Origin of the sequence: Pseudomonas sp. MEJ108 (assembly GCF_030208985.1) — a bacterium.
Taxonomy (GTDB): domain Bacteria; phylum Pseudomonadota; class Gammaproteobacteria; order Pseudomonadales; family Pseudomonadaceae; genus Aquipseudomonas; species Aquipseudomonas fragariae.
In genome coordinates this window covers 1-45,347 of sequence record NZ_JARVSW010000055.1, presented here as the reverse complement: position 1 = coordinate 45,347, position 45,347 = coordinate 1, and the positions used below count along the sequence as shown (strand labels likewise).

The window sequence follows — 45,347 nt, the reverse complement described above, 5'->3', positions numbered from 1 at the left end:
GCGCCAGGACTCAGCCGTCACTTACGTCGCACTCTGCGTCGTCTGTGCCATCGCGACAAAAAAGCGCTTTTATGCACGATAGTGTTCTTCTGGACATTTATCGCGCCTCACACTCCGCAGCGCTCACGCAAACTCCCCGAACTTCCAGATCCTTCCCGGCTCATAGCTAACAAGCCCATCCATACGGTTGCCCCATGGATCTTGTCGTTGCGCGCCCCGAAGGTTTGTACTGCCCACCCGGTGATTTCTATATCGATCCATGGCGTCCTGTCGAACGCGCCGTCATCACCCATGCGCATGGCGATCATGCCCGCACGGGCAACGAGCATTACCTGTCAGCCGCCAGTGGCGAGGGTATTCTGCGTTCGCGCCTTGGGCAGGACATTAATCTGCAGACTCTGGAGTACGGCGAAACCATCACCCATCACGGGGTGAAACTGAGCCTGCATCCGGCCGGGCATGTATTGGGGTCGGCGCAAGTGCGACTGGAGTACCAAGGCGAGGTCTGGGTTGCTTCCGGCGATTACAAAGTCGAGCCGGACGGCACCTGTGCGGCCTTCGAACCGGTGCGCTGCCATACCTTTATCACCGAATCGACCTTCGGCCTGCCGATCTATCGCTGGGCGCCGCAGGCGCAGATCTTCGAAGGCATCAACCAGTGGTGGCGTGCCAATGCAGCCCAGGGCAAGGCCAGTGTGTTGTTCGCTTACTCGTTCGGCAAGGCCCAGCGCATTCTGCACGGCATCGACGCGCAGATCGGACCGATTCTGGTCCACGGTGCCGTCGAGCCGCTGAACCGCGTGTATCGCGAGGGCGGCATCTACATCCCGGAAACCCAATACGCCGGCGATTTCAAAAAGACCGATCCCGCGCTGCGCCAGGCGTTGATCCTCGCCCCGCCTTCAGCGGGCGGCAGCAGCTGGATGAAGCGCTTTGGCGAATACAGCGATGCGTTTGCCAGCGGCTGGATGATGCTGCGCGGCACACGACGCCGGCGCGGTGTGGACCGCGGTTTTGTGCTGTCCGATCACGCCGACTGGCCGGGCCTGCTGTGGGCTGTGGAACAGACCGGCGCCGAACGCGTCATGGTGACCCACGGCTCGGTCGGCATACTGGTGCGTTACCTGCGTGAACTGGGTCTCGACGCACAGGGCTTCAGCACCGAATACGGCGATGAAGAAGACAGCAACCCGGCAGCCGGCGAACCCGAGGCGGCAGGCACGGGTGAGGCTCAGTCATGAAAGCCTTTGCTGAACTCTACGCACAGCTGGACGCGACCACTTCAAGCAACGCCAAACTCGCCGCAATGCGCGACTACTTCGAAAAGGCGGCAGCAGAGGACGCCGCTTGGGCGGTGTACTTTCTGTCAGGCGGCCGCCCACGGCAACTGGTGCCGACCCGGGTGCTGCGCGAACAGGCCATGACCCTGGCAAGTCTGCCGGAATGGCTGTTCGAAGAGAGCTATCAGGCGGTCGGCGACCTGGCGGAAACCCTGTCGCTGTTACTGCCCCAGGCCGACCACAGTAATGACGAAGGTCTGGCCACGTGGATGGAAGACAAGCTGTTGCCGTTGCGCGGCCTACCGCCTGAAGAACTCGCCGAGCGGCTGCCGATGTTCTGGTCGCAGTTGGACCGCAGCAGCCTGATGGTCTGCATCAAGCTGATCACCGGCAGCTTCCGCGTCGGCGTATCCAAGCTGCTGGTCACCCGTGCGCTGGCGGCGCTGGCAGACATCGACAGCAAACGCGTCGCACAACGGCTGGTGGGCTACACCGATCTATCGCACCGGCCCAGCGCCGAACGCTATTTGAAGCTGATCGCGCCGGAATCCGAAGATGAGCACGCCCAACGCGGTGGTCAGCCCTACCCGTTTTTTCTCGCCCACTCCCTGCAACAGCCCGCCGATCAGTTCGAGGCGTTGCTCGGTCCGGCACAGAACTGGCAGGTGGAATGGAAGTGGGACGGCATTCGCGCGCAACTGGTCAAACGCGACGGGCGCTTGTGGATCTGGTCACGCGGCGAAGAACTGGTGACCGACCGTTTTCCGGAGCTGCACAGCCTGGTGCAGTGCCTGCCGGACGGTACGGTGATCGACGGCGAAATCGTGGTCTGGAAAGCTCCCGATGCGAACCCCGATGCCGATGCGGATGCGGAGTTTGCCTTGAACAACGATGCTCCTGCGGCTGCGCCTTCGGTCCAACCGTTCGCCCTGCTGCAACAGCGCATAGGCCGAAAGACGCTGGGGAAAAAGATTCTTGCCGACGTTCCGGTCGTGGTGCTCGCCTATGACCTGCTGGAGTGGCAAGGCGATGACTGGCGCAGCCGCCCGCAACATGAACGCCGCTCGCAACTGGAAGCCTTGATCGAAACCTGCCAGAGCGAGGTGCTGATGCCCTCCCCGGTGCTCAGCGGCAAGGATTGGCTCGACCTGGCCACCCAGCGCGAAGCCTCCCGCAGCCTGGGCGTCGAGGGCATGATGCTCAAGGCTCGCGACTCGCTGTATGGCGTCGGTCGCACCAAGGACATGGGAGTGTGGTGGAAATGGAAAATCGACCCGTTCAGTGTCGATGCCGTGCTGATTTACGCGCAACGCGGTCACGGACGACGCGCCAGCCTGTACAGCGACTACACCTTTGCGGTGTGGGATGGCCCGCCCGAAACCAGTGAACGCACGCTGGTGCCGTTCGCCAAGGCCTACTCGGGGCTGACCGATGAAGAAATGCGCAAGGTCGACGCCATCGTTCGCAAGACGACGGTGGAGAAATTCGGGCCGGTCAGCAGCGTAACGCCGACGCTGGTGTTCGAGCTGGGCTTTGAAGGCATCGCCCTGTCGAAGCGCCACAAGAGCGGCATCGCAGTGCGTTTCCCGCGCATGCTGCGCTGGCGCCAGGACAAGCCCGTCGCCGAAGCCGACAGTCTGGCGACGCTGCAGGACCTGCTGAACTAGAGCACCAAAAAGGCGCACGCCAAATAGCGTGCACCTTTTTGAAACATCGAAGAACGAATCATCCCGCCTCCCTGCAGGAAACTTCCTGATTCGTTACCAATCTTCCGCTCTGTATCACCTGACACCGCACCTTGCGTAGGACCGGGCGATGAACACCAACCCTGTAAGCGCGCATGGGCGGCCAACTGCCAGCCGTTTATATGAAATAGCGACAACCCCTTACATTTCAAACGCACGTTCGTTCCTCTGGTTCGGAAATTGCTAACCAATGCCTATCTGGCACTTGCCGGTAGCACGCTTCGCGTATTCCCAACGCCCCATTTAAGGTTTTAAGGACTGAACAATGAAAAAAGCATGGCTGACTCTTTCTGCACTGGCTCTGTGCATCGCCGCCGGTAACACCATGGCCAAGGAATACAAGGAACTGCGCTTCGGCGTCGATCCATCTTATGCACCGTTCGAATCCAAAGCAGCCGACGGCAGCCTGGTCGGCTTCGATATCGATCTGGGCAACGCAATCTGCAAAGAGCTGAAAGTCAAATGCAAATGGGTCGAAAGCGACTTCGACGGCATGATCCCCGGCCTCAAGGCACGCAAATTCGACGGCGTTATCTCCTCGATGACCGTGACCCCTGCTCGCGAAAAAGTCATCGACTTCTCCAACGAGCTGTTCTCCGGCCCGACCTCGCTGGTGTTCAAGAAAGGTGCAGGCTTTACTGCCGACCCGGCCAGCCTGAAAGGCAAGACCGTGGGCTATGAGCAAGGCACCATCCAGGAAGCCTACGCCAAGGCGGTACTGGACAAGGCCGGTATCTCCACCAAGGCCTATGCCAACCAGGATCAGGTTTACTCCGACCTGACCTCGGGCCGTCTCGACGCCTCGATCCAGGACATGCTGCAGGCCGAACTGGGCTTCCTGAAATCGCCAGCCGGTGCTGACTACGAAGTCAGCAAGCCTATCGACAGCGAACTGCTGCCAGCCAAAACCGCTATTGGCATTGCTCAGGGCAACAAGGAACTCAAGGCGTTGCTGGACAAAGGCATCGAGGCGATGCACAAAGACGGCACCTACGCTGAAATCCAGAAAAAACACTTTGGCGACCTGAACCTCTACAGCGGTAAATAACACCCCGACGCCCATCGATTTCGGCGATCATTCGTCGCCCGATCGGTGGGCGTTTTTGTTGGTAACAAGGCCTATCCATGCTCGATGCACTCATGCAAAACCTGGGACTCTCGGCATTCAGCCTGAAGGGCTTTGGCCCGCTGTTGCTGGAAGGCACCTGGATGACCGTCAAACTGGCTGTGCTGTCGCTTGCGCTGAGCATTTTGCTCGGACTGATCGGGGCCAGCGCCAAACTGTCGAGCTCTGCGCTGCTGCGCGTGCCGGCGCAAATTTACACGACACTGATCCGCGGTGTTCCGGACCTGGTGTTGATGCTGCTGATTTTCTACAGCCTGCAAACCTGGCTCACCATGCTGACCGACGCGATGGAATGGGAATACATCGAGATCAACCCGTTCGGCGCAGGCGTCATCACGCTGGGCTTCATCTATGGTGCGTACTTCACCGAGACCTTTCGCGGCGCGATTCTGTCCGTGCCTCGCGGTCAGGTGGAGGCAGCGACCGCCTATGGATTGAAACGCGGCCAGCGCTTTCGTTACGTCGTGTTCCCGCAGATGATGCGTTACGCGCTGCCGGGGATCGGCAACAACTGGCAGGTGCTGCTCAAGGCGACTGCGCTGGTATCGATCATCGGCCTGGCTGACCTGGTCAAGGCGTCACAGGATGCGGGCAAGAGCACCTATCAGCTGTTCTACTTTCTGGTGCTGGCAGCATTGATCTACCTGCTGATCACCAGCGCCTCGAACTTCGCCCTGCGTTGGGCTGAGCGGTATTACGCCGCAGGCAGCCGGGAGGCACAGCGATGATCGAATTGCTGCAGGAATACTGGAAACCCTTCCTTTATACAGATGGCGTCAACGTCACCGGCCTGGCGATGACCATGTGGCTGCTCAGCGCCTCCATCGCTATCGGCTTCTGCGTGTCGATCCCGCTGTCGATTGCGCGGGTGTCGAGAAACCGCTGGGTGCGCTGGCCGGTGCAGTTCTACACCTACCTGTTTCGCGGCACGCCCCTCTATATACAGCTGCTGATCTGCTACACCGGCATTTACAGCCTTGCCGCGGTGCGTGAACAGCCGATGCTCGATGCGTTCTTTCGCGATGCGATGAACTGCACGATCCTGGCCTTCACGCTGAACACCTGCGCCTACACCACGGAGATCTTTGCCGGGGCGATCCGCAGCATGGCCCACGGCGAAGTCGAAGCGGCCAAGGCCTACGGCCTGACCGGCTGGAAGCTTTATGCTTACGTGATCATGCCGTCAGTGCTGCGCCGCTCTCTGCCTTATTACAGCAACGAAGTGATCCTGATGCTGCACTCGACCACCGTGGCCTTTACCGCCACGGTGCCGGACATCCTGAAAGTGGCGCGGGATGCCAACTCCGCCACCTTCATGACCTTCCAGTCCTTCGGTATCGCCGCCGTCATGTACCTGACCGTGACGTTCATTCTGGTCGGGCTGTTCCGCCTTGCCGAACGCCGCTGGCTGGCCTTTCTCGGCCCGGCCCATTAATCAGGACTGAACATGCGCCATCACACCCATGACTTGCTGTCGCCAGTGCCCGGCACTGGCCGGCAAATCCACAGCTTCCATTACGGGCCGCAAAACGGCGCCGGCAAAGTCTATATCCAGGCATCGCTGCATGCCGACGAGCTACCGGGCATGCTGGTGGCCTGGTACCTGAAGCAGCGTCTGGCCGAACTGGAAAACGCCGGTCGTCTGTTGGGCGAAATCGTTGTGGTGCCCGTCGCCAATCCGATCGGTCTGGAACAGGTGCTGATGGACACCCCGCTGGGCCGCTACGAGCTGGAAAGCGGGCAGAACTTCAATCGCGGGTTCAGCGACCTCGGCACTCAGGTCGGTGATGACATCGAAACCCGACTGACTAACGACGCAGAGCACAACCGCGCGCTGGTAAGGGACAGCCTGCTGGCGGCGCTGAATGCCGTACCGGCGACCACACAGCTGCATTCGTTGCGCCTCACCCTGCAGCGCCTGGCCTGCGATGCCGACATGGTGCTGGACCTGCACTGTGATTTCGAGTCGGTCGAGCACCTGTACACCACGCCCGAGGCCTGGCCGAAAGTCGAACCGTTATCACGCTACCTGGGCGCGCAAGCCAGCCTGCTGGCGACCGACTCAGGCGGGCAGTCGTTCGATGAGTGCTTCACCCTGGTCTGGTGGCAATTGCAGCAACGCTTTGGCGAGCGCTTTCCGATTCCCATGGGCAGCTTTTCAGTGACCCTGGAGCTGCGCGGGCAAGGCGATGTCAACCATGCGCTGGCCAGCCGCGACTGTCAGGCGATCATTCATTACCTGATCGATGCCGGCATCATTGACGGCGATCTGCAGCCGCTGCCCGAACTGCTCTACCCCGCTACGCCACTGGCAGCGGTCGAACCGGTGGCTACGCCGGTCGGCGGCCTGCTGGTGTTCTGCGCGATGCCCGGCGAACACGTCGAAGCCGGCCAGCTGATTGCCGAGGTCATCGACCCGATCAGCGACACCGTGACCTGCATCCATGCCCTCAACGCAGGCCTGCTGTATGCGCGTTCCCTGCGCCGCATGGCGACTGCCGGCATGGTCATTGCGCATATCGCCGGTACCCACGCCTATCGCAGCGGCTATCTACTTTCTCCTTGAGGACCTGTCATGTACAAACTGACCATCGATGGCCTGCACAAAAGCTATGGCGACAACCACGTGCTCAAAGGCGTATCGCTCAAGGCCAGCAGCGGTGACGTCATCTGTCTGATCGGCGCCAGTGGCTCCGGCAAGAGTACCTTTTTGCGCTGCATCAATTTTCTCGAACAACCCAGTGACGGGGCGATGAGCCTGGATGGCAAGCAAGTGCGCATGGTCAGCGACAAGGACGGTATGCGCGTTGCCGACCCGGATGAGCTGCAGCGTATCCGCACGCGGCTGGCGATGGTGTTTCAGCACTTCAACCTGTGGGCGCACATGACCGTGCTGGAAAACATCACCATGGCGCCGCGCCGGGTGCTGGGCGTGCCCAAGGCCGAAGCCGAGGCTCGCGCGCGCAAATACCTGGAAAAGGTCGGTCTGCCGGAGCGTGTCGCCGATCAGTACCCCGCGTTTCTCTCCGGCGGTCAACAGCAGCGCGTGGCCATCGCCCGTGCGCTGGCGATGGAGCCGGAAATCATGCTCTTCGACGAGCCTACATCCGCGCTGGACCCGGAGCTGGTCGGTGAAGTGCTGAAGGTCATTCAAGGCCTGGCTGAAGAAGGCCGGACGATGATTCTGGTGACTCACGAAATGGGCTTTGCCCGCAAGGTGGCGAGCCAGGTGGTATTCCTGCACCAGGGCCAGATCGAAGAATCCGGTCATCCGGACGAAGTCCTCAACAACCCGAAAAGCGAGCGTTTGCAGCAGTTCTTGAGCGGCAATCTGAAGTAGCACTGATTGCTGCGTACACACGTCTGGATCCCCCCTCAAATCTCGTTCACACGCTCCCGTGGGAATGCACTTCATGACGTTCCGCGTCATCAAGAGGACGCAAAGCGTCCGGAACGGCATACCGACGCGGAGCATCGGCACGATGGTGTTATCCCCGACGACTATCGTTCCTCACGCTCCAGCGTGGGAACGCACTTCGTGACGCTCCGCGTCATCAAGAGGACGCGGAGCGTCCAGAACGGCATGCCGACGCGGAGCATCGGCACGATAGTCAGTTGGATTCAATCTCGTTCCTCACGCTCCAGCATGGGAATGCATTTCATGACGCTCCGCGTCATCAAGAGGACGCAGAGCGTCCAGAACGGCATGCCAACGCATCGGCACGATGGTGTTATCCCTGACGACTATCGTTCCTCACGCTCCAGCGTGGGAACGCATTTCATGACGCTCTGCGTCATCAAGAGGACGCAGAGCGTCCAGAACGGCATGCCGACGCAGAGCATCGGCACGATGGTGTTATCCCTGACGACTATCGTTCCTCACGCTCCAGCGTGGGAATGCACTTCGTGACGCTCCGCGTCATCAAGAGGACGCGGAGCGTCCGGAACGGCATGCCGACGCGGAGCATCGGCACGATAGTCATGGTGTTACCCCTGACGACTATCGTTCCTCAAGCTCCAGCGTGGGAACGCATTTCATGACGCTCCGCGTCATCAAGAGGACGCAGAGCGTCCGGAACGGCATGCCGACGCGGAGCATCGGCACGATAGTCATGGTGTTACCCCTGACGACTATCGTTCCTCAAGCTCCAGCGTGGGAACGCATTTCATGACGCTCCGCGTCATCAAGAGGACGCAGAGCGTCCGGAACGGCATGCCGCCGCGGAGCATCGGCACGATAGGCAATCCAGGAACGATCAGCCACATAACCATTTAAACTATTACCCTTTCTCTGCTGTCTCTGACTTAACGCCACTCAGAGCACACTCAGACGGATGAGCAGACCCACCGATTTCGCTCGACGATGGTTTCTCGCCCGGGGCTGGAAGCCCTTTGCGTTTCAGAAAGAGGTCTGGGCAGCGGTGAAGAATGGCGAGTCCGGTTTGCTGCATGCCAGCACCGGCTCGGGCAAGACCTACGCCGTGTGGTTCGCCGCGCTCAACCGCTTCGCCAAAGCCAATACGCTCACCGCTGACAACAAACCCCGCAAACGCAAACCGCCTGCTGAACCGCTGAGTGTCCTGTGGATAACGCCCATGCGCGCCCTGGCCGCCGATACCGCCCGGGCCCTTGAGGCGCCACTGGCCGAACTGGATATCCCTTGGTCGGTCGGCTTGCGCACCGGCGATACCAGCGGCAGTGAACGCGCCCGGCAGAGCCGGCGGCTGCCCTCGGCCTTGATCACCACCCCTGAAAGCCTGACGCTGCTGCTGACCCGTGCCGACGCTCAGGTCGCCTTGTCGACGCTGAAGATGGTGGTGGTGGACGAATGGCACGAGCTGATCGGCAACAAGCGCGGCGTGCAGTTGCAACTGGCCCTTGCCCGCCTGAGGCGCTGGAATCCAAAGCTGATCGTGTGGGGCATTTCCGCGACGCTGGGTAATCAGCAACACGCGCAGCAGGTACTGATCGGCGACGGCGGCGTGACCGTGCAAGGCAAGATCGTCAAGGACTTGCAGGTCGATACGCTGTTGCCGTCTTCCATCGAACGCTTCCCGTGGGCCGGGCACATGGGCTTGCGCATGTTGCCGCAGGTCGTCGCCGAGGTGGAAAGCAGCGCGAGCTGTCTGGTGTTCACCAACACCCGGGCGCAGTCGGAAATATGGTATCAGGCGCTACTGGAAGCCCGCCCCGACTGGGCCGGGCTGATTGCCCTGCACCATGGATCGCTGGCCCGAGAGGTCCGCGACTGGGTCGAACGCGCGTTGAAAGAAGGCGCACTCAAGGCCGTGGTATGCACCTCCAGCCTGGACCTGGGCGTGGACTTTCTGCCGGTCGAGCGCGTGTTGCAAATCGGCTCGCCCAAAGGTGTCGCGCGCCTGATGCAGCGCGCCGGTCGTTCGGGCCACGCGCCGGGTCGCCCTTCGCGCGTGACGCTGGTGCCGACCCACAGCCTGGAACTGGTCGAAGCCGCTGCTGCACATGACGCCGTCGAAGCTCGGATGATCGAGCCCCGTGAGTCACCACATCAGCCGCTGGACGTGCTGGTCCAGCACCTGGTCAGCATCGCCCTGGGCGGTGGTTTTCTGCCCGATGAACTGCTGGGCGAAGTACGCAGCGCCTGGGCTTACCGCAACCTCAGCGACGAGCAATGGCAATGGGCGCTGGCGTTTGTCCGCAACGGCGGCCACTCACTGACCGCCTACCCCGATTACCGCCGCGCCGAACCCGACGAGGACGGCGTCTGGCGGGTCCCTGATGCGCGTCTTGCCAGACGCCACCGCATGAGCGTGGGGACCATCGTCAGTGAGGCCACCGTCAACCTGAAATACTGGAAAAAAGGCGGCGGTGGTGGCTCGCTGGGCAGCGTCGAGGAAGGCTTTATCGCCAGACTCAAACCCGGTGACGGCTTTCTGTTCGGCGGACGCTTACTGGAATTGGTTCGAGTAGAAAACATGACGGCCTACGTCAAGCGCGCGACCGGCAAGAAAGCCGCCGTGCCACGCTGGAATGGCGGTCGGATGCCGCTGTCCAGCGAACTGGCAGATGCAGTGGTGGAGAAGTTCGATGCCGCTGCGCGGGGCCAATTCAACAGCCCGGAAATGCGCGCCATCAAACCCCTGCTGGAAGTGCAGCAGCACTGGTCAGGGCTGCCGAGACGCGACACGTTGCTGGCCGAGACACTCAAATCCCGCGAAGGCTGGCATCTATTCCTCTACCCGTTCGCCGGCCGTCATGTGCACCTGGGGCTGGGCAGCCTGCTGGCCTGGCGCCTGAGCCGGCATCGGCCGCTGACTTTTTCCATCGCCGTCAACGACTACGGGCTCGAGCTGCTCAGCGCCAGCGAGATCGACTGGACGCAGACGTTGCAGGCCGAGCTGTTCAGCGAAACGGATCTTTTACCCGATATCATCGCCAGCCTGAACGCTGGCGAGCTGGCCCTGCGGCGCTTTCGGGAAATCGCGCGTATCTCCGGGTTGGTGTTTTCCGGCTACCCTGGCGCGGCCAAGAGCAATCGTCAGCTTCAGGCATCCAGCGGACTGTTTTTCGAGGTGTTCAAGCAATACGACGCTGACAACATGCTGCTGACTCAGGCCGAACAGGAAGTCCTGCGTCAGGAACTGGACCTGCAGCGCCTGGAGCTGACGTTGCGCCAGATCAACAGCCGCACGCTGGACCTGCACGCTATAAAACGCGCGACCCCGCTGGCCTTTCCACTGCTGGTCGAACGCTTTCGCGAAAGCCTCAGTTCGGAGAAACTTGCCGACCGCATCGCGCGCATGGTTCGCGATCTGGAGAAAGCCGCTGGCCCGGAGCCTGAACGATGACGCCGTATCTTGCTGTCACGCTGGCAGGAGAAGAACTGTGGTTGCTGGCCGACAAGGCCATCTACTACCCTGCCGAACGATCCTTGCTGATTGCCGACGCGCACTTTGGCAAGGCGGCCGCCTATCGCAAGCTCGGCCAACCGGTGCCGCACGGCACTACACAGGCGAATCTGCGCCGCCTGGACAGCCTTCTGAATGCCTATCCCTGCGATCATCTGATCTTTCTGGGCGATTTCCTGCACGCGCCGGAGTCTCACGCAGTCGGCACCTTGGCAGCGCTGGAACAATGGCGGGCAGAGCGCTCGACACTGCGCATCACACTCATCCGCGGCAACCACGACAAGCGGGCCGGCGACCCGCCTGCCTACCTGGGCATCGATGTGGTTCCCGAGCCCTTGGCGCTTGGGCCCTTTGCCCTGCAGCACGAGCCCGATGCGCACCCTGACCTGCATGTACTGGCCGGGCATGTTCATCCGGTGTATCGGCTAAACGGTCGCGGTCGGCAAAGCTTGCGGCTGGCGTGCTTCTACCTGGGCCAGCGCGTCAGCCTGCTGCCGGCCTTCGGTGAATTTACCGGCGGTTTTCAGATTCGCCCGGCACCGGACAGCACGATCTATGTGACCGGCGGTGATGCAGTGTGGCGAGTGGCATAGCGGCAACGGTCGCCACATACAAAACTGCCTGCCGCTCGCGAGCGCAGCAGGCAGTTTTGTGATGATCAGGCCACAGGTGCGGGTGGCGGCTCGTCAGGAACAGTAGGACCGCCTGGCTCGGTAGGCTCCGGGAACGGCGTGTCGGGGCCTGGATCACCCGGGATCCCGCCGCCGACCATGTTCAGCTCCGGGCTGAGATCGGAATGAGCCATCAATGACCAGGCGAGTAACCCGATCTCGTTAAGCGGAGATTGAACCTGTTCAGAGATTTTGAAAGTAGTCTTCATAGGGCACTCCAGATCAAAGGCCGTCGCACGTAATGAATTATGCGAAAGCATGTGAGCAGATAGAGTGCGAAATAGAGTATTAATTCAATTCCACTAGTCACCTGGACCGCAAATCAGGTACGCGGCAGGGTGACGCCACGCTGGCCCTGGTACTTGCCACCCCGATCCTTGTAGGAGACTTCACACTCCTCATCGGACTCCAGGAACAGCATCTGCGCCACACCCTCGTTGGCGTAGATCTTGGCCGGCAGTGTCGTGGTGTTGGAAAACTCCAGCGTCACATGGCCTTCCCACTCAGGCTCGAGCGGCGTGACATTGACGATGATGCCGCAGCGCGCGTAGGTGCTCTTGCCCAGGCAGATGGTCAGAACGTTACGCGGAATGCGGAAATATTCGACGGTGCGCGCCAGTGCGAACGAGTTGGGAGGGATGATGCATACGTCGCTCTTGATATCGACGAAGCTTTTTTCATCGAAGTTTTTCGGATCGACCGTGGCCGAATTGATGTTGGTGAACACCTTGAATTCGTCGGCGCAACGCACGTCGTAGCCGTAACTGGACACCCCGAAAGAGATCACCCGATCAGCACCTTCGCCACGTACCTGGCGCTCTACGAAGGGCTCGATCATCCCGTGTTCCTGCGCCATGCGGCGAATCCACTTGTCCGATTTGATGCTCATGGCGGTGTCCTGAATAGCGAGGTGAAAAAGATATCCGGCATCTTACCGGGCTGAGGCCGACGGTTCAAAGGCAACAGATCGCGAGTTTGCGTGACCGGCCGGGCTGTTTCGCCGCGAATGGAAATAATCATCAACAGACCATTGGCACGTTCGGAAAAAAGGGTTAAGGTGGCGTCACTGTGTTGCTTGTGTCACTGAGAATCTCTACACGATGTTGAATTTCGATCCAACCATCTCCATGAATTTTCCAGCTCTTTGCACTCAGTCTCGGCCAGGGCTCTTCCTACGCCGCAGTTAACTTTGTCCAAGGAGATTTACTATGTCCAATCGCCAAACTGGTACCGTTAAGTGGTTCAACGATGAAAAAGGCTTCGGCTTCATCACTCCACAATCCGGTGACGACCTGTTCGTGCACTTCAAAGCTATCCAATCCGACGGCTTCAAAAGCCTGAAAGAAGGCCAACAGGTTTCTTTCATCGCTACCCGCGGTCAGAAAGGCATGCAAGCTGAAGAAGTTCAAGTTATCTAACTTGTACTGATTCGCTTAAAAACCCCGCCCTTAAAAGCGGGGTTTTTTATTGTCCGTCTTTTGACCTCTCGCGGCTTGAGCACCTCCTGCACAGCTGACCGGAACGAGAGAAGCACCTCCCCCGCCCGATCACCGCCATGCAATCAGTCGTCGCTTACCGAAATGGTCGGCATGGCCGGACTTGCAGCTTCCTGCAACACGATCCGTGCACCGACGTGGCGTGCCAGTTCCTGATACACCATCGCAATCTGACTCTCCGGCTCGGCAATCGCCGTAGGCTTGCCGCCATCTGCCTGCTCGCGAATCAGCATCGACAGCGGCAGTGACGCCAGCAGTTCGACATCGTACTGCGTCGCCAGCTTCGCGCCGCCACCCTCACCGAACAGATGCTCGGCATGGCCGCAGTTGGAGCAAATGTGCACCGCCATGTTTTCCACTACGCCCAGCACCGGAATGTTGACCTTGCGGAACATCTCGACACCTTTTTTCGCATCCAGCAAAGCCAGATCCTGTGGTGTGGTGACAATTACGGCACCGGCGACCGGGACTTTCTGCGCGAGCGTCAACTGGATATCACCGGTGCCGGGCGGCATGTCGATGACCAGATAATCCAGATCATTCCAGGCAGTCTGCGTGACCAGTTGCAGCAACGCCCCTGAAACCATCGGCCCGCGCCAGACCATCGGCGTATTGTCGTCGGTCAGAAAAGCCATCGACATCACCTCGATGCCATGCGCCTCGACCGGCACGAACCACTTCTGATCCTTGATCTTCGGTCGCGTACCTTCGGGAATACCGAACATCACCCCTTGGCTCGGTCCGTAGATATCGGCATCGAGGATTCCGACGCGAGCGCCCTCGCGAGACAGCGCCAAGGCCAGATTGGCGGCGGTAGTGGACTTGCCGACACCGCCCTTGCCGGACGCGACGGCGACAATGTTTTTCACATTGGCAAGCCCCGGAATCTGGCTCTGCGCCTTGTGCGCGCTGATCACGCTGCTGATGGCGACCGTGGCCGAACTGACACCGTCCAGATTCTCGATGGCAGTTTTCAACACGTGCGCCCAACCGTTCCTGAACAGGTCGGCGGCATAGCCCAATTCGAGTTGCACGCTGACCTGCGCCCCCTGAATATCGATGGACCGCACGCAACCGGCAGTGACCGGATCCTGATTCAGATAGGGGTCGGTGTACTGGCGAAGAATCGTCTCCACCGCTGCGCGATTGACTGCGCTCATGGGCTTACTCCGTAAAAAGACTGACTGGAACAGCCGACTATCGTACCTGTTCTGCCAGCAGCCCACATGATTTCACTGAACTGCGCCCAACCTTTCAGGAGCATTCCCACAACCGCACGGGTGAAAAAAATCGTTCAGACCTTTATAGTGGCCGGTCTCCGTTTCACTTCAAGTAGCCGAGCCCCATGTCCGAGCCACGCAAGATTCTCGTTACCAGCGCCCTGCCCTATGCCAATGGTTCCATTCACCTTGGCCACATGCTCGAGTACATCCAGACCGACATGTGGGTGCGTTTTCAGAAGCACCGCGGCAATCAATGCATTTATGTCTGCGCGGACGACGCCCATGGCTCGGCAATCATGCTGCGCGCCGAAAAGGAAGGCATTACGCCAGAGCAACTGATCGCCAACGTCAAGGCCGAGCACAGCGCCGACTTTGCCGACTTCCTGGTGGAATTCGATAATTTCCACTCGACGCACTCGGACGAGAACCGCGAGCTGTCGAGCATGATCTACAAGCGTCTGCGCGATGCCGGTCATATCGCGACGCGCTCGGTCACCCAGTACTTCGACCCGGAAAAGAAAATGTTCCTGGCCGACCGTTTCATCAAGGGCACCTGCCCGAAATGCGCGACCGAGGACCAGTACGGCGACAACTGTGAAAAGTGCGGCGCCACCTATGCCCCGACGGACCTCAAAGACCCCAAGTCGGCGATTTCCGGGGCCACGCCGGTGCTCAAGGACTCGAAGCACTTCTTCTTCGACCTTCCTGCATTCGACGCCATGCTCAAGAGCTGGACACGCAGTGGCACCCTGCAGGACGCCGTTGCCAACAAGATCGCCGAATGGCTGGACAGCGGCCTGCAGCAGTGGGACATCTCCCGCGATGCGCCCTATTTCGGCTTTGAAATTCCCGACGAGCCCGGCAAATACTTTTACGTGTGGCTCGATGCGCCGATCGGCTACATGGCCAGCTTCAAGAACCTGTGCGCGCGTCGTCCGGACCTGGACTTCGATGCTTACTGGGGAAAGGGCGCGACCACCGAGCTCTATCACTTCATCGGCAAGGACATCGTCAACTTCCATGCGCTGTTCTGGCCAGCCATGCTGGAAGGTGCTGAGTTGCGCACACCGACCGGCATCAACGTCCACGGCTACCTGACCGTCAATGGTCAGAAGATGTCGAAGTCGCGTGGCACCTTTATCAAGGCGCGCACCTACCTCGACCACCTGCCGCCCGAGTACCTGCGCTATTACTACGCGTCGAAGCTGGGCCGTGGCGTCGACGACCTGGACCTGAACCTCGAAGACTTCGTGCAAAAGGTCAACTCCGACCTGATCGGCAAGGTCGTCAACATCGCCAGCCGTTGCGCCGGGTTCATTCACAAGGGCAACGCCGGTGTGATGGTCGAAGCCAATGCGGCGCCCGAACTGACCGACGCGTTTCTGACGGCTGCACCCAGCATCGCCGACGCCTACGAAGCCCGCGACTTCGCCCGCGCCATGCGCGAGACCATGGCCCTGGCGGACCGTGCCAATGCCTACATCGCGGAGAAAGCGCCATGGGCGCTGGCCAAACAGGAAGGCAAGCAGGATGAGGTCCAGGCCGTATGCGCGCTGGGCATCAACCTGTTCCGCCAGCTGGTGATTTTCCTCAAGCCGGTCCTGCCGAATCTGGCCGCCGATGCAGAAAAATTCCTCAACGTCGAACCACTGACCTGGGAAGACCACAAGACCCTGCTGGCCAATCATCAGCTCAACCCGTTCTCGGCACTGATGACCCGTATTGATCCGGTCAAGGTCGAGGCCATGGCCACTGCCTCCAAGGAAGACCTGACCGCTACCGACTCGTCGGCGGACACCGCGCCTGCCGGTAATGGCGAACTTGCCAAGGACCCGCTGTCGGCGGAAATCGACTTTGACGCCTTTGCCGCCATCGACCTGCGCGTCGCGCTGATTCTCAAGGCCGAACATGTAGAGGGTGCCGACAAACTGCTGCGCCTGACCCTGGACATCGGCGACGAGCAGCGCAATGTCTTTTCCGGCATCAAGAGCGCCTACCCGAACCCGTCCGAACTCGAAGGCCGTCTGACCATGATGATCGCCAACCTCAAGCCGCGAAAAATGCGTTTCGGTATTTCGCAGGGCATGGTGATGGCTGCAGGCCCCGGCGGTGAGGAGATCTATCTGCTCAGCCCGGACAGCGGCGCCAAGCCAGGCCAGCGCATCAAGTAAACGACGCGAGGCCCGGTATCCTGCCATCAGGCGGATACCGGGCCTTTGCGCATTCGCAAGCTCCCTGATCTGTCCGATAATGCTGCTCTCTCGATAGACAGAACACCTGTTGGTCACCTGGCAAGACCATGACTGAATTGATTCGCCTGCTTCCCGACGTGGACCTCATCCGCAGTATCGACGCCCTCCTGCCGCAGACTCAGTGCGGCAAGTGCGGCCATCCCGGCTGCAAGCCTTACGCCGAAGGTATCGCTGGCGGTGAAGCCATCAACAAATGCCCACCGGGCGGCGACGAAACGATAGTCCAGCTGGCCGAACTGCTGTCTGTTCCGGTCCTGACACTGGACCTGCAACGCGGCACTGCACCTGCGCAGGTTGCCTTCATTCGCGAAGCAGAGTGCATCGGTTGTACCAAATGCATTCAGGCCTGCCCCGTGGACGCCATTCTCGGCGCAGCCAGGCTGATGCACACCGTGATTATCGATGAATGCACAGGCTGTGATCTGTGCATTGCTCCATGCCCGGTGGATTGCATTGAAATGCACCCGCTGCCACTGGCAACGGTCACGCCCGTCGTGGGTGGTCTGGCCCCTACTCCCGAGCTGCAGGAGGCGCGGCAGCGCAAGCGTAGCCATGCGCGGATGCGTTTCGAAGCCCGAAATGCACGCTTGCACCGCGAGCAGCAAACGCGGCTGGCAGAGCGCCTTGCGCGGTCGCAGCGCGTTGAATCCGCTCGTGACGTGCTGCCTCGATCCGCCGCCGCCCTCGCCCGGAACGACAAGCCTGCCGGTCCGGATGAAGCAGTGAAAAAAGCCCGGATTGCCCTGGCCATGAGCCGCGCGCAGCTCAACAAGTCACTCAAGGCATTTGGGCACCCTCCCATTGCGGAGCAGGCCGCCAGGCTTGTGGAATTGCAGCGCGAATACGAAGCTGCCGAGCAGGCACTTGCAGCGCTTCTACCGCTCCCCGCACAGGCTCATTCCGAGGAAAAGCTCCGCCCATGAATGCCGCAAAACGCCAGGAAATCTTTCGCAGGCTGCATGAGGACAATCCGGACCCAAAAACCGAATTGGCCTACACCACGCCTTTCGAACTGTTGATAGCCGTCATCCTTTCCGCCCAGGCCACCGACGTAAGCGTCAATAAGGCGACTGCCAGGCTCTACCCGATAGCCAACACCCCACAGGCCATCTATGAACTGGGTGTAGAGGGGCTTTCCGAGTACATCAAGACCATCGGCCTCTACAACAGCAAAGCCAAAAACGTGATCGAAACCTGCCGCATGCTGGTGGAACTGCACAACGGTGAAGTACCGCAAACCCGAGAAGCACTCGAGGCGTTGCCGGGCGTCGGGCGCAAAACCGCTAACGTTGTGCTCAACACCGCTTTCCGCCAGATCGCGATGGCGGTGGACACGCATATCTTCCGCGTCAGCAACCGCACAGGCATCGCGCCAGGGAAAAATGTGGTGGAAGTGGAAAGGCAACTGATGAAATTTGTGCCGAAAAACTACCTGCTCGACGCTCATCACTGGCTGATTCTGCACGGGCGCTACGTTTGCCAGGCCCGTAAACCGCGATGTGGCAGTTGCCGTATAGAAGACCTGTGCGATTACAAGGCAAAAACGTCCGACGATTGAGCCAGACAGCTCATTGCTGTCCTGGCGATTGAAAAAATCTTTTTTACCGACCTGTGGATTGTCGATATAAGAAGCGCCAGAGAGCCCAAGCCCTGGAGTCGACTTCATGAGCAATGACAACGAACAACTGGATGTAGACGACGACCTTGTCTCCATCGACACGGACGACACAGAACCCGCGACTGTCGAGCCAGCGAAGACCAACCTGAGCAAACGACGCACCATCGACAACCTGCTTGAAGAGCGGCGTTTGCAGAAGCAGTTGGCTGATTACGACTTCGATTTCTAGGCAGGCCTGAAATCCCGCATTGACTCCCTGCTCGATCAAGACATTTGAAGCCTCTCGCAGAAGAGGCTTCAATACGTGATCAATACAGGAAATGAATACTGAATGGCTGACCTGCATGGCCAGGCATCAGCCACAACCCTTTTCGACAATCCCTACTCAGACAAGCCCGTTACGCTGGGCGAGCTCGATCAGATCGACCAGCGAATGCGCGTTGAGCTTGAGCAACAAACGCGTTTTATAGGTGCTGACGGTCTTGTTGCTCAGAAACATGCCGTCTGCAATTTCCTTGTTGGTCTTGCCTCGAGCCAACTGCTGCAGAACCATCATCTCCCTGCCGGAAAGTCGGTCGACCATGTCCGACTCACTCGCGTTGCCCATACTGGAGCGAACGGTGTGCAATGCCTGGTTGGGAAAGTAGCTGTACCCTGACAGTACCGCCTTGATGGCACTGAGAAGTTCGGTCAGATCCTGCTGTTTGCAGACATAGCCGGCGGCCCCGGCCTGCATGCAGCGCATGGAGAAATGGCCTGGCGCCTGGGAGGTCAGGATCAGCACCTTGAATGGCAGCGTCATGGCTGACAGACGGGCAATCACCTCCAGCCCGTCGAGCTTGGGGATACCGATATCAAGAATGACGATATCCGGGAGGTGCTCACGCGCCAGTTGCAGCGCATCCACACCGTTGTCAGTCTCCGCGATGACCTCATAGCCATGACGCTCCATCAGCATGCGTACAGCAAGGCGAATGACGGGATGATCATCCACGATCAGCACTTTATTCATGGGCAGTCCATTTTTCGCTATTCGAATTTTCAGAGCCAGCACAATAACTTAGTCGTTTACTGCTTTGCATGGCGCTCACCCTTGTGGACTGACAGCCAAAGACCGTTCCTACAATTACAGCAGAAACTTCCTACAATACTTGGCAGGAACGTACATTTTTTATTAATTCTCACAAAGCCTTCCTTTTGGGAACCTGGTGAATGTGTTGCTGATAGCCGCGGCACAAGCATCGCAACATCAGTAGATAAATGCGTGCAACAGGCGCCCACCGAACGCTTACATTCAAAGGTGACCCTGCCACACCGGTTAAAAGTATTGCCGGAACATTCCTGCATCAGTGTCACAAACCGACCAATACATGGCTTATCGCCAGCAATGTAAAACCAATTCCCTTTAGCTGAATCATTAAGAAAACAGGTCGTTCCCTGTGCCCGATAGAGCACAGCTGCTGTCACAGCCCCTTGTAACCGGTCTGCGGAGTGGAAAGCGACACCTGCACATAACGCCCCTGTAGCAGGGCGACTGAAAAGCTTCTGCATGCGGATGCCCTAGCCTGCAGACATATGATCGAAGACTACTGGATGCATCCCACACGCTAAATACGTAAACAAGGTTTAAAAATTACACATTATTTACAGATTTTCGTACAAATATTTATTTAAGGAAAGACCTCACAGAACAGCAAGAAAAATCCTACAAACAAAACGCACGGCAGCAACGTGCCACACCGCTACGAACCGCTCATTGACATGTCTATGCTCAACAAGCCCACAGTCTCACTGTCGCAAAATCTTACATACACACTAGCATTAGCCTACATCATTCAAGACCATCAGTAGGTCTTTCGACAAGTAGCAAATACCATTTTTCATTTCAAAGCCAGACGCATTCTTTCGAATAGGAAACGGACTACACGATTAGCGGACGCAACATTACAACCCGTAAGACATTATAAAAACCGCCCAATCAATTCTTGTAACCCGCTATTTTTCCCTTGCAAATTTTATTACCAGTCGTTACTTTTTTAACAGCAACTTCATTATTTACTGCCCTTGAACACGCGCAGCTATATGAAACACCGTCGCTGCGCACTGTACTTGTGTACTTCATCAGCGATGCATTTAAGCAGGCTTCATGTAGTGCACGTCCGAATGAGTTCGGGCACTGGGTATATAGCCGATCCGGCATCGCTGCTCTCTGCAAACTCCCGGGGCGCCTGGCAACTTTTTGAATGGCCCCTGTGTATAACCATGTTCAAAAAGGGATGTACCATGAACACTAAATACACTCGTACGCGGTCATCAACGCCCACCGCGTCTGATCTCGCCACCGCAGTAGAAGCCTTTATTGCCAGCGGTGGTGTTGTTGCAGTCATTCCCGAAGGAGAGACCGCTGAATTGGCCGCCCCGTCATCACCTCGTACAAAACCTGCGCAGGAACAGGGGCTTGAACTCGCGGGTAAGGTGCAGCAACTGAGGTACCTGGCGGCCAAGGGCGCCGGTTTTACCGCGCTACAGTATTCACTGCGAATGAGTAAAAGGGATGTGCGCCGGCTGGCCACAGAAAATAGCGTGACCATCAACCTCAGCCAGCCCCTGCTTACCCCACGCAGGAAGGCCCTCGATGACGTTACGGATATCGATGACGTCGTTGCAGGTCATGCCATGCATTACTCGGCATTGGGCTACACCGCGTCCGAGATAGCCCGAATACTCGACCTGAGCCTTCGCCAGGTACTCGGTATTGGCAAGGCGTATCGATTTGAGTTCAGCCAACGACGGGAGAGCGACAAGCTCTGAATAACGACGCAAAAAAAGAAGCAGACTGCGATACGTATCAGGGAGCCGATGGAAAACCCTGTTATTCCCTGCCCTGAACTTCCACAGCTGTTGTAGGAAAAGACTAAAACAAATACGCACTTTTCGACGCTAATCGTAAGAAGGACTTCAAAGATTCAATACTTGATGCGCCTGGCGATCGCTGCACGCTGAGAATGCAGGGTAAAACAGGCATAACCCTACAGGCATAAGGCTACCTTGCATCGCACATATACCCTGCCTATCAACCATTATGACGACACTGACTTAGCGTCTTTTTACATGACGCCCGGAAGGAATAACCCTGTCGATATTATTTGCAGTGCAGCCCTGAACGGGCTGCACTTGTCGAACAACCTGCTGTATCAGAACAGCTTGCGGCCCTTGTTGGCGGCAATCCGCATGCGCAATGCGTTGAGCTTGATGAAGCCCGCTGCATCGGCCTGATCGTAGGCACCTGCGTCGTCTTCGAACGTGGCAATGTTGGCGTCGAACAGCGAATCATCCGACTTGCGACCGGTGACGATCACATTGCCCTTGTACAACTTCAGACGCACAACGCCGTTCACGTGAACCTGGGACGCGTCGATCATCTGCTGCAACATCAGACGCTCAGGGCTCCACCAGTAACCTGTGTAGATCAGGCTGGCATACTTGGCCATGAGTTCGTCCTTGAGGTGGGCGACTTCGCGGTCCAGGGTGATCGACTCGATGGCACGGTGAGCACGCAGCATGATGGTGCCACCAGGCGTCTCGTAGCAGCCACGGGACTTCATGCCCACATAACGGTTTTCAACGATATCCAGACGGCCGATACCGTTTTCGCCACCGATACGGTTCAGGGTCGCCAGCACAGTGGCCGGGGTCATTTCGACGCCATCCAGGGCAACGATGTCGCCATTGCGATAGGTCAGCTCAAGGTAGGTCGCAACGTTTGGCGCGTCCTCAGGGGACTTGGTCCAGCGCCACATGTCTTCTTCGTGCTCGGTCCAGGTGTCTTCCAGCACGCCGCCTTCATAAGAGATGTGCAGCAGGTTGGCATCCATGGAGTACGGAGATTTCTTCTTGCCGTGACGCTCGATGGGAATGTTGTGCTTCTCGGCATAGTCCATCAGCTTCTCACGCGACAGCAGATCCCATTCGCGCCACGGAGCGATGACCTTGACGCCTGGCTTGAGCGCGTAGGCACCCAGCTCGAAACGTACCTGGTCGTTACCCTTGCCGGTTGCGCCGTGGGAAATGGCGTCAGCGCCGGTTTCGTTGGCGATCTCGATCAGACGTTTGGCGATCAACGGACGGGCGATGGAGGTACCCAGCAGGTACTCGCCTTCATAGACGGTGTTGGCACGGAACATCGGGAAGACAAAATCGCGTACGAACTCTTCGCGCAGGTCATCGATGTAGATTTCTTTCACGCCCATGGCCTGAGCCTTGGCGCGTGCCGGCTCGACTTCTTCACCCTGACCCAGGTCAGCGGTAAAGGTCACCACTTCGCAGTTGTACGTATCTTGCAGCCACTTGAGGATTACCGAAGTATCCAGGCCACCGGAATACGCGAGAACTACCTTGTTTACGTCCGCCATGCCATCACTCCACCGGGTTGTACGGAAAACCGCTGATTCTACCGTTCAAACCAGCAAATTTACAGGGGCGCGACAGCTTGTGACGACAAGGCGACGTCTGACAGATGCTTTTTACAGGCTTTAAGAGGTGTGCGCTGCGCTGGCAGACGCAACCGGCACCGGGCGCTCATCGGGCGCAACACGCTCGAGGTGCACATTCACCCGACGGTTGCGCGCACGATTGGCTTCGTTGGTGTTGGGCGCCAATGGGTAACGTTCGCCGTGAAAGCGCAGGGTGATTTGCTGCTCGGGAACGCCCTGAGCCTTGAAATAATCCATGACCGCCAGCGCGCGACGGCGAGACAGGTCACGGTTGGTCAGGCGATTGCCGCTGTTATCCGAATGACCGTCCAGTTCGATACGGTTCACGGTCGGGTCAGCCTTCAAGTAGGCGACCATGTTATCCAGGCGCGCCTTGGCACGGGCATCCAGTTCGATACCGCCGCCAGGGAAACCCACTTCAGCCTGTTTGATCTGATCGAAGTTCATCGGCAGCAGCTTGGCAGTGCATGCCTGGTAATCGCTGAATGCCTTGCTGAACTTGACCGGCAGCAGACGCACCTCCATCTGGCCGCCGTCCCGGGTGTAATGGCGAATCAGCGGACTGCGCCCGTCCATCAGACCACTGATCAGGCGGCCGGCCTGGGCCTGGGAGGTATTGAAGGGAATATCGCCATTGCTGACGCGCACTGATCCCAGGTTGATATCGCCGCGCCCCGGTTGCCACGGTGCCGCAGCGGCCAGCAATGTCGCGGAGCCGTTGCCGAGCATGTTGTATGAAGCCTTGAGGCGAAACGTCGCCTGCTCACCCGCGCGACGCACGAACTCACCGGCCCCGAAGTCGGTGATCGGTTGAGTCAGGCGGCACTCGAACTGATCGCCTTCGACCTTCCACTCAATGCTCTCCAGACGCGTCTGGAAACTGATAGCCATCGCCGGGAGGCTGGCAAACATGCTGAGCAGGGCTAAATATCGCTGGCGCACGGGAGGCTCCACTGGAAATGAACGCGAAACAGAAAATTACCGACTGACAAGGGAGCTATCGGTAACTTCATGCAAAACTTGATAGCGGATGCCTGAGAGAGTCTTTTCCGGTAGCATTCCCAGCGAGTTTGACCCGCCTGGAATCCCCAATGTCTGACCGCCTGACCCTCCTGCGTCCCGACGACTGGCATATTCACCTCCGTGACGGAGCTGTCTTGCCTCATACCGTTGCTGACGTAGCGCGAACTTTTGGCCGCGCAATCATCATGCCCAACCTCGTGCCTCCGGTACGCAACGCGCAGCAAGCCGATGCCTATCGCCAGCGCATTCTGGCGGCACGTCCGGCCACCAGCCGCTTCGAGCCATTGATGGTGCTGTACCTCACCGACCAGACCACGCCCGACGACATCCGCACCGCCAAGGCCAGTGGCTTCGTGTATGCGGCCAAGCTGTATCCGGCCGGCGCGACCACCAACTCCGATTCCGGTGTCACCAGCATCGACAAGATCTTCCCTGCCCTCGAAGCCATGGCCGACGTCGGCATGCTGCTGCTGGTGCACGGGGAAGTAACACGTGGCGAAATCGATGTGTTCGATCGCGAGAAGGTCTTCATCGATGAGCACCTGCGCCGTGTAGTCGAGCGCTTCCCGACCCTGAAAGTGGTGTTCGAACACATCACCACCGGTGAAGCGGTGCAGTTCGTCAATGAAGCTTCAGCCAATGTCGCGGCGACCATCACCGCGCATCATCTGCTGTACAACCGTAACCACATGCTGGTCGGCGGGATTCGTCCGCACTTCTATTGCCTGCCGATCCTCAAGCGCAATACTCATCAGACAGCCCTGCTCGACGCGGCCACCAGCGGCAGCGGCAAGTTCTTCCTGGGCACCGACTCGGCGCCGCATGCCCAGCATGCCAAGGAAAACGCTTGCGGTTGCGCCGGGTGCTACACCGCCTACGCAGCCATCGAACTGTATGCAGAAGCTTTCGAGCAACGTAACGCCCTGGACAAGCTGGAAGGCTTCGCCAGCCTTCACGGTCCGGCGTTCTACGGCTTGCCCGCCAATCAGGACACCATCACGCTGGTGCGTGACGAGTGGACCGCCCCTGCCAGCCTGCCGTTTGGCGAGTTGACCGTTATCCCGCTGCGCGCAGGTGAAACACTGCGCTGGCGTCTGGAGGAACACGCGTGAGTGAAGATCATTTTGACGACGAACACGAAGGCCACGGCGGTGGCGGCGGTTCCCGTCACCCGATGGCGGCGCGCTTTCGCGGCTACCTGCCAGTGGTCGTCGACGTAGAAACCGGCGGCTTCAATTCAGCCACCGATGCCTTGCTGGAAATCGCTGCGGTGACGATCGGCATGGATGAAAAAGGCTTCGTGTTCCCGGAACACACCTATTTCTTCCGCGTAGAACCGTTCGAGGGTGCCAACATCGAAGCGGCGGCGCTGGAGTTCACCGGCATCAAGCTCGATCATCCGCTGCGCATGGCGGTCAGCGAAGAAACCGCGATGAACGACATCTTCCGCGGTGTGCGCAAGGCCCTCAAGGCCAATGGCTGCAAACGCGCGGTGCTGGTCGGCCACAACGCCAGCTTCGACCTCGGCTTCGTCAATGCCGCCGTCGCACGGATGGACATGAAGCGCAATCCGTTTCACCCGTTCTCCAGCTTCGACACCGCCACCCTCGCCGGCCTGGCCTATGGTCAGACCGTGCTGGCAAAGGCCTGTCAGGCGGCAGGCATCGACTTCGACGGACGCGAGGCGCACTCGGCCCGTTACGACACCGAGAAGACCGCCGAGCTGTTCTGCGGCATCGTCAATCGCTGGAAAGAAATGGGCGGTTGGCAAGATTTCGACGACTGAGGTCGCTACGTCTGTGAATGGACCGGCCTTGCGCCGGTTTTTTCATGTCTCCAGCGGGACAATCCAGAGGGCGGACGAATGATGCGATTCTCGCGAAAGCAACCGCTCATCGCTCGACCTGAATACAACCCAAAACAGTTTTGACAAGCATTCTCATTAACATTAAGCTCCTCGGCACCAAGCAATAAACCAGCGACGGTCCATAGCTTATGTATGTTTGCCTCTGCCAAGGTGTCACCGACGGTCAAATCCGGGATGCAATTCTGGAAGGCTGCTGCAGTTATCGTGAAGTCCGTGAAACACTGGGTGTTGCGAGTAAATGTGGAAAATGCGCCTGCCTGGCAAAGGAAGTGGTGCGTGATACGCTGACCGAGCTGCAAACCAGCCATGCCTTGCTGGCCTATCCGGCAAAATTTTCAGCTGCCTGAATCCCCTCTTTTAAAGAACCGGACACCACGTCCGGTTTTTTTATGTCTGTAATTCAAGCGCTTAGCGTCAAGATGCGGAACTCAAACATTCTTATTCCTATTTAATTTCACTTATTATTCAACAACTTAGGTTTGACAGACGTTTAAGCGCAGCTCACACTCGGCACTTATATACACAAGCCACCGGCAGGACCTCGAACATGAAAGGCGACATTACCGTCATCCAGCATCTCAACAAGATCCTCGGGAACGAGCTGGTCGCTATCAATCAGTATTTCCTGCATGCGCGCATGTACGAAGACTGGGGTCTGAAAAAGCTGGGTGGCCACGAATATAAAGAGTCCATCCATGCGATGAAGTACGCTGACAAGCTGATCAAGCGCACCTTGTTTCTGGAAGGGCTGCCAAACCTGCAGGACCTGGGCAAGATCCTCATCGGTGAGCACACCAAGGAAATGCTGGAGTGCGACCTGAAGATCGAGCAAAAAGGTCTGGCCGATCTGAAAGCCGCGATCGCTCACTTCGAGACCGTCGGTGACTTCGGCAGCCGTGAGCTGCTGGAAGACATCCTTGAGCCCAAGGAAGAGCAAATCGACTGGCTGGAGACTCAGTTGGGTCTGATCGTCAAGGTAGGTATCGAGAACTATCTGCAGTCGCAGATGGGTGACTGATTCCCCCATCGCGCTGCAATGAAAAAGCCCGCCTCAATCGAGAGCGGGCTTTTTCTTGTGTGTAAAACCATGCTGGAGCGCAGGGAACGATAATCTCGACTATCGTGCGACGCTCTGCGCAAGGCTTTACTCAGCCTTGGCGGCGGATGCTTCCTTGACCAACGTCTGCAACGAACCGTCATCCATCATCTCGGTGATGATGTCGCTACCACCGACCAGCTCACCGGCAACCCACAGTTGCGGGAAAGTCGGCCAGTTGGCGTACTTTGGCAGGTTGGCGCGGATTTCAGGGTTTTGCAGAATGTCGACGTAGGCAAACTTTTCGCCACACGCCATCAATGCCTGGGAAGCCTTGGCCGAAAAGCCGCATTGCGGAGCGTTCGGAGCGCCTTTCATGTAAAGCAGAATGGTGTTGTTGGCAATCTGCTCTTTAATCGTTTCGATGATATCCATGGAGCACCTCGGCTGAAATATCCGACTCAGTTGTCGGCACGGTGACACATTGTAACGAAATCCCGAGCATGACGCTCTGTCTTGAGGCTTAACACGCCACGACCTGCACCGGTACGCCGTTCAACGCCGCGTTGCCGGACAGCACGTCGAGTTGCCGTTCGTCGGTCAGGTCATTGGCACTGACGCCGGGCAGGCTCTGCGCGATCGCCATTTTTACCCCTGAACGCGAATGCCCCCAACCGTGCGGCAGGCTGACCACCCCGCGCATCATGTCCAGACTGCCCAGCACCTGAACCTCGATCATCCCGACCCGGGAGCTGACCCGGACCTGCTGGCCGTCACTCAGACCACGGCACGCGAGATCGTCAGGATGCATCAACAGTTGATGCCTGGGTTTGCCCTTCACCAGCCGATGGTAGTTGTGCATCCATGAATTGTTACTGCGCACATGCCTGCGGCCAATCAGCAGCAACTCGCTTGCCTGAGGAGAAGGATCGGCTGCAAAGCGCGCCAGGTCGGCCATGATCACCTCAGGCGCGGCCTGAATGCGGCCATTGGCGGTCTTCAGGCGCTGTGCAAGATTGGCCTTCAACGCCCCCAGATCGAGGCCGTGCGGATGACTGTCCAGGGTTTCCAGTGACAGCTTATGGGACGATGCATCGCCATAGAGGCCTGCACGCAGCCCGCGATCGATCATCTGCGCAGGCGGCAACGTGGGTTTCAGCGCTCGCTCGGCCTTGGCAGCAAAGGCGCCGGCCAGCCCGACGAAGATCTCCCAGTCGTGCAGGGCACCTTCGGGCTTGTCGAAAATGGCCCGATTGAAGCGCGTGACGTTGCGTACTGCCAGGGTATTGAAGGTGGTGTCGTAGTGATCATTTTCCAGTGCCGAGGTGGACGGCAGGATCAAGTCGGCGTGGCGAGTGGTCTCGTTGATGTAAAGATCGATGCTGAGCATGAACTCAAGCCCTTCGAGCGCCTGCTCCAGCTGACGGCCGTTGGGCGTCGACAGAACCGGGTTACCCGCAACGGTCACCAACGCGCGAACCTGCCCTTCCCCGTCCACAAGCATTTCCTCGGCGAGCGCCGAAACCGGCAACTCGCCGCCATACTCTGGCAGGCCGGACACCCTGCTTTGCCACCGATTGAAATGACCGCCGGATGTCGAGCTGACGAGGTCGACGGCGGGCTCCGTACAGAGTGCGCCACCCACACGGTCCAGGTTGCCCGTCACCAGATTGATCAGTTGTGCCAGCCAATGACACAGCGTGCCAAAGGTCTGAGTCGACACGCCCATTCGCCCATAACACACCGCCTTGTCAGCGGCCGCGAAATCCCGTGCCAGTTGCCGGATCTGCTCGGCAGCAATACCGCAGCGCGGGCTCATGGCCTCTGCAGTGAAACCGGCAATGGCCTGGCGAACCTGCTCCAGGCCGTCGACAGGCAAATGGCTCTCGCGGGTCAGCCCCTCCTCGAACAGCGTATTGAGCAGCCCGAACAGCAACGCTGCGTCACCGCCCGGACGTACGAACAGATGCTGGTCAGCGATGGCAGCCGTCTCACTGCGGCGCGGGTCGATGACCACCAGTTTGCCGCCGCGCTGCTGGATCGCTTTCAGACGCTTTTCAACATCCGGAACCGTCATGATGCTGCCATTGGACGCCAACGGATTGCCGCCGAGAATCAGCATGAAGTCGGTGTGATCGATATCCGGAATCGGCAACAGCATGCCGTGGCCATACATCAGGAAACTGCTGAGGTGGTGCGGCAACTGATCGACCGACGTCGCCGAAAAACGATTGCGGGTCTTGAGCAGGCCGAGAAAGTAATTGCTGTGGGTCATCAACCCGAAGTTATGCACGCTGGGGTTGCCCTGATAGACCGCTACCGCGTTCTGCCCATGGCGCTGCTGAATGGCGTAAAGCCGCTCCGCCACCAGATCGAACGCCTGCTGCCAGGCAATTGGCTGCCACTGATCACCGCTGCGCAGCATCGGCTGGCGCAAACGATCAGGGTCATTCTGGATGTCCTGCAACGCAATCGCCTTGGGGCAGATATGACCGCGGCTGAACGTGTCCAGCGGGTCGCCCTTGATCGAGGCAATGCGCGGCGCAGAATCCGCCTCCACGACGGTCTCGATCACAAGACCGCAAATGGCCTCGCACAGGTGGCAGGCTCGGTAGTGTTCAGTCCGGGTCATCACAGCCTCAGATCGTGTCATGGCAATCCGGTTGATTGCCGAACACTCACTATGCTGTCTGCTCATGCCCCGCGCCACTGATGTTCGGCCCGTGAATCGAGGGGCATCAGGCGCGCGGATGAGTTGGCCGAATCAACCGCCGATAGGCGTGACGACCTTGCGCTGTTGCTGGATTTCAGCCACGGTTTCGATCTGTTCCTGCGCCAGGTGGACGCCGGTCAGGTCGCCGATCAGGCGCCAGTGCTCGTCGAGGCCGGAGCTGATGGTGGCCATGCGATCGATCATGCGACGCCCCGCGGTACGCGTGACTTCGTCCTCGCTGCGCAGCAACTCGAAAGACATCGAGGTCATCGACGCTGTCAGATGGGTAAGTGTGCGGGCGGTGAGCCCGAGCAACTCCGTTAATTGATGCTCTTTTGAGTCCATTCCCCCACCCCTTGATCAGTAATGTATCGGCAACGATTTATAACTCACGTCCGGGATTAAAGAAACGGTCCTTGTTTCAAGCCCGTGAAGCGCGTCCCATCAGGCAACGCCCGCGCAGACGTGGACTGTTACAGGATTGGTACTAATTGCCAAGCGCTATTTGGGCAGTGTACAAATGCTGCCTTCGGAAAAAGTGCAGATGGCTGTCAACCTTCTCAGCGTAGCCAGTTTTTGCCCCGTCAACACAGAATAACGGCGTCCCCTCTATCCGGGACGCCAGTAGTACCCATGTTTCAGAAAAACGCATGCTATTGGTAAGACGCGACATTTTTTTATACTATCGCGCCTTTCTTATTCGTCGCCCCGTGCGGCTTCCGCCGCAGGTCTGGCCCGTTTTATCGATAAAAACCGGCTTTGATAACCTGCGGTCTGTTGCAGAAAAGGTAGTTAATCATGAACGCCAGGCACTTTCTCTCGATGATGGATTACACCCCGGATGAACTCTTGGGCTTGATCCGTCGTGGCGTAGAGCTTAAAGACCTGCGAAATCGCGGTGTACTTTTTGAACCGCTGAAGAACCGGGTCTTGGGGATGATTTTCGAGAAATCCTCGACACGTACCCGTCTTTCTTTTGAAGCAGGGATGATTCAGCTCGGTGGCCAGGCCATCTTTTTGTCGCATCGGGACACCCAGCTGGGCCGTGGCGAGCCGATTGCCGACAGTGCAAAAGTGATGTCGCGCATGCTGGATGCGGTCATGATCCGTACTTATGCGCACAGCAATCTGACCGAATTCGCCGCCAATTCACGCGTGCCGGTTATCAACGGCCTGTCCGATGACCTGCACCCGTGCCAGTTGCTCGCCGACATGCAGACCTTCCTGGAGCATCGCGGCTCGATCAAGGGCAAGACCGTTGCCTGGGTCGGCGATGGCAATAACATGTGCAACAGCTATATAGAAGCGGCGATTCAATTCGACTTCCAGTTGCGTGTGGCCTGCCCTGCCGGCTACGAGCCAAACGCCGAGTTCCTGGCACTGGCTGGCGAGCGGGTCACCGTGGTCCGCGATCCGAAAGCCGCAGTTGCCGGCGCCCATCTGGTCAGCACCGATGTGTGGACCTCCATGGGTCAGGAAGAGGAAACCGCCCGGCGCAAGAAGTTGTTCGCGCCGTTTCAGGTCACGCGCGCCCTGCTCGACCTGGCCGACAAGGACGTGCTGTTCATGCACTGCCTGCCTGCCCATCGGGGCGAAGAAATCAGTGTCGACCTGCTGGATGATTCGCGCTCGGTCGCCTGGGATCAGGCAGAAAATCGCCTGCACGCGCAGAAAGCACTGCTGGAGTTTCTCGTCGCGCCGTCCTGCAAGCCCGCATGAACCCGTTGCTGCTGAATCTGCGCAACCTCGCTTGCGGCTATCAGAACCAGCGCGTGGTGCAGGATCTGAACCTGCACCTCAACGCGGGCGATATCGGCTGCCTGCTGGGCTCGTCGGGCTGCGGCAAGACCACCACACTGCGCGCCATTGCCGGTTTCGAACCGATCCATGCGGGTGAGATCACCCTGGCGGGCGAAGTGATCTCCCGGCCGGGCTGGACCCTGCCGCCGGAGAAACGCCACATCGGCATGGTGTTTCAGGATTACGCGCTATTTCCGCACCTGAGTGTCGCCGAAAACATCGCATTCGGCATTCGCAACCACCCGCGCCTGGATCAGGTGATCGCCGAGTTGCTTGAACTGGTCAACCTCGGCGCGCTGGGCAAGCGTTATCCTCACGAGCTGTCCGGTGGGCAGCAACAGCGAGTGGCGCTGGCCAGAGCGTTGGCGCCCGAGCCGCAGCTCCTGCTGCTCGATGAGCCCTTCTCCAACCTGGACGGCGAGTTGCGTCGGCGCCTGAGCCATGAGGTGCGCGATATTCTCAAGGCGCGTGGCACCAGCGCGATTCTGGTGACTCATGACCAGGAAGAGGCTTTTGCCGTCAGCGATCACGTCGGTGTATTCAAAGAAGGGCGCCTGGAACAGTGGGACACGCCCTACAATCTTTATCACGAACCCCGTACGCCGTTCGTTGCCAGCTTCATCGGCCAAGGCTATTTCATTCGCGGGCAGATGATGGACCCGCAATCGGTGCATACCGAACTCGGCGTATTGCGCGGCAACCGGGCATACCCGGGCGTCAGTGGCACCGCCGTGGATGTCTTGTTACGTCCTGACGATATCGTCTACGCGCCGCACAGCGACCTGAAAGCAAGGGTCATCGGTCGAACCTTTCAGGGCGCCTCGACCCTGTATCGCCTGCAACTGTCGACCGGCAGTCAACTGGAAGCCATTTTCCCCAGCCACGCCGACCACGGCCAGGGTGAGGAAGTCGGTATTCGTGTGGCAGCTGACCATCTGGTGCTGTTCCCGGCGCCCGGCAGTGTGGCCGTGCAGACGCTCAATAACTGAGGCGCAGGTCATTCCCTGCCGATCGGGGCAAACCTGGCCTGGGTATGTTCAGCCAGCACCGCTGGCGAAAGCTCGACCTCAAGCCCTCTCCTCCCGGCACTGACGTAAATGCTTGCAAAGCGCTGCGCGGTTTCGTCGATAAAGGTGCGCAGACGCTTCTTCTGGCCCAATGGGCTGATGCCACCCAACAGATAACCCGTCGAGCGTTGCGCCGCCGCAGGGTCGGCCATCTCGGTTTTTTTTGCCCCGGCAGCCTGCGCCAGCGCCTTTAGATCAAGTGTTCCGACGACCGGCACGACGGCGACCAGCAACTCGCCTTTTTCGGTACTGGCCAGCAGCGTCTTGAAAACCTGTGCGGACTCCAGACCCAGCTTTTCCGCTGCCTCCAGACCATATGACGGCGCTTTCGGATCATGTTCATAGCTGTGAATGCGGTGTTCGGCACGATTTTTTTTCAGCAAATCCAGTGCGGGTGTCATGCAGCGCTCCAAAAGGTTCCGAATGCCCGTCACTTTAAGCGAAGTAAAGTGAACATGCCTTGATTCACGCCACCTGCGACACTAATGGCCTTTTGATCACAGCCTGAATTACCCGGTATAAAAGGGCCTTGCGGGGTGCTGGCGACTTTCTGACCGTTCGGTTCCGACCTTTGACAGCGGTGTTTCTTGCCTATATTTTTTCGTTTACGAATATTATCGAAAGCGATTTTTCGGTATAACTCGCAACGGCGATCAGAAATGGGGTTTTTTCTGAGACGCACGAATAACGAGCACCCACACCTGTCTCAGGGTGCCGAGACAAAAACAAAAATGAGGTTTCCATGTCCATCGCACTAAAACAACCGACGCTCACCGGGCAATGTGTGGCTGAATTTCTTGGCACCGCCCTGATGATTTTTTTCGGCACAGGATGCGTTGCAGCGCTCAAGGTCGCGGGAGCCACCTTCGGCCTTTGGGAAATCAGCATCATCTGGGGCATTGCCGTCAGCATGGGGATCTACCTCAGCGCCGGCATTTCAGGTGCCCACCTCAACCCGGCCGTCAGCATCGCGCTGAGTCTGTTCGCCGGTTTTGAAAAACGTAAATTGCCCTTCTATATCTCGGCGCAAATCGCAGGCGCGTTCTGCGGAGCGGGTCTGGTGTACCTGCTGTACATCAGCCTTTTTTTCGACTTCGAACATGCTCACCACATCATTCGCGGCAGCGAGCAGAGTCTTGAGCTGGCCTCGGTGTTCTCGACGTATCCGAACCCGGCCATTTCGGTCGGTCAGGCCTTTCTGGTCGAAGTGGTCATCACCACCATTCTGATGGGTGTGATCATGGCCTTGGGCGATGACAGCAATGGTTTGCCGCGCGGCCCGCTGGCACCCTTGCTGATCGGCCTGCTGGTAGCCGTGATCGGCAGCTCGATGGGCCCGCTGACCGGTTTCGCCATGAACCCGGCGCGCGACTTCGGTCCGAAGCTGATGACCTTCTTCGCTGGCTGGGGTGAAATGGCCTTCACCGGTGGTCGCGACATTCCTTATTTCATGGTTCCGATTTTTGCGCCCATTCTGGGTGCCTGCCTTGGTGCTGCCGGCTACCGCGCGCTGATTGCGCGTCATCTGCCAAGCGCCGCTCCTGTTGAAAATGAAAAAGAGGCTCCTGTGGTTCGCGGCAAAGTTCAGGCTTCATCTTGATTTCACTCAATTTGAATCTCACCCAACTGAATCCCACCCAATAATGCAAGGCAATCGACATGACTGACACACAGAACAAGAACTACATCATTGCTCTTGACCAGGGCACCACCAGCTCGCGCGCCATCATCTTCGACCGCGACGCCAACGTGGTGAGCACTGCCCAAAGCGAATTCGTTCAGCATTACCCGCAGGCAGGCTGGGTCGAACACGACCCGATGGAAATCTTCGCCACTCAGACCGCGTGCATGACCAAGGCGCTGGCGCAGGCCGACCTGCATCACAATCAGATTGCCGCGATCGGTATCACCAATCAGCGTGAAACGACCGTCATCTGGGAACGCGACACCGGCCGCCCGATCTACAACGCCATCGTCTGGCAGTGCCGCCGCAGCACCGAGATCTGCCAGCAGCTCAAGCGCGATGGCCTTGAGGAGTACATCAAGGACACCACAGGCCTGGTGATTGACCCGTACTTCTCCGGCTCCAAGGTCAAGTGGATCCTGGACAACGTCGAAGGCAGCCGTGAGCGCGCCCGCAAAGGCGAGCTGATGTTCGGCACCATCGATACCTGGCTGATCTGGAAATTCACCGGCGGCAAGGTTCACGTCACCGACTACACCAATGCCTCGCGGACCATGCTGTTCAACATCCATACGCTGGAATGGGATCAGCGCATGCTCGACGTGCTGGATATTCCGCGCGAGATGCTGCCTGAGGTCAAAGCCTCCTCCGAAGTTTACGGCCACAGCAAGAGCGGCATCCCGATCGCCGGTATCGCAGGCGACCAGCAGGCGGCGTTGTTCGGCCAGATGTGTGTCGAACCCGGGCAGGCCAAGAACACCTATGGCACTGGCTGCTTCCTGTTGATGAACACCGGCAAGAAAGCCGTGAAATCGGCGCACGGCATGCTCACCACCATCGGCTGCGGTCCGCGTGGCGAAGTGGCCTATGCGCTGGAAGGCGCGGTCTTCAACGGTGGCTCGACGGTGCAGTGGCTGCGCGACGAACTCAAGCTCATCAACGACGCGCTGGACACCGAATACTTCGCCGGCAAGGTCAAGGACAGCAACGGCGTGTACCTGGTGCCGGCGTTCACGGGCCTGGGCGCACCTTACTGGGACCCGTACGCACGAGGCGCATTGTTCGGCCTGACCCGTGGCGTGAAAGTCGATCACATCATTCGTGCAGCGCTGGAATCCATCGCCTATCAGACCCGCGACGTACTCGATGCCATGCAACAGGACTCCGGCGAACGCCTCAAGTCGCTGCGTGTGGACGGTGGTGCCGTGGCCAACAACTTCCTGATGCAGTTCCAGGCAGACATCCTCGGCACCCACGTCGAGCGTCCGCAAATGCGTGAGACCACGGCGCTGGGTGCCGCCTTCCTGGCCGGTCTGGCGATCGGTTTCTGGAGCAGCCTGGACGAGTTGCGCAACAAGGCCGTGATCGAGCGTGTGTTCGAGCCGTCCTGTGAAGAAGCGCATCGCGAAAAACTTTACGCAGGCTGGCAGAAAGCAGTCGCGCGTACTCGCGACTGGGAACCGCACGAAAACGAAGAGTGACAGCGCTGTTGTAAGGAGGGAGCAGGATTCCGGCTGACAGGTCACACTTTCCTGCGGCATGATGGGCGCCATTTGTAGAGGGCGCCCAAGGAAAAACAATGAACCTGCCTCCCCGCCAACAACAGATCCTCGAACTGGTCCGTGACCGTGGCTATGTCAGCATCGAGGAGATGGCGACGCTGTTCGTCGTGACCCCACAAACCATTCGCCGTGATATCAATCAATTGGCGGAAATGAACCTGTTGCGCCGCTACCACGGCGGCGCGGCCTATGACTCCAGCATCGAAAATACCGCCTACGCCATGCGTGCGGACCAGATGCGCGACGAAAAACAACGGATCGCCGAGGCCATCGCCGCGCAGATCCCGGACAACGCCTCGTTGTTCATCAATATCGGTACCACCACCGAATCCATCGCACGTGCGTTGCTCAACCACAACAACCTGAAGATCATCACCAATAACCTGCATGTGGCGTCGATCCTCAGCACCAAGGATGATTTCGAGGTGCTGATAGCAGGCGGTAATGTGCGGCGTGACGGCGGCGTTGTGGGCCAGGGCAGCATCGACTTCATCACCCAGTTCAAAGTGGACTTCGCCCTGGTGGGCATCAGTGGCATCGACGAAGACGGCAGCCTGCTGGATTTCGATTACCAGGAAGTGCGGGTGTCCCAGGCGATCATCGCCAACGCTCGCAAAGTGCTGCTGGCGGCTGACTCCAGCAAGTTCGGGCGCAACGCCATGGTCCGCTTGGGGCCGATTACCCTCATCGATTGCCTGGTCACCGACCAGCCACCGGTGCCCGCACTGCAGCAGTTGCTGAATCAGCACAAGATTCGTCTGGAAGTGGTGTGATTGTCAGGCGCGAGCGGTGTTCGCGCGGCGGTCCGCAGTGCTCATGAAGACGGTGCATCGAGCGCCCCATTTTCTGGAGTCTGTACCGGCCTCTTCGCGAGCAAGCTCGCTCCCACAAGACTTGTGTATGTATGGCGCAGCGCGCATCTGTGACGCGGAGCGGCACCCAAGGCATTTCCACGCTGGAGCGTGAGGAACGATAGCCGCCCGTAAGAACACTATCGTGCCCATGCTCCGCGTGGGTATGCCGTTCTGGACGCTCTGCGTCCTCTCCTGCTTCAGCGGTGCAACGCAGACCTGTGAGCCAGAGCAATTCAGTGCAGGCTGTGCACCGATCCTCCCTGTGCTAATTCCCGCCCTACAATGTTCACATTTGTTCTTTTCTTTACTTCATCATCAGTATTTTCAATCGATACGTGCTGGCAACGGTCATTTTATTGAGCTATGATTTTCGGAAATGAACATTAATGTTCAGATTCGCCTTTCGAGCACTGCTCACGAATTGTCCAGGAGGCCACCAATGCCCCACACCAACGTGCCAACCCCGCCCCTCTCAGAGGTTTACGACATTGCCGTTATTGGCGGTGGCATCAACGGTGTCGGCATTGCAGCGGATGCCGCAGGTCGCGGCCTTTCGGTTTTTCTGTGCGAAAAGGACGACCTGGCCAGCCACACGTCCTCGGCCAGCAGCAAGCTGATCCATGGTGGCTTGCGCTATCTGGAGCATTACGAGTTCCGCCTGGTGCGTGAAGCCCTGGCAGAACGCGAAGTGCTGCTTGCCAAAGCGCCGCACATCGTCAAGCCAATGCGTTTTGTGCTGCCTCATCGTCCGCACCTGCGTCCGGCCTGGATGATTCGCGCCGGGATGTTCCTGTACGACAACCTCGGCAAGCGCGAAAAGCTGCCGGCATCGCGAACCATTCATTTCGGTGCGGACAGCCCGCTCAACCCGAGCATCACCCGCGGTTTCGAATATTCCGACTGCTGGGTCGACGACGCGCGTCTGGTCGTGCTCAACGCCATGTCCGCTCGTGAAAACGGTGCGCACATTCATACTCAGACTCGCTGTGTCAGCGCCCGCCGTATCAAGGGCATGTGGCATCTGCATCTGGAGCGCAGCGACGGCAGCCTGTTTTCGATCCATGCCAAGGCATTGGTCAATGCGGCAGGCCCGTGGGTGGCCAAGTTCATCCGTGAAGACCTCAAGCTCGACTCGGCTTACGGCATCCGCCTGATTCAGGGCAGCCACCTGATCGTGCCGAAACTGTACGAAGGTGAGCACGCGTTCATTCTGCAGAACGAAGACAAGCGCATCGTGTTCACGATTCCGTACCTGGAGCACTTCACTATCGTCGGCACCACCGACCGTGAGTATCAGGGCGATCCGAACAAGGTGGATATCACTGAAGGCGAGATGGATTACGTGCTGAAAGTGGCCAACGACCACTTCAAGAAACAGTTGAGTCGCGCAGACGTGCTCCACACGTTCTCTGGCGTGCGCCCGCTGTGCAACGACGAGTCCGATAATCCGTCTGCCATCACCCGTGATTACACGCTTTCGTTGTCAGGCGGCGCTGACGAAGCGCCGATTCTGTCGGTGTTCGGCGGCAAGCTGACCACGTACCGCAAACTGGCCGAGTCAGCGATGGCGCAGTTGGCACCGTTCTTCAAACAGATGAAACCGAGCTGGACGGCCAAGGCTGCCCTGCCGGGTGGCGAAGACATGACCACCGCCGAAGCGCTGGCAACAGAAATGACCCGCCGCTGCAGCTGGCTGCCAGCCCCTATCGCCAAACGCTGGTCGATCACCTACGGCAGCCGCAGCTGGCGCTTGCTGGAGGGCGCGCAAAGCCTGGAAGACCTTGGTCAGCATCTGGGGGCAGGCCTATATACCCGCGAGGTCGATTACCTGTGCGACCAGGAATGGGCCACCAGCATCGAAGACATCCTTTGGCGCCGCACCAAGCTTGGTCTGTTCACGACGCCTGAGGAACAGGCTGCCGTGAGCAGCTACCTGGAAACAGTCGTGCGCAACAAAGCCTCTTTCGAAGCGGCCTGATCATCCGCCTGCAACCTGTTCACCCCTAGCGGGGTGAACAGGCTTCTCTACTTGCTGCCCTCTTCCTGCACAACCCCTTCCATTCGGTTTTCCGAACAATCGACCCCGCCTTATTCGGCTTCCCGGACGCATTGATCCGTAACACCAGAGCCAATATAAAGAAATCCCTTTAAATTCAGCATGTTGACTTCTTAAAAAAGCTTGGCACGACTCATGCTCTACATTCTGAACCGAGCGTTTCGACAAGGGCGTGTGTCTGGATGTGGACGCCGTTGAAGCATTCGCCAAGAAGCGGGCCGACTCTGATGGCGGCCCCATCAATAAAAAATGAAATCAAGGACTCACCCATGCGCATCGTTCCCCACCTGTTGGGCGCAGCAATCACTGCCGCTCTGATCAGCACGCCGGTTTTCGCCGCCGAACTCACCGGCACTCTGAAGAAGATCAAGGAATCCGGCACCATCACGCTGGGCCATCGTGACGCCTCCATTCCGTTTTCCTACACAGCGGATGCTTCAGGCGTACCTGTGGGCTACTCCCATGACATCCAGCTGAAAATCGTCGAAGCCATCAAGAAAGACCTCGACATGCCTGACCTCAAGGTCAAGTACAACCTGGTGACTTCGCAGACCCGTATCCCGCTGGTTCAGAACGGCACCGTCGATGTGGAATGTGGCTCGACCACCAACAATGTCGAGCGTCAGCAGCAGGTCGATTTCTCCATCGGCATCTTTGAAGTCGGCACACGCCTGCTGTCGAAAAAGGACTCCAGCTACAAGGATTTCGATGACCTGAAAGGCAAGAACGTCGTCACCACGGCCGGCACTACTTCCGAGCGCATCCTCAAGGCGATGAACGCTGACAAGCAGATGGGCATGAACGTGATCTCCGCCAAAGACCACGGTGAATCCTTCCAGATGCTCGAGTCCGGCCGTGCCGTCGCGTTCATGATGGACGACGCGCTGCTGGCAGGCGAAATGGCCAAGGCCAAGAAGCCGGACGACTGGGCAGTGACCGGCACTGCACAATCCTACGAAATATACGGCTGCATGGTTCGCAAGGGTGACGCCCCGTTCAAGAAGGCCGTGGATGACGCCATTGTCGCCACCTACAAGTCTGGCGAAATCAATGCCATCTACAGCAAGTGGTTCATGTCGAAAGTCCCGCCTAAAGGGCTGAACCTGAATTTCCCGATGAGCGACAAGCTCAAGGAGCTGATTCAGAACCCGACCGACAAAGCGGCTGACGACAAAAAAGCCTGAATGACCGGTTCGGCCAGTCCGAACTGACGGTATCCCGGGCGGGCACTGCCTGGCCGGGATCGCCTCGTCACTCCTGACTGACGACAGTGCGTGCATTTCGATAGCAATAAAAAGAGGGGGAGACCCTGATGAATTACAACTGGGACTGGGGCGTATTCTTCAAGTCCACCGGCGTCGGCAGCGAGACCTATCTGGACTGGTTCATCTCCGGGCTGGGCTGGACCATCGCCATTGCTGTAGTTGCCTGGATCATTGCCCTGATACTGGGTTCGGTGCTGGGCGTCATGCGCACCGTGCCAAACCGTCTGGTGTCGGGCATCGCCACGGTATACGTGGAAATCTTCCGTAATGTGCCACTGCTGGTGCAGCTGTTCATCTGGTACTTCCTGGTGCCCGACCTGCTGCCGGAAAACCTGCAGGAGTGGTACAAGCAAGACCTGAACCCGACCACCTCCGCGTTCCTCAGCGTAGTGGTCTGCCTTGGCCTGTTCACCGCTGCACGGGTCTGCGAACAGGTGCGTACCGGCATTGAAGCACTGCCGAAGGGCCAGGAATCGGCCGCACGCGCCATGGGCTTCAAGCTGCCACAGATCTACTGGAACGTGCTGTTGCCGCAGGCTTACCGGATCATCATTCCGCCGCTCACCTCCGAATTCCTGAACGTGTTCAAGAACTCATCGGTAGCGTCGCTGATCGGCCTGATGGAGTTGCTCGCACAGACCAAACAGACCGCCGAGTTCTCTGCCAACCTGTTCGAGGCCTTCACCCTCGCGACGCTCATCTACTTCACGCTGAACATGAGCCTGATGCTGCTGATGCGTGCGATCGAGAAGAAAGTCGCCGTACCGGGACTCATCTCACTGGGGGGCAAATAAATGGACTTCACTGGAATCGTTCCGGCCATTCCCGGTCTGTGGAACGGCATGGTCATGACCCTCAAGCTGATGGCGATGGGTGTCGTCGGCGGCCTGGTGCTTGGCACGCTGCTGGCGCTGATGCGCCTGTCGTCGAACAAGCTGCTGGCCAATGTGGCCGGCGCCTACGTGAACTACTTTCGTTCGATCCCGCTGCTGCTGGTGATCACCTGGTTCTATCTGGCCGTGCCGTTCGTGCTGCGCTGGATTACCGGTGAGGACACGCCCATCGGTGCGTTCGCCTCCTGCGTCGTGGCCTTCATGATGTTCGAAGCCGCGTACTTCTGCGAAATCGTCCGTGCCGGTGTGCAGTCGATCTCCAAGGGACAAATGGGCGCCGCTCAGGCGCTGGGCATGAACTACTCGCAAATGATGCGACTGATCATCCTGCCCCAGGCGTTTCGCAAGATGACCCCGCTGCTGCTGCAACAGAGCATCATTCTGTTTCAGGACACCTCCCTGGTTTACACCGTCGGCCTCGTCGATTTTCTCAACGCATCGCGCTCAAGTGGCGACATCATCGGGCGCGCCAACGAGTTCCTGATCATTGCCGGTCTGGTGTATTTCACGATCAGCTTTGCCGCCTCGCTGCTGGTGAAGCGTCTGCAAAAAAGGTTTGCCGTATGATTTCCATCAAAAACGTCAACAAGTGGTATGGGGACTTCCAGGTACTGACCGATTGCAGCACCGAGGTCAGCAAGGGTGAAGTGGTGGTGGTGTGCGGCCCGTCCGGCTCCGGCAAATCGACCCTGATCAAATGCGTGAACGCGCTGGAGCCGTTTCAGAAAGGCGAGATCGTCGTCGACGGCACATCGATCTCCGACTCGAAGACCAACCTGCCGAAACTGCGCTCGCGGGTCGGCATGGTGTTTCAGCACTTCGAACTGTTTCCGCACCTGAGCATTGTCGAAAATCTGACCATCGCGCAGATCAAGGTACTGGGCCGCAGCAAGGCCGAAGCCACCGAGAAGGGTCTGAAGCTGCTGGACCGCGTCGGTCTTTCCGAGCATGCGCACAAGCATCCCGGCCAGCTTTCCGGTGGGCAGCAACAGCGTGTCGCCATCGCGCGCGCGCTGGCGATGGACCCGGTGGTCATGCTGTTCGACGAGCCCACGTCCGCACTTGACCCGGAAATGGTCAATGAAGTGCTCGATGTGATGGTGCAACTGGCCCAGGAAGGCATGACCATGATGTGCGTGACCCACGAAATGGGCTTCGCGCGCAAAGTCGCCAACCGGGTGATTTTCATGGACAAGGGGCAGATCGTCGAAGACTGCGCCAAGGAAGAGTTTTTCGGTGACGTGAGCGCACGCTCGGAACGCGCCCAGCAATTCCTCGCCAAGATTCTTCAGCACTAGGCAATAGCTTGACGGCTGTCCGCCTATCAGCGGGCAGCTGTTCGGTCCAGGACGACTGTGATGAAATGCGACCCCACTCTTTATCGCGCCGCCCCGCCATCACTCGCCGTGAAACCCCGTCTGATCCGTCAACTGTTTCTGCCGCCGCTGATTCTCATGCTGATGATCGGGCTGGGCTATATCGCCTATCTGGTCAGTGAACACAGCGGCATCAAGAGCCTGCGCGAAACCGGCGAACGCCAGCTCGAGCTGCACGCGCGCACGGTCGAGAGCGAAATCAGCAAATACACCTACCTGCCCAGCGTGCTGGAGCTCGAATCCAGCGTGTCGCAGTTGCTGAACGAACCGGGACCCGAGCTTCAGCAGCAGGTCAACCGCTACCTCGAAGGGCTGAATCGACGCAGTCGCAGCCGCGCCATTTATGTAATGGATACCACCGGGCGCGTGCTGGCCACCAGCAACTGGCGTGACGCTGACAGTTATCAGGGTGAAGACCTGTCTTTCCGTGCCTACTTTCAGGACGCGGTGCGCGGCCTGCCCGGGCGCTTTTACGGCATCGGCACCACCACCGGAGAGTCGGGCTATTACCTGGCGCACGGGCTGGAAGACAAAGGCCGCATTATCGGCGTTGCGGTGATCAAGGTGCGCCTCGAAGCACTCGAAGAACGCTGGCAGCGGGCACGGCTGGAGGCGTTTGTCAGCGACGAGAATGGCATCATCATCCTCTCCAGCGACCCGGCCCGGCGTCTGAAATCAGTGCGCCCGCTCACGGCTGAGGTCAAGGAGCGCCTGGCTCGCAGCCTGCAATATTACTGGTGGCCGCTCAACGAACTGGTGCCACTGGAACGGGAAACCTTGTCCGAGGGCGTCGAGACACTGGTTTTCCCCGCCAACATCAGTGTCGACCGCGAACACAAAAAGGTCAGTTATCTGGCCCAGAGCCGCCCGCTGAGTGACACCGCCTGGCACCTGACACTGCTTACCCCGCTGGAGAATCTGCGCCGTGAAGCGGCCAATCAGGGCATGCTGGTCGCCGTGGCTTGCGCGCTGGTGACCTTTCTGCTGATCGCCTGGAACGAGCGGCGCAAGGTCATCTCGACCCGGCTTGCGGCCAGGGAAGCGCTGCAGGCTGCCAACAACGAGCTGGAACGCAAGATCGCCGAACGTACCGAACACCTGCGGGCCAGCAACGAACGCCTCAAGGCGCAGATTCGTGAACGAAGGCAGGCTGAGGACACCTTGCGCAAGGCGCAGGACGAGCTGGTACAGGCCGGAAAGCTGGCAGCCATCGGCCAGATGTCGACCAGCATCGCGCATGAACTGAACCAGCCTCTGGCTGCACTGCGCACCTTGTCCGGCAACACCGTGCGCTTTCTGGAACGAGGTGCGCTGGACACCGCGAGCACCAACCTGCGTACCATCAATGATCTGGTCGATCGCATGGGCCGCATCACCGCCAGCCTGCGCGCATTCGCCAGACGCGGCGACGATCAGGGCCAGGCGCAACTGAGCAAGGCTGTCGATGCGGCGATGCAATTGCTGGGCGTGCGCGTGGAGCAGTCCGGCCTGACGCTGCATCGAGACTTCGTCGACGCCACCCTGACCATCGACCAGACCCGCCTGGAACAGATTCTGGTCAACCTGATCGGCAACGCACTGGACGCCATGTTCGACCTGCAGCAACCGGAGTTATGGCTCACCGGATCGGTTATCGACGGCCGATACCGTCTGCGGGTACGTGATAACGGGCACGGCGTCGATGCCGACGCGCGCAAGCATCTGTTTGAACCTTTTTTCACCACCAAACCGGGCGAACAAGGCCTGGGGCTGGGCCTGACACTGTCGGCGAGCCTTGCCGCCGCAGCCGGGGGCAGCCTGAGCGCAGAGCATCCGCAGGACGGCGGTACGACGTTTGTCCTGAGCCTGCCGTTCATCCCCGATGCCCGCCACCCGGACAGCCCGACATGAGACGACACCCATGAGCATAAACAGCGACCTGACCGTCCTGATCGTCGAAGACGATCCGCATGTATTGCTCGGCTGCCAGCAGGCCCTCGCGCTGGAAGACATCGCCAGCGAGGGCGTTTCGAGCGCCGAAGAGGCCTTGAAACGTATTGATGACAACTTCGCCGGTATCGTCATCAGCGATATTCGCTTGCCGGGTATCGACGGGCTGGAGTTGCTGAGCCGTCTCAAGGCACGTGACAGCAGCCTGCCGGTGGTGCTCATCACCGGCCATGGCGACATCACCATGGCCGTCAACGCAATGCGCGATGGCGCTTACGATTTCATGGAGAAACCCTTTTCGCCTGAGCGTCTGGTCGACGTCACCCGGCGCGCACTGGAGCAACGCGGCCTGGCCCGTGAAGTGTGGGCCTTGCGCAAGCAACTGGCCGAACGCGATTCGCTGGAAGGCCGGATCATCGGCCGCTCCCCGGCCATGCAAAACCTGCGTGCGTTGATTGCCAACGTCGCCGACACCTCGGCCAACGTACTGATCGAAGGTGAAACCGGCACGGGCAAGGAACTGGTCGCGCGCTGCCTGCACGATTTCAGTCGGCGCAAGGACAGCCAGTTCGTGGCGCTCAACTGTGGCGGGCTGGCGGAAAGCCTGTTCGAGTCGGAAATCTTCGGCCATGAAGCCAACGCCTTTACCGGCGCGGGCAAGCGGCGCATCGGCAAGATCGAACACGCGCACAACGGCACGCTGTTTCTCGATGAAGTGGAAAGCATGCCGGTCAATCTGCAGATCAAGCTGCTGCGCGTCCTGCAGGAGCGAACCCTCGAGCGGCTGGGTTCCAACCAGAGCGTCGCCGTGGATTGCCGGGTCATAGCGGCGACCAAATCCGATTTGAATGCCTTGGGCAAAACCAATCAGTTCCGCAGCGACCTGTATTACCGCCTCAACGTCGTCACACTTGAACTGCCACCCTTGCGTGAGCGCCGCGAAGACATTCTGCAGTTGTTCGAACACTTCCTGCAGTTGTCGTCGTTACGCTTCGACCGCGAACCGCCCGTGCTGGATCGGCAAACCAGCTCGAACCTGATGAGCCATGACTGGCCGGGCAATGTACGCGAACTGCGCAACGTGGCCGAGCGGTTTGCCTTGGGTCTGCCAGCGTTCAAGCAGTCAGGCACGGTCAGTGAAAACCAGAGTCTGGGGTTTGCCGAAGCGGTCGAAGCCTTCGAACGCTCATTGCTCGGCGACGCCTTGCAACGCAGCGGCGGCAACCTCAGCCAGGCCAGTCAGGAACTGGGCATGGCCAAGACCACACTGTTCGACAAGGTCAAGAAATACGGGCTTTGAGCACTGCGCCCGATCTGGAGCATGCGGCGTAGCGCAGATCTGTGACGCAGAGCGTCACCCACTGCATTCCCACGCTGTGGACTGCCCCCCGAAAGTTGGACAGTTTTAGCTCGCCGCCTGAGCCCTGTATT

At 58.9% G+C, this 45,347-nt stretch carries 41 protein-coding genes; 31 read left to right on the top strand and 10 right to left on the bottom strand.

Annotated elements, in window-relative coordinates; genetic code table 11:
* Positions 1-194: 194 nt before the first annotated feature.
* From QRN50_RS21855 to pdeM, 9 genes are all read left to right on the top strand, one after another.
* Positions 195-1,241: a ligase-associated DNA damage response exonuclease gene (locus QRN50_RS21855; protein ID WP_003402302.1), complete on the top strand. Its 1,047-nt coding sequence runs from the start codon at positions 195-197 to the stop codon at positions 1,239-1,241.
* Positions 1,238-2,947, top strand: a complete 1,710-nt coding sequence (locus QRN50_RS21850) for an ATP-dependent DNA ligase (RefSeq protein WP_096127491.1) — start codon at positions 1,238-1,240, stop codon at positions 2,945-2,947. The genes QRN50_RS21855 and QRN50_RS21850 overlap by 4 nt, the downstream gene beginning before the upstream one ends.
* A 343-nt stretch (positions 2,948-3,290) precedes the next feature.
* Complete coding sequence (locus tag QRN50_RS21845; protein WP_003402298.1) at positions 3,291-4,073, top strand: transporter substrate-binding domain-containing protein; 783 nt, start codon at positions 3,291-3,293, stop codon at positions 4,071-4,073.
* 77 nt (positions 4,074-4,150) lie between these two features.
* Positions 4,151-4,879, top strand: a complete 729-nt coding sequence (locus QRN50_RS21840; protein ID WP_003363567.1) for an ABC transporter permease — start codon at positions 4,151-4,153, stop codon at positions 4,877-4,879.
* On the top strand, positions 4,876-5,586 hold the full coding sequence (locus QRN50_RS21835; protein ID WP_011268712.1) for an ABC transporter permease: 711 nt from the start codon (positions 4,876-4,878) through the stop codon (positions 5,584-5,586). Before QRN50_RS21840 ends, QRN50_RS21835 begins: the two co-directional genes overlap by 4 nt.
* A gap of 12 nt (positions 5,587-5,598) precedes the next feature.
* The gene (locus tag QRN50_RS21830; protein WP_096127493.1) at positions 5,599-6,717 is read left to right on the top strand and encodes a succinylglutamate desuccinylase/aspartoacylase family protein; all 1,119 of its coding nucleotides are present in this window, start codon (positions 5,599-5,601) and stop codon (positions 6,715-6,717) included.
* A 9-nt stretch (positions 6,718-6,726) separates the two neighbouring features.
* Positions 6,727-7,491, top strand: a complete 765-nt coding sequence (locus QRN50_RS21825; protein ID WP_003412889.1) for an ABC transporter ATP-binding protein — start codon at positions 6,727-6,729, stop codon at positions 7,489-7,491.
* Positions 7,492-8,485: 994 nt separating this feature from the next.
* The gene (locus tag QRN50_RS21820; protein ID WP_096127407.1) at positions 8,486-10,978 is read left to right on the top strand and encodes a ligase-associated DNA damage response DEXH box helicase; all 2,493 of its coding nucleotides are present in this window, start codon (positions 8,486-8,488) and stop codon (positions 10,976-10,978) included.
* Complete coding sequence (pdeM, locus tag QRN50_RS21815; protein ID WP_011268716.1) at positions 10,975-11,631, top strand: ligase-associated DNA damage response endonuclease PdeM; 657 nt, start codon at positions 10,975-10,977, stop codon at positions 11,629-11,631. The genes QRN50_RS21820 and pdeM overlap by 4 nt, the downstream gene beginning before the upstream one ends.
* Before the next feature lie 65 nt (positions 11,632-11,696).
* On the opposite strand, the gene QRN50_RS21810 is transcribed toward pdeM, so the two are convergent.
* Both QRN50_RS21810 and dcd read right to left on the bottom strand, forming a co-directional pair.
* On the bottom strand, positions 11,697-11,918 hold the full coding sequence (locus tag QRN50_RS21810; protein ID WP_003405455.1) for a hypothetical protein: 222 nt from the start codon (positions 11,916-11,918) through the stop codon (positions 11,697-11,699).
* Between the two features lie 113 nt (positions 11,919-12,031).
* Positions 12,032-12,598, bottom strand: a complete 567-nt coding sequence (dcd, locus tag QRN50_RS21805; RefSeq protein ID WP_002554836.1) for a dCTP deaminase — start codon at positions 12,596-12,598, stop codon at positions 12,032-12,034.
* A gap of 319 nt (positions 12,599-12,917) precedes the next feature.
* On the opposite strand from dcd, the gene QRN50_RS21800 reads away from it, so the two are divergent.
* Complete coding sequence (locus tag QRN50_RS21800) at positions 12,918-13,127, top strand: cold-shock protein (protein ID WP_002554837.1); 210 nt, start codon at positions 12,918-12,920, stop codon at positions 13,125-13,127.
* A 143-nt stretch (positions 13,128-13,270) separates the two neighbouring features.
* Here QRN50_RS21800 and apbC read toward each other — a convergent pair whose 3' ends face one another.
* The gene (gene apbC / locus QRN50_RS21795) at positions 13,271-14,365 is read right to left on the bottom strand and encodes an iron-sulfur cluster carrier protein ApbC (RefSeq protein WP_011268717.1); all 1,095 of its coding nucleotides are present in this window, start codon (positions 14,363-14,365) and stop codon (positions 13,271-13,273) included.
* Between the two features lie 185 nt (positions 14,366-14,550).
* Between apbC and metG the strand changes: the two genes are divergently transcribed.
* The 4 genes from metG (at position 14,551) to QRN50_RS21775 (ending at position 18,527) form a co-directional block, all read left to right on the top strand.
* A complete protein-coding gene (metG, locus tag QRN50_RS21790) occupies positions 14,551-16,599 on the top strand; it encodes a methionine--tRNA ligase (RefSeq protein ID WP_024642602.1) in 2,049 nt (682 codons plus the stop codon).
* A 128-nt stretch (positions 16,600-16,727) separates the two neighbouring features.
* The gene (gene rsxB / locus QRN50_RS21785) at positions 16,728-17,603 is read left to right on the top strand and encodes an electron transport complex subunit RsxB (protein WP_024642601.1); all 876 of its coding nucleotides are present in this window, start codon (positions 16,728-16,730) and stop codon (positions 17,601-17,603) included.
* Positions 17,600-18,238 (top strand): endonuclease III, encoded by a 639-nt coding sequence (nth, locus tag QRN50_RS21780; RefSeq protein ID WP_003405450.1) that lies wholly within the window; start codon positions 17,600-17,602, stop codon positions 18,236-18,238. Before rsxB ends, nth begins: the two co-directional genes overlap by 4 nt.
* A 106-nt stretch (positions 18,239-18,344) precedes the next feature.
* Positions 18,345-18,527 (top strand): PA3496 family putative envelope integrity protein, encoded by a 183-nt coding sequence (locus QRN50_RS21775; RefSeq protein WP_011268720.1) that lies wholly within the window; start codon positions 18,345-18,347, stop codon positions 18,525-18,527.
* 156 nt (positions 18,528-18,683) lie between these two features.
* Here the strand turns inward: QRN50_RS21775 and QRN50_RS21770 are convergent, their stop codons facing one another.
* Positions 18,684-19,310, bottom strand: a complete 627-nt coding sequence (locus QRN50_RS21770; RefSeq protein WP_002554843.1) for a response regulator transcription factor — start codon at positions 19,308-19,310, stop codon at positions 18,684-18,686.
* Positions 19,311-20,581: 1,271 nt separating this feature from the next.
* Here QRN50_RS21770 and QRN50_RS21765 point away from each other — a divergent pair.
* A complete protein-coding gene (locus QRN50_RS21765; protein WP_011268721.1) occupies positions 20,582-21,109 on the top strand; it encodes a hypothetical protein in 528 nt (175 codons plus the stop codon).
* Positions 21,110-21,492: 383 nt separating this feature from the next.
* On the opposite strand, the gene QRN50_RS21760 is transcribed toward QRN50_RS21765, so the two are convergent.
* Positions 21,493-22,710 carry an argininosuccinate synthase gene (locus QRN50_RS21760; RefSeq protein WP_003363593.1) on the bottom strand — a complete coding sequence of 406 codons (1,218 nt, stop codon included), beginning with the start codon at positions 22,708-22,710 and terminating at the stop codon, positions 21,493-21,495.
* A 120-nt stretch (positions 22,711-22,830) separates the two neighbouring features.
* Positions 22,831-23,733 carry a flagellar protein MotY gene (locus QRN50_RS21755; RefSeq protein ID WP_011268722.1) on the bottom strand — a complete coding sequence of 301 codons (903 nt, stop codon included), beginning with the start codon at positions 23,731-23,733 and terminating at the stop codon, positions 22,831-22,833.
* Between the two features lie 149 nt (positions 23,734-23,882).
* On the opposite strand from QRN50_RS21755, the gene pyrC reads away from it, so the two are divergent.
* The 4 genes from pyrC to bfr all read left to right on the top strand — a co-directional run bounded on the left by pyrC (position 23,883) and on the right by bfr (position 26,699).
* Positions 23,883-24,926, top strand: a complete 1,044-nt coding sequence (gene pyrC / locus QRN50_RS21750; protein WP_024642600.1) for a dihydroorotase — start codon at positions 23,883-23,885, stop codon at positions 24,924-24,926.
* The gene (gene rnt, locus QRN50_RS21745; protein WP_003412908.1) at positions 24,923-25,600 is read left to right on the top strand and encodes a ribonuclease T; all 678 of its coding nucleotides are present in this window, start codon (positions 24,923-24,925) and stop codon (positions 25,598-25,600) included. Before pyrC ends, rnt begins: the two co-directional genes overlap by 4 nt.
* Positions 25,601-25,809: 209 nt before the next feature.
* Positions 25,810-26,028 (top strand): bacterioferritin-associated ferredoxin, encoded by a 219-nt coding sequence (locus QRN50_RS21740; protein ID WP_003350768.1) that lies wholly within the window; start codon positions 25,810-25,812, stop codon positions 26,026-26,028.
* A 200-nt stretch (positions 26,029-26,228) separates the two neighbouring features.
* Complete coding sequence (gene bfr, locus QRN50_RS21735) at positions 26,229-26,699, top strand: bacterioferritin (protein ID WP_002554851.1); 471 nt, start codon at positions 26,229-26,231, stop codon at positions 26,697-26,699.
* Positions 26,700-26,825: 126 nt separating this feature from the next.
* On the opposite strand, the gene grxD is transcribed toward bfr, so the two are convergent.
* The 3 genes from grxD to plzR form a co-directional block, all read right to left on the bottom strand.
* Positions 26,826-27,152: a Grx4 family monothiol glutaredoxin gene (gene grxD, locus QRN50_RS21730; RefSeq protein WP_011268724.1), complete on the bottom strand. Its 327-nt coding sequence runs from the start codon at positions 27,150-27,152 to the stop codon at positions 26,826-26,828.
* Between the two features lie 88 nt (positions 27,153-27,240).
* The gene (locus QRN50_RS21725; protein WP_096127408.1) at positions 27,241-29,349 is read right to left on the bottom strand and encodes a molybdopterin oxidoreductase family protein; all 2,109 of its coding nucleotides are present in this window, start codon (positions 29,347-29,349) and stop codon (positions 27,241-27,243) included.
* A 132-nt stretch (positions 29,350-29,481) separates the two neighbouring features.
* Positions 29,482-29,775, bottom strand: coding sequence for a PlzR type 4 pili assembly inhibitor (gene plzR, locus QRN50_RS21720; protein ID WP_003405437.1), 294 nt, complete (start codon positions 29,773-29,775; stop codon positions 29,482-29,484).
* Between the two features lie 453 nt (positions 29,776-30,228).
* Here plzR and argF point away from each other — a divergent pair, with 453 nt between their 5' ends.
* Both argF and QRN50_RS21710 read left to right on the top strand, forming a co-directional pair.
* Positions 30,229-31,149 carry an ornithine carbamoyltransferase gene (gene argF, locus QRN50_RS21715; protein ID WP_003405436.1) on the top strand — a complete coding sequence of 307 codons (921 nt, stop codon included), beginning with the start codon at positions 30,229-30,231 and terminating at the stop codon, positions 31,147-31,149.
* Positions 31,146-32,219, top strand: coding sequence for an ABC transporter ATP-binding protein (locus QRN50_RS21710; protein ID WP_003405435.1), 1,074 nt, complete (start codon positions 31,146-31,148; stop codon positions 32,217-32,219). Before argF ends, QRN50_RS21710 begins: the two co-directional genes overlap by 4 nt.
* Positions 32,220-32,227: 8 nt before the next feature.
* On the opposite strand, the gene ybaK is transcribed toward QRN50_RS21710, so the two are convergent.
* Positions 32,228-32,698, bottom strand: a complete 471-nt coding sequence (gene ybaK, locus QRN50_RS21705; RefSeq protein ID WP_096127409.1) for a Cys-tRNA(Pro) deacylase — start codon at positions 32,696-32,698, stop codon at positions 32,228-32,230.
* Positions 32,699-33,039: 341 nt separating this feature from the next.
* Between ybaK and QRN50_RS21700 the strand changes: the two genes are divergently transcribed.
* The 10 genes from QRN50_RS21700 (at position 33,040) to aauR (ending at position 45,216) form a co-directional block, all read left to right on the top strand.
* Positions 33,040-33,897: an MIP/aquaporin family protein gene (locus QRN50_RS21700; RefSeq protein WP_096127410.1), complete on the top strand. Its 858-nt coding sequence runs from the start codon at positions 33,040-33,042 to the stop codon at positions 33,895-33,897.
* Positions 33,898-33,956: 59 nt separating this feature from the next.
* Positions 33,957-35,462: a glycerol kinase GlpK gene (glpK, locus tag QRN50_RS21695; RefSeq protein WP_003405430.1), complete on the top strand. Its 1,506-nt coding sequence runs from the start codon at positions 33,957-33,959 to the stop codon at positions 35,460-35,462.
* Positions 35,463-35,560: 98 nt separating this feature from the next.
* Positions 35,561-36,316: a DeoR/GlpR family transcriptional regulator gene (locus QRN50_RS21690; protein WP_003363617.1), complete on the top strand. Its 756-nt coding sequence runs from the start codon at positions 35,561-35,563 to the stop codon at positions 36,314-36,316.
* 520 nt (positions 36,317-36,836) lie between these two features.
* Complete coding sequence (gene glpD / locus QRN50_RS21685) at positions 36,837-38,375, top strand: glycerol-3-phosphate dehydrogenase (protein ID WP_003405428.1); 1,539 nt, start codon at positions 36,837-36,839, stop codon at positions 38,373-38,375.
* 347 nt (positions 38,376-38,722) lie between these two features.
* Positions 38,723-39,637, top strand: coding sequence for a glutamate/aspartate ABC transporter substrate-binding protein (locus tag QRN50_RS21680; RefSeq protein ID WP_024641756.1), 915 nt, complete (start codon positions 38,723-38,725; stop codon positions 39,635-39,637).
* 128 nt (positions 39,638-39,765) lie between these two features.
* The gene (locus tag QRN50_RS21675) at positions 39,766-40,512 is read left to right on the top strand and encodes an amino acid ABC transporter permease (RefSeq protein ID WP_032656790.1); all 747 of its coding nucleotides are present in this window, start codon (positions 39,766-39,768) and stop codon (positions 40,510-40,512) included.
* Complete coding sequence (locus tag QRN50_RS21670) at positions 40,513-41,178, top strand: amino acid ABC transporter permease (RefSeq protein ID WP_002554865.1); 666 nt, start codon at positions 40,513-40,515, stop codon at positions 41,176-41,178.
* Positions 41,175-41,909 carry an amino acid ABC transporter ATP-binding protein gene (locus tag QRN50_RS21665; RefSeq protein ID WP_024639292.1) on the top strand — a complete coding sequence of 245 codons (735 nt, stop codon included), beginning with the start codon at positions 41,175-41,177 and terminating at the stop codon, positions 41,907-41,909. The genes QRN50_RS21670 and QRN50_RS21665 overlap by 4 nt, the downstream gene beginning before the upstream one ends.
* Before the next feature lie 60 nt (positions 41,910-41,969).
* On the top strand, positions 41,970-43,877 hold the full coding sequence (gene aauS / locus QRN50_RS21660; RefSeq protein ID WP_011268729.1) for a two-component sensor histidine kinase AauS: 1,908 nt from the start codon (positions 41,970-41,972) through the stop codon (positions 43,875-43,877).
* A gap of 10 nt (positions 43,878-43,887) precedes the next feature.
* A complete protein-coding gene (gene aauR / locus QRN50_RS21655; RefSeq protein WP_011268730.1) occupies positions 43,888-45,216 on the top strand; it encodes a two-component response regulator AauR in 1,329 nt (442 codons plus the stop codon).
* Positions 45,217-45,347 lie beyond the last annotated feature (131 nt).

Bases quoted from the DNA above. Each gene is read 5' to 3' on its own strand.
- QRN50_RS21855 (WP_003402302.1), top strand. From the start codon at position 195: ATGGATCTTGTCGTTGCGCGCCCCGAAGGTTTGTACTGCCCACCCGGT.
- QRN50_RS21850 (WP_096127491.1), top strand. From the start codon at position 1,238: ATGAAAGCCTTTGCTGAACTCTACGCACAGCTGGACGCGACCACTTCA.
- QRN50_RS21845 (WP_003402298.1), top strand. From the start codon at position 3,291: ATGAAAAAAGCATGGCTGACTCTTTCTGCACTGGCTCTGTGCATCGCC.
- QRN50_RS21840 (WP_003363567.1), top strand. From the start codon at position 4,151: ATGCTCGATGCACTCATGCAAAACCTGGGACTCTCGGCATTCAGCCTG.
- QRN50_RS21835 (WP_011268712.1), top strand. From the start codon at position 4,876: ATGATCGAATTGCTGCAGGAATACTGGAAACCCTTCCTTTATACAGAT.
- QRN50_RS21830 (WP_096127493.1), top strand. From the start codon at position 5,599: ATGCGCCATCACACCCATGACTTGCTGTCGCCAGTGCCCGGCACTGGC.
- QRN50_RS21825 (WP_003412889.1), top strand. From the start codon at position 6,727: ATGTACAAACTGACCATCGATGGCCTGCACAAAAGCTATGGCGACAAC.
- QRN50_RS21820 (WP_096127407.1), top strand. From the start codon at position 8,486: ATGAGCAGACCCACCGATTTCGCTCGACGATGGTTTCTCGCCCGGGGC.
- pdeM (WP_011268716.1), top strand. From the start codon at position 10,975: ATGACGCCGTATCTTGCTGTCACGCTGGCAGGAGAAGAACTGTGGTTG.
- QRN50_RS21810 (WP_003405455.1), bottom strand. From the start codon at position 11,918: ATGAAGACTACTTTCAAAATCTCTGAACAGGTTCAATCTCCGCTTAAC.
- dcd (WP_002554836.1), bottom strand. From the start codon at position 12,598: ATGAGCATCAAATCGGACAAGTGGATTCGCCGCATGGCGCAGGAACAC.
- QRN50_RS21800 (WP_002554837.1), top strand. From the start codon at position 12,918: ATGTCCAATCGCCAAACTGGTACCGTTAAGTGGTTCAACGATGAAAAA.
- apbC (WP_011268717.1), bottom strand. From the start codon at position 14,365: ATGAGCGCAGTCAATCGCGCAGCGGTGGAGACGATTCTTCGCCAGTAC.
- metG (WP_024642602.1), top strand. From the start codon at position 14,551: ATGTCCGAGCCACGCAAGATTCTCGTTACCAGCGCCCTGCCCTATGCC.
- rsxB (WP_024642601.1), top strand. From the start codon at position 16,728: ATGACTGAATTGATTCGCCTGCTTCCCGACGTGGACCTCATCCGCAGT.
- nth (WP_003405450.1), top strand. From the start codon at position 17,600: ATGAATGCCGCAAAACGCCAGGAAATCTTTCGCAGGCTGCATGAGGAC.
- QRN50_RS21775 (WP_011268720.1), top strand. From the start codon at position 18,345: ATGAGCAATGACAACGAACAACTGGATGTAGACGACGACCTTGTCTCC.
- QRN50_RS21770 (WP_002554843.1), bottom strand. From the start codon at position 19,310: ATGAATAAAGTGCTGATCGTGGATGATCATCCCGTCATTCGCCTTGCT.
- QRN50_RS21765 (WP_011268721.1), top strand. From the start codon at position 20,582: ATGAACACTAAATACACTCGTACGCGGTCATCAACGCCCACCGCGTCT.
- QRN50_RS21760 (WP_003363593.1), bottom strand. From the start codon at position 22,710: ATGGCGGACGTAAACAAGGTAGTTCTCGCGTATTCCGGTGGCCTGGAT.
- pyrC (WP_024642600.1), top strand. From the start codon at position 23,883: ATGTCTGACCGCCTGACCCTCCTGCGTCCCGACGACTGGCATATTCAC.
- QRN50_RS21740 (WP_003350768.1), top strand. From the start codon at position 25,810: ATGTATGTTTGCCTCTGCCAAGGTGTCACCGACGGTCAAATCCGGGAT.
- bfr (WP_002554851.1), top strand. From the start codon at position 26,229: ATGAAAGGCGACATTACCGTCATCCAGCATCTCAACAAGATCCTCGGG.
- grxD (WP_011268724.1), bottom strand. From the start codon at position 27,152: ATGGATATCATCGAAACGATTAAAGAGCAGATTGCCAACAACACCATT.
- QRN50_RS21725 (WP_096127408.1), bottom strand. From the start codon at position 29,349: ATGACCCGGACTGAACACTACCGAGCCTGCCACCTGTGCGAGGCCATT.
- plzR (WP_003405437.1), bottom strand. From the start codon at position 29,775: ATGGACTCAAAAGAGCATCAATTAACGGAGTTGCTCGGGCTCACCGCC.
- argF (WP_003405436.1), top strand. From the start codon at position 30,229: ATGAACGCCAGGCACTTTCTCTCGATGATGGATTACACCCCGGATGAA.
- QRN50_RS21710 (WP_003405435.1), top strand. From the start codon at position 31,146: ATGAACCCGTTGCTGCTGAATCTGCGCAACCTCGCTTGCGGCTATCAG.
- ybaK (WP_096127409.1), bottom strand. From the start codon at position 32,698: ATGACACCCGCACTGGATTTGCTGAAAAAAAATCGTGCCGAACACCGC.
- QRN50_RS21700 (WP_096127410.1), top strand. From the start codon at position 33,040: ATGTCCATCGCACTAAAACAACCGACGCTCACCGGGCAATGTGTGGCT.
- glpK (WP_003405430.1), top strand. From the start codon at position 33,957: ATGACTGACACACAGAACAAGAACTACATCATTGCTCTTGACCAGGGC.
- QRN50_RS21690 (WP_003363617.1), top strand. From the start codon at position 35,561: ATGAACCTGCCTCCCCGCCAACAACAGATCCTCGAACTGGTCCGTGAC.
- glpD (WP_003405428.1), top strand. From the start codon at position 36,837: ATGCCCCACACCAACGTGCCAACCCCGCCCCTCTCAGAGGTTTACGAC.
- QRN50_RS21680 (WP_024641756.1), top strand. From the start codon at position 38,723: ATGCGCATCGTTCCCCACCTGTTGGGCGCAGCAATCACTGCCGCTCTG.
- QRN50_RS21675 (WP_032656790.1), top strand. From the start codon at position 39,766: ATGAATTACAACTGGGACTGGGGCGTATTCTTCAAGTCCACCGGCGTC.
- QRN50_RS21670 (WP_002554865.1), top strand. From the start codon at position 40,513: ATGGACTTCACTGGAATCGTTCCGGCCATTCCCGGTCTGTGGAACGGC.
- QRN50_RS21665 (WP_024639292.1), top strand. From the start codon at position 41,175: ATGATTTCCATCAAAAACGTCAACAAGTGGTATGGGGACTTCCAGGTA.
- aauS (WP_011268729.1), top strand. From the start codon at position 41,970: ATGAAATGCGACCCCACTCTTTATCGCGCCGCCCCGCCATCACTCGCC.
- aauR (WP_011268730.1), top strand. From the start codon at position 43,888: ATGAGCATAAACAGCGACCTGACCGTCCTGATCGTCGAAGACGATCCG.